Raw genomic sequence first — 57,671 nt, 5'->3', positions numbered from 1 at the left:
GGCCATGCTGGCCCGGACCGCGGGAACCTGCCTGGGCCTGTGGATCAGTGACGGCTTGTGGACAACTTCGCCACCGTCGCGTACTGCTCGCGGACCTCCCGGTAGCGCAGCAGCTCCGCCGCCACCGGCTCCAGCACCCGGGCCCGCCCGCAGCCGGCCGCGGCCTGCCGCAGCCGGCGCTCCGCGTCCTGCCCGTACCGCCTCGCCGGGCCACGGGCCCCGATCGAGCAGGCCCACTCGACGAGCGGCCCGCCGATGATGCCCGCCAGCATCAGCAGCACCGGCGGCATCAGGCTGGGCTCCAGGACTCCGGCGATCTGCCCGACCAGCCACAGTCCGCCGAAGATCTGGAGCAGGGTCATGGCGGCCTGTGCCAGCACCGCCGCCGGCCACCACGAGGGCCTCGGCGGTCTGGTGCTGGGTACCGCGATCGCCGCGCCGAGGGTCACCGCGATCTCGTCCAGTGCCTCCGGGAGCCGTTCGGCGCCGCGGACCGCGGTCTCCCGTACGGCCTGCGCCCAGGGGTCGGGCAGACCGCGGACCGCCTCGTCGGCGACGGTCCGTACGGCCTGTTCCACCCGCTGGCGGGCCGTCACCTCCTCCTCGACCGGCACTTCGGCGGCCGTCGCGGAGCGCCCGATGGCCGCGAGGGCGGCCAGTCCGGCCAGTGAGCGCGGGGCGCGCCGGCTCTCGTACCAGCGCCACAGGCGCAGCCAGGGGGTCCCGCAGGCTTTGCCTGCGTTGCGCCGCCAGGCGCGTTCGGCGGCGAGCCCGGCCGCGAACGCGCCGACCGCCTCGGCGAGCCGGTCCTCGAACTCGGCGCGCGCCGTCTCGCCGATCTCCGGCCCGGTGTGGCCGTCGGCGACGTAGAGCGGGCGCAGCCGGGCGGCGGCCCTGTCCACATCGGCCGAGATGCGGCGGGTGGCGGCGCCCTTCTCCTGGGTGAACTGTCCGAGCATCTCGCGAAGTTCCCCGACGCCTTCACCCGTAAGGGCGGAAATCCCGAGGACGGTGGCTCCGGGTTCGTCGTGCTCGCCGAGGGCGATCCCGTCGTCGTCGAGGAGCCGGCGCAGGTCGTCCAGGACGAGGTCGGCGGCTTCCCCGGGCAGCCGGTCCACCTGGTTCAGCACGACGAAGGTCACCTCGGCGTGCCCGGCCAGCGGGCGCAGGTAGCGCTCGTGCAGGACGGCGTCCGCGTACTTCTCCGGGTCGACCACCCATACGACCGCGTCGACGAGCGCCAGTACCCGGTCCACGTGTTCGCGGTGCGCTCCGACGGCCGAGTCCAGGTCGGGCAGGTCCACGAGGACCATTCCGCGCAGCACTTCGGCCTCGGAGGTCTCGCGGGGCCGGCGGCGCAGCCGTCCGGGGATCTCCAGCCGGTCGAGCAGTCCCGCGGCGCCGTCGGACCAGCTGCACGCGATGGGTGCGGCGGTGGTCGGCCTGCGCAGCCCGGTTTCGGAGATCTGCACTCCGGCGAGTGAGTTGAAGAGCGTGGACTTGCCGCTTCCGGTGGCTCCGGCGATGGCGACGACCGTGTGCTGGGCCGAGAGTCCGCGGCGGGCCGCCGCCTCGTCCAGGACCCGTCCGGCTTCGGCGAGGGTCTTGCCGTCGAGGATCCGGGTCCGGGACAGTCCGATGAGCTGGCGCAGCGCGTCGAGGCGGACGCGCAGGGCCTGTGCCTCGGGGCTGAGCGGGGGCGCGGGGGCCTTGCCGCCGTCGCTTCCGGCGCCGGAGACCGCCCGGACGAGTGCTTCGTCGCTCTCCTCCCCGTCGGTCGCGGGCCAGTCGTCGTCGGCGACCCGGGGGCGCGAGCGCGCGATGAGTCCGTCGTCCCAGCGATCGTCGGTCCGGTCTGTCAAGGCGGTCACCGCGTCACCTCTCCTTCTGCAGTACGGACAGGGCGGCGATCAGCTCGGCCTGGGGTTCCGGGCTCACTTCGAGCGCTTCGATCGGGGCGAGCCGGCGGTCGCGTTCGGCGCGCAGCACCTGGTCGAGGTGTTCGGCGACGAGCTCGCCGCCCCGGTCGCGCAGGCGTACGGCGACCTGTACTCCGATCCGCTCGGCGAGCTTCTCCCCCGCCGGGCGGGCCCGCTTGCCGCCGAGGAGGGCCGCGACCAGCAGGGCGGCGACCCCGTCGGGGTCGGGTGCGGGCTGCTTGTCGAGCCGTGCGACCTCTTCCTCGGCGAGTTCCTCCAGTACGCGCCGCCAGCGCCGTACGGCCATGCCGATACGTTCCGCCGCTTCGCGGTCGGGGGCGGGCAGGGCGACGGCTCCCGCGGCGGGCTCGCGCCGCCAGGCGTCGGCGATCCGCTCGTCGGCGGCGGCGACGGCGCACTGGAGCAGAGCGGCGAGGGATTCGGCGAGGGAGTCGAGCAGTTCGTCGGCGCTGGTGTCGAGGGGGTAGCCGCGCCAGCGGGTCAGCGCGTCCCCGGCGAGTACGGCGCCCCGGTCGAGGCGGGCGCGGACCCGCTTGCCCTCCCGTTTGTACGCGTCCTCGACGGCGAAGGTCAGCCGTACGGCGGCTGCGTGCTGGGCGGCGACGGCCGAGGCGAGCTCCGGCATCCGGCGCCCGAGGGAGTCGAGCGCGCCGAGGGCGGTGCGCCCGACGGCGTACTGCCGGGCGGCCGGGTCCTGGGCGTGGTGGGCCAGCCAGGCGAACAGCGGCGCCACCGCGCTGGCGGGCAGCAGCCCGCCGCCGCCGGCCGATTCGGGCAGTTCGGGGACGGTGAAGCGGGGTACCTCGCCCAGCCCGGCCCGGGTGAGCAGGGCTCCGTACTGCCGGGAGACCTCGGCGAGCACCTGGTGCGGGACCCGGTCGAGGACGGTGACGAGGGTGGCCTTGTACTGCTTCGCGGTGCGCAGGAGGTGCCAGGGGACGGCGTCCGCGTACCGCGAGGCGGTGGTGACCATGACCCAGACGTCGGCGGCGCAGATGAGTTCCGCGGCGAGCGTCCGGTTGTCGACCACGAGGGAGTCGATGTCGGGGGCGTCCAGGATGGCGAGGCCCCGGGGCAGGGTGGAGACGGTCTCGATCCGCAGTTCGCGGGTGGCGTGCCCCTGGTCGCCGCCGTGCCGGTGGGGGGTCCTGCGGGTGGACGGGGCGGGGTCCTCGTCGCCCTGGGGAGCCCAGACGCGCATCAGATCGGGCAGCACCCGCACCCCGGCGAACCAGTGATGATCATCCGGATGGCAGACGAGGACGGGGGTGCGCGTCGTGGGTCGCAGGACGCCTGCTTCACTCACTTGGCGCCCCACGAGGGAGTTGACGAGGGTGGACTTACCGGCTCCGGTGGACCCGCCGACGACAGCGAGCAGCGGCGCCTCCGGCGCCTTCAGCCGGGGTACGAGATAGTCGTCGAGCTGCGCGAGCAGCTCCGCTCTGGTCTGGCGGGCGCGGGGGGCGCCGGGCAGGGGCAGCGGCAGACGCACGGACGCGACCCGGTCGCGCAGGGCGGACAGGGCATCGAGCAGCTGAGGCCGAACATCCAAGGTCACCACATGCGAAGAATGCCCAATTTAGGAGCATTTTTGAAGCTTATACGTCCTCTGCGCGCCGACCGCGACTCCGGTGGCACATCCTGGACAGAGCGGACGAGTGGGGCGCAGGCATAACGAGTGCACAACACCCAGGGCGCCACGACGCAAAAGCGGTGCGAGAATCGCACCTGCCTGCGATTATCGGGACCGCTTCACCGAACCTCCACATCGTGGCACGCGGGTGAAGCAACCGGGACAAGGCAACCGGAGCCCTATCCTTGACCCGGCACGGACCGCAGTCCCACCCCCACCCCGGGGCTCCAGGCCACCACGGCCACCTTCCGGCCCCCGTAGCTCAGTGGATAGAGCAGGTGCCTTCTAAGCACTTGGCCGCAGGTTCGAGTCCTGCCGGGGGCACTCTTCACGCACCACCCCGAAGCCCTCCCCTGCGGAGGGCTTTCGTGCAGGTCAGGGGCACACTAGCGCGACCTGCGTAGCGCTGCCGTAAGCCCCGGAGGGGCCCGTGGACGCGGGGCGGGCCGGGCGCCGCTCCTTGCGGCGCCGCGCCCGGGGGTCACCCCCTCCGCCGCGCCGCTTCACGTCGTCCAGGAGACCTCCGGGCGGGACGTGCCCTCCGGGAGCGTCCAGACGGGAGCGGGGGCCGGCTCGCGGCCCGGCAGGGGTGCGGCGCCGGAGGCGCCGGTGAGGGCGAGGAGGGCCGTGACGACCGCCGCCAGCTCCGCCGGGGTCGGGGTTCCGCTCAGGACCCGCAGGAAGGGGTCCGTGTCCACCCCGCTCACTGGGGCTGGTTCCCGTGCTTGCGGCGCGGCAGCTGCGTGTCCTTGCGCCGCAGCACCGCGAGGGCGTCGACGAGCCGCGCACGGGTCTCGCCCGGGTCGATGACATCGTCGACGAGGCCGCGCTCGGCCGCGTAATAGGGGTGCATCAGTTCGGTCTTGTACTCCTTGACGAGCTGCTGGCGGGTGGCCTCGGGGTCCTCGGCCTGGGCGATCTCCCGCCGGAAGACCACGTTGGCCGCGGCCTCGGCGCCCATGACGGCGATCTCGTTGGCCGGCCAGGCCAGGGAGATGTCGGCGCCGATGGAACGGGAGTCCATGACGATGTACGCGCCGCCGTACGCCTTGCGCAGGATCAACTGGATGCGCGGGACGGTGGCGTTGCAGTACGCGTACAGGAGTTTGGCGCCGTGCCGGATGATGCCGCCGTGCTCCTGGTCGACGCCGGGCAGGAAGCCGGGCACGTCCACGAGGGTGACCAGCGGGATGTTGAAGGCGTCGCAGAGCTGCACGAACCGGGCCGCCTTCTCACTGCTCTTGATGTCCAGGACCCCGGCGAAGGCGGCCGGCTGGTTGGCGACGATGCCGACGACCTGGCCGTCGAGGCGGGCCAGCGCGCAGATGACGCTGTGCGCCCACTCCTGATGGACCTCGAAGGACTCGCCGTCGTCGACGATCTCCGCGATGACCGCCCGCATGTCGTACGCCCGGTTGGGGTCCGCCGGGACCAGGTCGAGCAGGGCGTCGGTGCGGCGGTCGGCCGGGTCGGACGAGGCGGTGGCGGGCGGCAGTTCACGGTTGTTGGAGGGCAGCAGCGAGAGCAGGAAGCGGACTTCCTCCAGGCAGGTCTCCTCGTCGTCGTACGCGAAGTGGGCCACGCCCGAGGTGGCGGCGTGGGCGTCGGCCCCGCCCAGGGCGTCCTGGGAGATCACCTCGCCGGTGACGGCCTGGATGACGTCCGGGCCGGTGATGAACATCTGCGAGGTGCCGCGGACCATGAACACGAAGTCGGTGAGCGCGGGCGAGTACGCCGCGCCACCGGCGCAGGGTCCCATGATCACGCTGATCTGCGGGATCACCCCGGAGTTGCGCACGTTGCGCTGGAAGATGCCGCCGTATCCGGCGAGGGCGGTGACGCCCTCCTGGATGCGGGCGCCCGCGCCGTCGCACAGACCGACGATCGGGGCCCCCGCGGAGGCCGCCAGGTCCATGATCTTGTGGATCTTCTGGGCGTGCGCCTCGCCGAGCGCGCCGCCGAACACCCGGAAGTCGTGGGCGTAGGCGAAGACCGTACGGCCGTGGACCTGCCCCCAGCCGACGATGACGCCGTCTGTGTAGTGGCGCTTGTCCTCCAGGCCGAAGCCGGTCGCCCGGTGCCGCCTGAACGGCTCGACCTCGGTGAACCCACCCTCGTCGAAGAGGAGTTCCAGACGCTCGCGAGCGGTGAGCTTGCCCTTGGCGTGCTGCGCCTCGGTGGCCTTCGCGCTGGGCCCCGCGTGGATCCGGGCACGCAGGTCCATCAGTTCGCCGAGCCGCCGCGTCATCTGCGGCGGCCCGTCCGGTATCTGTTCGTCCTGCGGCCAGGCGGCGGCCGTCAGCGGAGTGTCTTCGATGATGCTCATCCGCAAGGTCCCTTCTCGATGGCGGGTCGGTGACGTCACCAACGGATCAGTGGCCGCGCAGACTGTCCCCGGCCCCTTGAGGAAACCTCGAATTCCGGGCGTGCGGACCCGCTCCGGCCGGCTCAGGCCGGACCCGACCGGTACGCGAGCGGGGCACGGGGACCCCTCCACCGCGTACCGCGAACCTGGATCCACTGCCGTGTCCGTTGACCGAAAGGGCCTTTGGCCATGTCCGCACTCGCACGCTGGTGCTTCCGACACCGCTGGTCGGTCGTCCTGCTGTGGTTAGTCCTCCTCGTCTCCGCCACCAGCGCCTCCTCCGCGCTGGGAAACAGGTTCGCCAACGACTTCAACCTCCCCGACAGCGATTCCGCCCGCGCCCTGAAACTGCTCGACAAGGCGTTCCCGAACCAGAACGGTGAGACCGACACCATCGTCTGGCACGTCCGCGAGGGCTCCGTACGGGACGCCGCCCCCAAGGAGCGCGTCGAGCGGATGCTCGCCGACCTGGGCAAGCTGCCCGACGTGGCGGCCGTCGCCAGCCCCTTCGACGAGGCCGGTGCCACGCAGATCAGCGCCGACGGCCGGACCGCGTACGCGCCCGTCACCTTCTCCAAGAGCGGGGAGAAGCTCACCGCCGAACAGATGAAGGAGTTCGTCGCCACGGCCAGGTCCGCGGGACAGGGCACCGGTCTCCAGGTCGAGGCCGGCGGTGACGCCATCAACCTCGCGGAGGAGGAGGGCGGGCACACCGCCGAACTCGTCGGCGTGGTCGCCGCCGCCGTCGTGCTGTTCCTCGCCTTCGGCTCGCTGTTCGGGATGCTCCTGCCCCTCATCACTGCGATCTTCGGCGTCGGCACCGCCATCTCGGTCATCGGACTGCTGAGCCACGTCATCACCATGGCCGACCTCTCCTCGATCCTCGCCACCCTCGTCGGCCTGGGCGTGGGCATCGACTACGCGCTCTTCGTGGTCACCCGGCACCGCAAGGGCCTGCTCCAGGGGCTCGACCCGGAGGAGGCCGCGGTCCGCGCGGTCAACACCTCGGGCCGGGCCGTGGTGTTCGCGGGCGGCACCGTGTGCGTCGCGCTGCTCGGCATGTTCACGATGCGGCTCAAGTTCCTCAACGGCGTGGCCATCGGCTCCGCGCTCACCGTGGTGCTCACCGTGGCCGCCTCGATCACCCTGCTCCCCGCGCTCCTCGGGATCCTGCGCATGCGCGTCCTCAGCCGTCGCCAGCGCCGCCGGCTCGCCGCCGACGGGCCCGTGGCGGCCGGGACGGGCGGCGCCGCCGCCCGCTGGTCCGCCCTGGTGCAGAAGCGCCCGTGGCCGCTGGCGGTACTCGCCCTGCTGGTGATGGCGGCCATCTCGCTGCCCACCCTCTCACTGCGCCTCGGCTCCTCCGACCAGGGCAACAACCCGGACACGACCACCACGCGCAAGGCCTACGACCTGCTCGCCGACGGGTTCGGCCCCGGCTTCAACGGCCCGCTGACCATCGTCGCCGAGACCCCGGCCGCCGCCGACCACGCGGCCCTGAGCACCCTGGTGCTCAAGCTGAAGGAGGTCCCGGGCGTCGCCGAGGTCGTGGCCGTGCCCGCGGCCCCGGACGCCACGGTCGGCCTGGTGCGCGTGGTGCCGACCACCTCGCCGCAGGCCGAGGAGACGGACGCGCTCATCGACCGGCTGCGCTCCGACGTCATCCCTCCCGTCGAGCGCGGTACGACGCTGCGCGCGCACGTCGGCGGCCAGACCGCCCTGTTCAAGGACTTCGCGACGGTCCTCGAGCACCGGCTGCCGCTGTTCATCGGCGTGATCGTGGCGCTCGGCTTCGTCCTGCTGCTGCTCGCCTTCCGGTCGGTCGTGGTCCCGCTGACGGCGGCGCTGATGAACCTCATCGCCGCGGCCGCCTCGTTCGGCCTGCTGGTGGCGCTGTTCCAGTGGGGCTGGGGCGGTGAGGCGGTCGCCGCGGGCCGGGCCGGGCCCATCGAGTCCTTCCTGCCCATGATCATGCTGTCGCTGCTCTTCGGACTGTCGATGGACTACCAGGTGTTCCTGGTCAGCCGCATGCACGAGGAGTGGGTGCACTCCGGTGACAACGCCCGCGCGGTTCGGGTCGGCCTGGCCGAGACCAGCCGCGTCATCAACTCCGCGGCCGTCATCATGATCTGCGTCTTCAGCGCGTTCGTCCTCAACGGCGAGCGGCAGATGGCGATGTTCGGGATCGGGCTCGCGGGCGCCGTCGCGATGGACGCCTTCGTCCTGCGGACGGTCCTGGTGCCCGCGCTGATGCACGTACTGGGCCGGGCCAACTGGTGGCTGCCCGCCTGGCTCGACCGGGCGCTGCCGCACGTGGCGGTGGAGCCGGCCGAGGAGCCGGCGGCCGCCGCGGCGGACCGGCGCGAGCCGGTGGGGGCGGGAGACCGCGCCTGACCCCGCGCGACACGGCGAAGGTCCCGGCCCCCGGAAGGGGGGCCGGGACCTTCGCCGTATGCGGCGCGCCCGCGGTCCCGGGAGCTGCTCGACGCGGTGCGCACCTGCCCGCCGGGCCGAGCGGATCGCGCCGGACACGGCCGCGCCGGAGGACCGGCCGAGGGTGCGGAAGGAGGTGGCGGTCGTGGTGGCCGCGCCCGGGTCCTCGCGCGGGACCGCGTACTGCAGGGTGCGGGCGACGGGCCGCACCGGCATGACCGGGCCGCCGGCCGGGTCGAGGTCCTGGACGAGGTCCTGGACGAGGTCCTGGACGAGGTCCTGGACGAGGTCCTGGACGAGGTCCTGGACGATTCGCCGGGCCGCGGTGGTCACCACGATCAGGCCGAGGGTGCCCCCGAGCATCTCGAGCAGGACACCCCGGCGAACGCGAAGAAGGCCCGAACCCCGTGTCGAGCAAGGGGTTCGGGCCTTCAGGCCGGGCGCGCACGGTACGGCGTCAGTCGACGAGCAGGTCCCCGTCGATCCGGATGGACTTGTTGCCGTACGCGATCGTGTCGAGGATCTTGCGGTAGAGCGGGGTGTGGCGCACCACGCCCGCGAGCCTGGGGCGCACCCGGGTGGCGAAGGTTCCCGTCGAGAGCATCGCGCGGCTCTGCACGCTCTGCAGCCGCGCCATCCGGGCGATGTCGGGGGCCCGCCGGCGTTCGAACTCGCCCAGGACGCCCGCGCTCGCGTCCTGTCCGCGCACCGCGCCGACCAGGATCGGGTGGGCGAGGACCGCGTCCTGCACCGCCAGGTTGATGCCCTGCGCGCCGATCGGGCTGTGCGTGTGGGCCGCGTCCCCGATCAGCAGCAGGCCGTCGGTGGCCCAGCGTTCGGCGCGGCCGGAGAACACGTCGAGCAGGCTCACGTCCTTGAACGAGTTGATCTGCTCGTGGATCAGGTCGGCGTACGGGGGCACCGCGCGGGAGAGTTCGGAGCGCACGTGCTCGAACCCCTGGGTGACCACCTGCTGGTAGCCCTTGTGCGGCAGGGTCCAGCCGACCTGGATCCGGTCGGGGAAGGAGTCGTAGGCGAGGACGGGGCTGGATCCGGAGCGGAACACCCGTACGTCCCGCAGCCCGCCGGGGGGCGGCGCCTCGTCGGAGCGGAGCTTGAACCACAGGACGTCCAGGTCGAACGCCTCGGTGCGGCCGGCGTCGATGCCGGCGAGCTGGCGGGTCTTGGAAAAGCGGCCGTCGGCGCCGACCACGGCCCGGGCGCGGACCACGACCGGCCCGCCCGCGCCGTCCGCCCGCACTCCGCGCACCACGCCGTCCTCGCGCACCAGCCCGGAGACCCGGCGCCGGTCGAGGTGGGTGAAGTTCTCGTACTTCTCCAGGTGCAGCAGCAGTTCGTCCAGCACGTGGGCCTGCGGAATGCTCAGCAGGTGGTCGTACGGGGCCGGCAGCGCCCGGTAGTCGATGTCGAGCAGCACCCGGTCCTGCTCCACGAGCCGGAACCGGGCGTGCTCGTGGCAGCCCCGGGCACGGGCCCCGGCGAGGACTCCGAGCTCGTCGAGGAGCCGCATGGCGCCCGGCTGGAGGATCTCCCCGCGGAACTCCCGCTGCCCGGCGCCGTGCTTCTCGACCACGGCGACCCGCACGCCCGACCGTACGAGCAGCAGCGCGAGCACCAGGCCCGCCGGGCCCGCGCCCACGATGCAGATGTCGGTGGTGACTTCGTCCTCGGCTGTCATCGTCCTGTCTCTCCTTCTCTCTCCTTCTCTCCCCGGGACGTTCGGCCCGGGTGGAGTGCCGGGGGCCCGGAGCCCGGGGGGCTCAGAGCAGCCCGAGGCCGCCGTCCGCGGTGATGACCTGGCCGTGGATCCAGCGGGCCTCGTCGGTGCACAGCAGGGACACGACGTCCGCGACGTCCTGGGGGGTGGTGAGGCGGCCGGCCGGGGTGCGGGCCGCCAGGGCGGCGGCGGCCTGCGGGTTCGGCGTTGCCGCACCCTTGTCGATCTTGGCGGTGGCGACGGCGTTCACCGTGATGCCGCGGCCCGCGAGCTCCACGGCCAGGTAGCGCACCAGGCTCTCGAGTGCCGCCTTGGCCACGCCCTGGCCGACGTAGTGCGGGATCACCGAGCGCGCACCGCTGCTGGAGACGGCCACGATGCGGCCGCCGCGGCCCTCCATCGCCCGGGCGAGCAGGGGCGCCGCGGTGAGCAGCGGGTCGATGCCCGCGGCGATGTCCGCGCGGACATGGGCCGGGTCGGCGCCCACCGCGGGCGAGGGGTGCCAGGAGGCCGCGCTGTGCACGAACACGTCGATCCCGCCGTGCTCGGCGCGCACCCGGTCCAGGAGTCCGGTCAGCTCCTCGGCCCGGGTCACGTCGGCCCGTACCGCGAAGGCCTCGCCCTTGAGCCCGGACAGTTCCTGGACCGCGCTGTCGGCGTCGGCCTCGCTGTGCGCCCAGTTGACGATGACCCGGGCGCCCGCGGCGCAGAGCGTGCGGGCCACGGCGAGGCCGACGCCGCGGGTCGCCCCGGTGACGACGGCCACCTTGCCCGTGAAGGCACCTTCCAGCGTGGTCATGGTGCGACCGCCTCCTTGTGCGCAGGGGTGGCCGCGAGCCGGGCCACGAGGTCGTCCCGGAGCAGCCGGCGCTGGATCTTGCCGTTCCCGGAACGCTCGATGGCATCGACCAGCTCCACGTGGTGGACGTGCTGGTAGTAGGGGACGCGCGCGGACACGTACGAGACGAGGTCGCCGACCGTCGCGTCGGCGTCGGCCCGCCCCTCGGCGGTGAGGACCACCAGGGCCGCGGCGACCGCGCCGTGCCGCTCGTCGGGCAGGCCGACGACGACCACCTCGCGCACCCGCGGGTGGCGGGCGGCGACCTGCTCGATCTCCGAGGGCGCGACGAGGAAGTTGTCGCACTTGAAGACGTCGCGCAGCCGGTCCACCACGAACAGCCGGCCGCTCTCGTCGATCCGGCCCACGTCCCCGGTGGTGAACCAGCCGTTGGCATCGGTCTCGGAGCCGTCCGGACGGCCGATGTAGCCCTTCATCACCTGCGGGCCCCGCAACTGCACCTCGCCGGTGGCGCCTTGCGGCAGCACCGACCAGGACTCGGTGTCCACGATCCGGCACTCGGTGTCCCGGACCGGGCGGCCCACCGAGCCGTGGGCCGGACTGCGCGGGTCGTCGCTGTGGGTCAGCGGGGAGGTCTCCGCGAGCCCGTAGCCCTGGAAGACCGGGACGCCGAACCGCTCGGTGAGGGCCCGGGCCGCCGCCGGGGCGAGCGCCGAGCCGCCCGAGGCCACGTACCGCACGCTGGTCAGTTCCAGTCCGTCCGGGACGGGGGCGGTGGCCAGCCGGGCCAGGCGCACGGGAAGGCTGTAGAGGTGCGTCGCGCCCGAACGGTTGGCCTCGTGGACGGCGTCCACGGGGTCGGGCGCCAGGCACAGGACCTGGGTGGCGCCCGCGCGCACCGCGGAGTTGAGGTGCATCGGGTGGTACGTCGGCAGGTGGTTGACCGCGACCGACCCGCTGTCCAGCAGGTGTGCCTCGGCGACCTGCGCGGCATTGGTGGTGACGTTGCGGTGGGTCAGCCGGACGCCCTTGGGCAGTCCGGTGGTGCCGCTCGTGAACTGTACGCAGGCCACGTCGTCGGGGCCGGGGCGGGCGGCGGGGTCCGCCGGGGCAGCGCCGTCCGCCGCACCGACGAGCTCGGCCAGGGTCCGTACGGGCGGCGCCGGGTCCGGGTCCGTGTCTACGGATGCGGATGCGGATGCGGATGCGGAAGCGGAAGCCGATGCCGATGCCGATGCGGGCCCGGCAGCCGGGCCGATCAGCACGATGTGGCGCAGGTGGGGCAGCTTCTTGCGGAGCGGCAGCAGCCGCGCGTACAGCCCGGCGTCGACGAGGGCCACGCGCGCCTCGCACAGGGAGAGCACGTGCAGCAGGCCCTCTTCGCGCAGCAGCGGGTTGACGACGGCGGTGACCAGGCCCGCGCGGACGGCGGCGTAGTAGGCGACGGCGAAGTCGGGGTCCAGGACGGAGGAGACGGCGACCGCCGCGCCCGGCTCGGGCAGCAGCCCGCGCAGGGCGCCCGCGGTCGCCTCGACCTGTGCCTCCAGGGTGGCGAAGTCCAGGCTCCGCGCCCCCGCCGTGATGGCGGTGCGGCCCGGGTGGGCCCGGGCCGCCTCGGCCACCAGGTCGTCGAGGCGGGTGGTGGCGTCAGCCACGACGGGCCTCCGCGAAGTCCTTGGCGTGTCCCAGGGTGGCGCGGGAGTTGGTGCTGAGGGCGCCCGTGACGAACTCGCGGGCCCGGTCGACACCGGCGTCGGGACCCAGGATCTTGGTGATGTTCTCGGTGTTGAGGATGCAGGTGTGCTGCGAGGTGGCGAGCACGCCGTCGCCGTCCTCGACGAGGGTCCACCGGCCGGTGTGCAGGAGCAGCAGCGCGGGCAGGGTGATCTGCTTGTACGCGATGGCCTCGTGCGGGAAGCAGACCCGGATGGACTTGGTGGTGTGGGCGGAGCCGTCCTTGGCGAGGGTGTCCATCTCCAGGGTCTGCAGACCCGGCGTCTCCTCGGTCAGCTCCACGCGCTTGACGTGCGGGAGCCGTTCGGTCCACAGGCCGGCCTCGTTCAGGAAGTCGTAGACGTCCTTGGCCTCGCCGGCGATGCGCACGGTGTCCTCGAAGGAGAAGGTCAGCTCGGCCTCGTGGGTGGCCCGCTCGACGTTGACCTTGAGGGCGTTGAGCTCGGAGCGGCTGTTGCGGTCGACGGCCTCGTCGATCCACTTCAGCGACTCCGGGTCGTCGTCGACGGCCCGGTAGTCGTGCAGCAGGCGGACCCTGGCACTGTCCGCGCCGAGCGGCTCGATGATCCACGTACCGCCCATGGCGGCGACCGGCGCGGCGGAGACCTCCTGACGGAAGCTGATGCGCAGCGCCTCGGGGTCCAGGGTGCGGAGCGAAGTCCAGTTCTTGGCAGTGCCGTTGGCGGTCGCCCAGATGCGGATGCGCTCCTCGCGCTCGCCCCGCTCGACGTGGTCGACGTAGACGCTCGGCGGGAAGATCAGCGGCCAGTTGGTCACCTCGGCTATCAGCCGGTAGACCTCGGTGGCGGGGGCCTGCACCGTGATCTCGTGCTCGACCTCGCGAACGGTCATCGTGAACTCTCCTTGTTTCGGGGCGTGGTGGTGCGGAGTGACGCAATCGGGTGCGGACGGACGGCGCGGGACGCGGAGCGCCGGACGCGTCAGAAGTTGCCGAGGCCGCCGCAGACGTTGAGGGCCTGCGCGGTGATGGAGGCGGCGGTGTCGGTGGCGAGGTAGCCGACCAGACCCGCGACCTCCTCGGGGGTGGAGTAGCGCCCGAGCGGGATCTTGGACTGGAACTTCTGGAGGATCGCGTCCTCGGAGGTGTCGTAGGCCGCGGCGTAGCCCTGGCGGACCCGCTGGGCCATCGGCGTCTCGACGTAGCCGGGGCAGACCGCGTTCACGGTGATGCCGGTGGGCGCCAGCTCGTTGCCCAGTGCCTTGGTGAAGCCGACCACGCCGTGCTTGGACGCCGAGTACGGGGCGCCGAGGACGACGCCCTGCTTGCCCGCCGTGGAGGCGATGTTGATGATGCGGCCCCAGCCGCGCTCCCGTACGCCGCCCTGGCGCAGCACGGCGCGGGTCAGGAGGAAGACGGAGGTGAGGTTGGTGGCCAGGACGTCGTCCCACAGCTCGTCGTCGAGGTCCGCGGTGACACCGCCGCCGGACCGGCCCGCGTTGTTGACCAGGACGTCGACCCGGCCGAAACGCTCCACGGCCGCGTCCACCAGGGCCTTGACGCTCTCGGCGCTGCGCACGTCCGCGGTCGTGCCGTCGGCGTCGAAGCCCTCCTCGCGCAGCTGCTTCACCGTGAGCTCCACGCTCTCGGCGCTGCGCGCGCAGATGAAGACGCTCAGGCCGGCGCCGCCCAGGGCGCGGGCGGACGCGAGACCGATACCGCTGGTCGCCCCGGTGATCAGCGCGACCTTCTGCTCCTTGCCCGTCATGTCCGGCGCTCCTCTCGATGTGCTTGTCGGTTGGACTTCTGGTTGAAAACCCGTTCGGAGCATCGGCGTTCGGTCTCGAACGCCGATCGAGGGGCGCTGGACGGGGACGGGGACCGGCACGGGGCGGGACGGGCCGCGAAAGGGCGTACGGGGATCGACCGGCAGTCGAGAGGAGCGCGAGGCGCGGGGCCCACGATCCGTGGAAGACAAGCGAGCCCGGCAACGGTGCCGGCTCCGCACACCACCGGGCAGAAGGGACCACCATGACCGTGACGGACGAGGCGACCGCCGCCGGCCTCGGGGCGCTCCACCTCGAGGTCCAGCAGTTCTACGCGCGGCAGATGCAGCTGCTGGACGACGGCCGGGTGGAGGAGTGGGCACTGACCTTCACCGAGGACGGGGTCTTCGCCGCCAACGCGCACCCCGAGCCGGCCACCGGCCGGGCCTCCATCACCGCGGCGGCCGCCAAGGCCACCGAGGAGTTCGCGGCGAAGGGCGTGAAGCGCCGGCACTGGCTCGGCATGCTCACCGTCGACCCGACCGGGCCCACGACGGCCGTCGCCCGCTGCTACGCCCTGGTCATCGAGACCCCGAAGGGCGGCCAGTCCGCGATCCGCGTGAGCACGCTGTGCGAGGACCGGCTGGTGCGCGAGGGGAGCGACTGGCTCGTCGAGTACCGGTACGTGACCCGGGACGACCTGGTCTGACCTCCCCCCGGCCGACTGCCCCCGTCCCCCGCCCCCCGCGGGACGGGGGCAGTCGTACGTCCGGACCCGGACCGGCGTCCGCGGAACCCTCCCCCGCCGCCCCGCGCCCTCCCCCCGCACACAGCAGAACGCCGGCCGTGACACCCCCTCGGGTGTCACGGCCGGCGTCGTCCGTCCGTGGCGCGCCGCGCCGTCCGGGCTCAGGCCGCGGCCGGCACTCCGGCCAGGGCCTCGTTGACGAAGGCCAGCAGCAGCCGCGGCGTGCTCGCCTCGGCGGCCGTGTCGTCGGACAGGCTGATGCCGTACTCGCGCTCGATGCGGCCCGTGGTCTGCAGGACGGCGAGCGAGTCGTAGCCCAGGTCGTCGAAGGGGGTGTCGAGGACGTCTCCCGACAGGTCGACGGACTCGTCCTCGCCCGCGCACTCGCGCAGCAGCCCGGTCAGCACTTCCAGTGTCATTTCAGCCATGGTGTTCCTGTCTCCTGCTTCTTCCCTGCCCGGGCGGCCCTCTGCCGCCCGGGTTGCGCTGGTGTAGGGGGACGACGGCCCGGTACGACCGACCGCCCGAAACGTTTCCTCTACGAGGCCGTGACGACCGCCTACGAGGCCGTGACGACCGCCTACGGGGCCGTGACGACCGCCGCGGCGTTGAACCCGCCCGCGCCCCTGGCGAGCACCAGGACCGTGCGGACCTCGCGCCGCTCCCGCGACGCCCCGGTGACCAGGTCGAGCTCGATGCCCTCGGCGAGCCGGCCGGTGTGGACGGTGGGCGGGATCACGGAATCCCTGATCGAGAGGAGCGCCGCCGCCAGGTCGAGCGAGGCTCCGCCCGCGGCGAGCCGGCCCGTCATCGTCTTGGGCGCCGTGACGGGGACACCGCGCGGACCGAACACGGCCGTGATCGCCTCCGCCTCGGCACGGTCGAGGTCCGGCAGGCCCGCGGCGTCGGCGAAGACCACGTCGACGGCCTCGTGCGACACTCCGGCGTCGGCGAGGGCCAGGTCGATGGCGCGGCGCAGGCCGGGCTCCCCACCGGTGCCGGGCCGCGGGTCGAAGGTCGCGGCGTAGCCCGCGAGCCGCCCGTACACCCGGGCTTCGCGCGCCCGCGCGGACTCGGCGTCCTCCAGGACCAGGATGGCGCCGCCCTCTCCCGAGACGTGGCCGCGCGCGTCCGCGTCGAAGGGTACGTAGGCCCGCTCCGGGTCGCCCGAGGTGCTGAGGCGCTTCCCGGCGAGCTGGGCGGTCCAGCCCCAGGGGCAGACCGCGCCGTCGACGCCGCCGGTGACGATGACGCTGCTGCCGCGGCGCAGCTGGCGCCGCGCCTGGGCCACGGCGTCGAGCCCGCCGGCGCCCTCGCTGACCAGGACCCCGCTCGGCCCGCGCAGTTTGTGCTTGATGGAGATCTGGCCGGAGTTGACGGCGTAGAACCAGGCGAAGGACTGGTACGCGCTGACGTACTGCCCGCCCTGGGACCACAGGGCCTCCAGCTCGCGCTGGCCGAACTCGAAGCCGCCGGCCGAGCTCGCGGTGACCACGCCGGCCGCGTAGTCGGGCAGCGTCTCGGTGTCGATGCCGGAGTCGTCGAGCGCCTCCTGCGTGGCGACGAGCGCGAGCCGCGTCTGGTGGTCGGTCTGCGGCAGGAGCCGGCTGGGGATGTGCTCGCTCGCGTCGAAGCCGGGGACCTCGCCGGCGAGCGTGGCCGGGTAGCCGGAGGCGTCGAACCGTCCGACGGGCCGGATGCCGTGCTCACCGCGCAGGGTGGCGGCCCACCAGGCCTCGGTGCCGAGGCCGTTGGGGGCGGTGACGCCGATGCCGGTGAACACCGCGCTCGCCGTGCGCTGCCCGGCCGGCTCCGGCCCGGCCGCCCGGTCCAGGACCTCGCTGCTCATATGTTCCTCCTCTCGGGACGGGTCAGCACCATCGCGCTCTGGAACCCGCCGAACCCGCTGCCGACGCTGAGGACCGTGTCGATGTTGCGTTCGCGGGCCTCGCGCGGGGTGTAGTCCAGGTCGCACTCCGGGTCCTGCTCGTGCAGGTTCGCGGTGGGCGGTACGACGCCGTGCTCGATGGCGAGCGCGCTGGCGGCGATCTCCAGGGAGCCGATGGCGCCCAGGGAGTGGCCGATCATGGACTTGATGGAGCTGACCGGCGTCGCGTACGCGTGGTCCCCTAGGCTGCGCTTGAAGGCGGCGGTCTCGTGCCGGTCGTTCTGCTTGGTGCCGGAGCCGTGCGCGTTGATGTAGTCGACGGCGGTGCGGTCCAGGCGCGAGTCGTCCAGGGCCACCCGGATCGCCTCGGCCATCTCCGCGCCGTCCTTGCGCAGTCCGGTCATGTGGTACGCGTTGCAGCGGGAGGCGAATCCCGCGATCTCGGCGTAGATGTGGGCGCCCCGGGCACGCGCCGCCGTCAGCTCCTCCAGGACGAAGACGGCCGAGCCCTCGCCGAGGACGAACCCGTTGCGCGACGCGTCGAAGGGGCGCGAGGCGGTGGCGGGGTCGTCGTTGCGCGGTGAGGTCGCCTTGATCGCGTCGAAACAGGCGACCGTGATGGGCGAGATGGGGGCATCGGTGGCCCCGGCGACCATCACGTCGGCCGAGCCCTCCCGGATCAGTTCCACGGCGTGCCCGACGGAGTCGAGCCCCGAGGTGCAGCCGGTGGAGACCACGGAGGCCGGTCCCTGCGCGCCGACGCTCCAGGCGACCTCGGCCGCGAAGGAGCTGGGCACGAGGTAGTCGAACAGGTGCGGGACCGCGTACTGCGGGTCGACCAGCCACTTGGCCCCGCCGTCGCTGACGACCTCGTACTCGGTGTCGAGGCTCGTGGTCGCGCCGACCGCGCTGCCGATGGTGACACCGGTCCGGTACGGGTCGATCGCGGAGAGGTCGAGGCCGCTGTCGGCGAGCGCCTCCCGCGCGCTGACGACCGCGAACTGTGCGGCCCGGTCCATCCTGCGGATCTCCTGCGGGGTGAGTCCCGCGGCCGCTGCGTCGAAGTCGGCTTCCGCCGCGATCCGGGAGCGGAACGCGGAGGCGTCGAAGTGGCTGATGGCGCGGGTCGCCGTACGCCCGCTGGTCAGCAGTGACCAGAATTCCTTGGTGCCGACCCCGCCGGGGGCCACCACGCCGATCCCGGTGATGACCACACGCCGGCTCACGCCTGTCCCTTTCGTCGGGTTTCCATGTCCACCGCGGGGCGGCGGAGCTTCGGACCTCTCACGTCCTCACGACCTTCCAATCGCTCCTGCTGATGTCGCGACCCTCCCCTGACGTGCTCAAACCGCGCTTGACTCGGGCCGGAGACCCGCCAGGATCCCGCCCAGTTCCGCGCGCAGCAGCCCGGGCAGGGTCTTGTCCCGTACGAAGAGGTGGCCGCCGGGGACCGTGCGCAGCCGGAAGTCCCCGGCCGCGTACCGGGCCCACTGGGCGACCCCCTCGGGCGGCGCCACCGGGTCCTCGGCCCCCGCGACGGCCACCACCGGGGCGCGCAGCGGGACGTCCGCGCGCCGGATGAGGTCCTGTGCCAGGCGCAGGTCGTCGCGCAGCGGCGGCAGCACCCGGCGCCGGAACAGGTCCGAGCCGCGGTCCTCGTCGGCCGCCTCCGGCGGCAGCACGCCCTGGCGCACGAGGAGGTGCAGCAGCGGGGTGTCCGGGAGTTCGGCGCTCAGGGCGAGCGGGGAGCGCAGGTGGGGCGGCAGCACCGCCCCGATCACCACGGCCCGGGGCGGGTCCCCGGCGGCCTCCCGCGCGGCGGCGAAGCTGTAGGCGACCAGGCCGCCGAGGCTGTGCCCGTACAGGAGGTACGGGCGGCCCCGGGTGAGCGCGGCGGCGACCTCCAGCTCGGCGAGCAGGGCGGCCCGTCCGGTGACCCGGGGCTCGCGCACTCGGGCGTCGCGGCCCGGCAGCAGGACGGGTACGACCTCGGCCTCCGCCGCGAACTGCGCCTGCCAGCGGGAGAACGCCGAGATTCCGGCGCCCGCGTGGTGGAAGCAGAGCAGCAGCGGCGGCGCGGGGTGGCCGCTCACGGTCCTACGAGGGCCACGGCGCGGGTCCATCCCGCGCCGGCGCCCGCGATCTTCACGGGGAAGCAGGAGACCTGGAAGCCGAACGGCCGCGGCAGGGCGTCGAGGTTGGCCAGGCGTTCCACCTGGCAGTACTCGCGCCGGCGCCCGGCGAAGTGCGCGGGCCACAGCACCGAGCGGTCGCCGGTCTCCTGGAAGGTGCGCAGCATGTGCCCGAAGGGGGCGTCCAGGCTCCAGGCGTCGGTGCCGATGACGCGTACGCCGAGGTCGAGGAGGTGGTCGGTGGCGGGGCCGTCGAGTCCGGCGAAGTCGGTGAAGTAGCGCGGGGTGCCCACGTACTTGGACGCGCCGGTGTTGAGCAGCACGATGTCGAGGGGTTGCGGCCGGTAGCCGATCCGGGCCAGCTCCTTCTCGATCCGCTCGACTCCGATGACCCCGGTGCCCGAGTCCGTGAGGTCGAGGACCACCGCGGGCCGCAGGAACCAGTCCAGCGGCATCTGGTCGATGTGGCGCGGTACTCCGTAGTCGCCCACGGAGCCGTAGTGGGAGGGGGCGTCGACGTGGGTGCCCGTGTGGCTGGTGAGGGTCAGGGTGTCCAGCGAGAGGAGTTCCCCGCCGGGCAGGTCGGCCGGGTCGAAGTCGATGCCGAAGTGGGTCTTCATCTCCTCGGCCATGTGCCGGGCGCCCTCGGCCGGGGTGAGGATCTCGTGGATCACGGGGTCGGGCTCCCAGAAGGAGGCGTCCACGGGAGAGGAGAGGTCGATGATGCGCACGTCCGACGCGTCGAAAGCGCCGGAACCGCCTGAGACGTCTGAGACTTCGGAAACGTCGGACAAAGCAACCCCCAAGGCCGGATGTTCACGCCCGCGGCCCGGGCTGGACCGCGGACGCACCATGTCCACCGCCCCTCGACACGCCCTCGAAGGCCGCTGGACCGGCCCGGCCCGGCCGCGGGCGTGGACATCCGGCCCCGGGCATGCGCGAGCCCCGCGACCCGGCCATGGGGGGATGCCGGGTCGCGGGGCTCGGACGGGTCCGGCGGCAGGGGGACCCGCCGGACGGAGGGGAGGTGGTTCAGGCGGCGAACAGGTCCAGGACCCGGCGCCGGTGCGTCCCGTCGTACTCCAGGGCCGGGTCTCCGCACAGGACCGCCTGCTGGAGCCGCTTCACGCGCGGGGAGGGCTCCAGACCCAGCTCGTCGATGAGCCGCGAGCGCAGGTGCTGGAAGACCTCCAGGGCCTGCCAGGGCCGGCCCGAGCGGTAGAGCGCCACCATCCGCTGGGCGTGCAGGCCTTCGTGCAGCGGGTGGCGGGCGGTCAGTTCGCTGAGCTCCGCGAGGAGGATGGCGTCCTTGCCCATGCGCAGTTCCGCCTCGATGCGGCGCTCCAGGGTGGACAGCCGGCTCTCCTCCAGCCGGGCCAGCTCGATCTCCAGGATCGGCCCGGTCCGTACGTCGACCAGGGCGGGCCCCTGCCACAGGCCCAGGGCCTGGCTCAGGTACAGGGAGGCCGACTCGTCGTCGCCGTGGTCGAACGCCTCGCGGCCGGCGGCGGCGAGCCGGTCGTACTCGTGGACGTCCACGGCGCCCGGCTGGATCTGGAGCAGGTAGCCCCCGTGCCGGGTGACCAGGATGTCCCGGGAGATCTCCGCGGAGCTGACGCCGTAGGCGGCGACCAGCTTGCGGCGCAGCTGCAGGATGTAGGTCTGCAGGGTGGTGAGGGCGCTCCGCGGCAGGGCGTGGCCCCAGATCTCCTCCATCAGGGTCGGCACCGGCAGCACGTGGTTGGCGTGGACGGCGAGCAGGGACAGGATCTGCCGCGGCTTGGCCGCGGTGGGAACGATGGACTGGCCGCACGCTTCCGCGGTCAACGGCCCCAGCACCTTGATGTCCACGGTCGATTACCCCTCGTCTTCTCTGGAGATGCGCCTCAACGGGTCCTTGGGGACCGGGGTCCGTCGTGACCCCTCGATGCACACCCCGACCATCGCCCCGGCGGCACCTCCGGGGCCAGTGCCGCCGTACCTGACCGGCGATGGGTCCGTACCGGTCCGAACCGTGAAACTTTCATGCCGTCACTCGTGAACAGGGCACTGGGCAGTCAGGACCGGCCACGGAGAGACTTCAGCCATCGCTCAAGGGACCCTCGAGGCAGGCCGGCCCGGAGGTCCGCGGGGCGTGAGTCCAGCAACCCGGCGACGCACCGCCAGTTCGCTCTTCTCATTCTCTCTTCACCACTCTGGAGCCACCCGATGACCAGCATCACCGCGTCGCACGGCGACCGCCTCGACGACCTCGTCATAGAGGAACTGGTCCAGGAAACCCGTTCCGTGGGCGACAACCACCTGTGCATCTGCTGGGTCACCTCCCTCCACGACCTGCAGTCCGACGCCGCCGTATCGGCCCGCACCCTCTGATGGCGCCCGTGCAGCGCGCCGCCACCGCACCGCTGATCGGCTTCAAACCCCACCTCCAGGTGGAGTCGGTGCCGGGTGAGGCGGCCTATCTGATCGCCGACCGGCGGGTGACCGCACTGCACGGCACTGCCATCTCGGTCCTCGCGCCGCTGCTCGACGGCACCCGCGATCTGGCCGCCCTGCGGGCCGCGTGCGCGGGCCTGCTCCCCGGAGTCCAGGTGGAACGGCTGGTGAACCAGCTCGACCGGGCGGGTCTGCTGCGCCGCGCGGCCGAGCCCGGCCACTGTGCGGAGCGGACGTACTGGGAGCTCGCGGGCGTGGACGGCGCGGCCGCCGCCGGGGCGCTCGACACCACCGCCGTACGGGTCCTCGCGGTCGGCGCGGGCACCGACCCGGCCGAGCTGCGCACGGCCCTGCGCGCAGCCGAGCTGGCCCTCGCCACCGACGGGACGCCGACCGCCCTGACCGCCGTGGTCTGCGACGACTACCTCAATCCCGAACTGGCCCTGGTCGACGAGGAGTCGCGGGCGGCCGGAGTCCCGTGGTTCCCGGTCCTCGTGAACGGCACGGAGATCTGGGCGGGCCCCTTCCTCGGCGGACCGGAGCGGTCCGGGGCGCCCTGCTGGGCCTGCCTCGCCGACCGGCTGTGGCGCGGGCGGCAGGCGGAGGCCCACGTACAGCGGCTGCTGTCGCGCCCCGGGCCCGCGCCGCGCCCCACGACCTCGCTGCCCGCGGCCCGGCTGGCCGGTCTCCAGCTGGCGGCCCTGGAAGCGGCCAAGTGGCTGGCCGGACACCGCGACGGGCACCAGGCCTCCCTGTGGACCCTGGACACCCTGACCCTCACGGCCGCGCACCATCCCGTCAAACGGCGCCCGCAGTGCGCCAGTTGCGGTGACCCCGGGCTGGTGGCGCGGCAGGTGCGCCGGCCGGTCCGGCTCGCCCCGCGCCCCAAGCGGGACACCTCCGGAGGCGGGCACCGCTCCTCGTCACCGGCCGAGGTCATGGCCCGGTACGGCCACCACGTCGACCCGCTGACCGGGCTGGTCGCCGAGATACGGCGGGACCCGCGCGGGCCCGAGGCCCTCAACAGCTTCCACGCCGGGCACAATCCGGTGGCCGGCACCCCGGGGCTGGGCGCGCTGCGCGCGGGCCTGCGGCACACCAGCTCCGGCAAGGGCGTGAGCCCGCTGCACGCGAAGGTCAGCGCCCTGTGCGAGGCCCTGGAGCGGCACAGCGGCTTCCACCAGGGTGACGAGCCCGTGGAGCGCGGCAGCTTCCGCGGCCTGGCGGCGGACGCGGTGCACCCCGACGCCGTGCAGCTCTTCCACCCGCGGCAGTTCGAGGACCGCAGGCGCTGGAACGCCCGGCACAGCGCGTTCCAGCAGGTCTGCGACCCCTTCGACGAGGACGCCGAGATCGACTGGACGCCCGTCTGGTCGCTCACCGAGCGGCGGACGCGGCTGCTGCCGACGGCCTTCCTCTACTTCAACGCCCCGCAGGCCCCGGGCCGTGCGTACTGCTGGGCCAATTCCAACGGCTCCGCGGCCGGTGCCACCCTGGAGGACGCCGTCCTGCAGGGCACGCTGGAGCTCGTGGAGCGCGACGCCGTCGCTTTATGGTGGTACAACCGCACCCGTCAGCCCGGGGTGGACCTGGACGCCGCGCACGACCCGTGGATCGGTGAACTGCGCTCCCTGCACCGGGGGCTGGGCCGCGAGGTGTGGGCGCTCGACCTCACCACGGACCTCGGCATACCGGTCGTGGCGGCCCTGTCCCGCCGTACGGACCGGTCGGCCGAGGACATCGTGTTCGGCTTCGGCGCGCACCTGGACCCGGCCGTGGCCCTGCGCCGCGCGCTGACCGAGCTGAACCAGCTGATGCCCGCGGTGGTCGACTCGGCCGCCGACGGCACCGGCTACGGCTGCACGGACCCGGAGGCGCTGCGCTGGTTCCGCACGGCCACGGCCGACGCCCTGCCCTACCTGAGACCCGATCCGGCGGCCCCGGTGGTGACCGGGCGCCCGCTGGCGACCGCCGACGTCACCGAGGACGTCGCGCTCGTCCAGGGCCTGCTCGCCGAACGCGGCCTGGACCTGCTGGTCCTCGACCAGAGCAGACCCGACGTGGGACTTCCCGTGGCCAAGGTCATCGTCCCGGGACTGCGCCCGCACTGGGCGCGCCTGGCCCCCGGCCGCCTCTACGACGTACCCGTACGGCTCGGACGCCTCGCGGCCCCGCTCCCGTACGACCGGCTCAACCCCACCCCCCTGTTCGTGTGACGCCCCCGCGCACACCCCACTCTCAGCCCGGACGGTCCCCCCATGCGCATCGACCAGCTCGCAGGCACCGACATCACCGAACTGTGGGCGCTGCGCACCGACTCCACGCTCCGCTACGAGGGCACCTGGAACCCGATCGGGCCCGCCGGTCCGGCGGACCCCGCGGGTCCCGTCGGCGCTGACGGACGCCGCGCCGCCGTCGTCCTGGAGTCCAGCTGGGGCGCGACCCGCATCGAGCACCCCGGTCCGTACTTCGTGGAGCTGCTGCGCCGGATGACGCTCGGTCCCGTCTCCCCCGCCAATGTGCTGGCGCCCTTTCCCCCGGTGCTCTGCGAGACGGACGCGGCCGCGCTGCCCCTCGAGGTGGCGGCCCTGCGGGAGGAGCTGGCCACGGTGGAGAACTGCGTGGTGCGCACGCTCGCCCTGGGCGGCACCCCGCTGCTCTCGGTGGTGCCGATCACCCCGGACGCCCGGTTCGAACCGTGCTCCCCGCCCGCGGACCGGCCCTCGCACCCCTCCGGGCAGCGGCTGTCCCGCTTCGCGGTGCTGCACAGCGCCGGGCGCGGACTGCACCTGGAGTCGCCCCTGTCGCAGCACCGCGTCGAGGTGCACCACCCGGGGGTCAGCTGGGTGCTGGGCGAGCTGGGCGGCGGGCGGGACACCTCGGGCCTGCTCGCCGGACGGCAGCCGCTGGAGCAGCGCGCGGTGCGGCTGGTGCACGCCTATCTGGCGGCGGCCGGCATGGTCACGCCGTTCGACGGGACGGGCTACGCGGAGGACTCCGACCCGGCCCTGACCGGCTGGAGCCCGGCCGAGCTGTTCCTGCACGCGCGCAGCCGGCCCGGCCGGCAGGACGCGGAGCTCGGGGCGGCGTACCCCCTGGCGGCCCGGGCCCCCGTACGGCCTCCGGCGGCGCCCGCGGACGGCGCCGCCTCGGTGCGCCTGGAGCGGCCCTCGCTGAGCCGCCTGCGCTCCGACGACCCGCCGTTCGCCCAGGTGCTGGAGGACCGCCGCTCGACCCGCAGCTTCGCGGCCGAGGGCCCGGACCTGGGGCAGCTCGGCGAACTGCTGTACCGGGCCGCGCGCGTGCGGGCCGTACTCCCGCCGCGGCCGGACGACCCCGCTCCCGCGTGGCGCACGAGCCGCCCCTACCCGAGCGTCGGCGGCGGCCACGGCCTGGAGATCTACGTGGTGGCCGTGCGCTGCGCCGGGCTGCTGCCGGGCGCGTACCACTACGAGCCCATGGAACACCGTCTCGAGCCGGTGCACGGCGACCCCGACGCCCTGGCGGAGATCCTCGCCGACGCCGGATCGCTGGCCGGGCTCGGCGAACAGCCCCCGATGCTCGTCCTGCTGACGACCCGGATGCCGCGCGGGTCCGCCCGCCACGGCCCGGTCGCCTACACCAGCGTGCTCAAGGAGGTCGGAGCGCTGCAGCAGACCATCTACCTGGCCTGCGCGGCCATGGGGCTGGGCGCCTGCGCGCTGACGGCCGGTGACGTGGGCCTGGTGGCCCGCGCCCTGGGTCTGGACTGGCTGACGGAGCCGAGCGTCGGGGAAATAATCCTCGGCCTCCCGCGCGCCAATTGATAGGATTCTCACATTCCGCTGACATCCGATATTGATTCAGTTCTCAACAAATATCCGGTACGACAAATGCGCGACAACGGGTCCGGCCACGGAGGCCGGACATCATCTATGCTCGCTCGCGTCGGCGGAAGCCCCGCCGGCTAGGGGGCGAATATGCATGTGAACACCTTTGCCGAACAACCATCCACAGATACCGGACAGCAGCGGGCCCGTGACCTGGCGCCGCGTGTGGCCACCGGTATCACCGCCGTCGTCCTGTGCGGATTCTTCGCAATCGCGGCCACGTATCTCCTCGCGGCGCATTTGCATCCGGCCATACTCATCTCCGCGATCCTGCTGCTGGTGGCCACGCTCTCCACTCAGCTGCTGCATTCTTTCGCACGTCAAAAGGTGCTGTCCTTTAGGCCGCCGAAGGCGACCTTGATCGCGCAGGGCTTCCTCACCTACGGGCCGTTCCTCTTCCTCGGAAGGGCCTGGCTCGGAATGCCCGGGTTCCTCGCCGCGTCCACGCTGCTGCTGCTCCCCGCGGCACTGGCCTGGCCGTTGTTCGCCGCGGAGATCGTGGCGACCGATGTGATCGTCTCCGAGTTGGGGGTCAGCCCGGCGGACATCGCGTACACGACCGTCGCCACGATCCTGACCGCCCTCGTGGTGTACGGCCTCTCCCGGCTGAGCGAACTCGTCAAGGAGGTCGACGACTCGCGCGCCGAACTGGCCCGGCTCGCGATCGCCCAGGAGCGGCTGCGGTTCGCCCGCGACCTGCACGACCTGCTCGGCTACAGCCTCTCGGCGATCACCCTGAAGTGCGAACTGGCCTACCGCCTCGTACCCCGGCAGCCCGACCGGGCCCAGGAGGAGCTCACCGAGATCCTCCAGACGGCACGTCAGGCCCTGGCAGACGTCCGCACGGTGGCCCGCGGCTACCGGGACATGTCACTCGCCGTCGAGGCCTCGACGGCGGAGTCGATGCTCTCGATGCTCGGCGTGCGCACCGCCGTCTCCCTGAACTGCGGTGAACTGCCCACCGCAGCGGACACGGTGCTCGCGACGGTGCTGCGGGAAGGGCTGACCAACATGCTGCGGCACAGCAAGGCGGAGAACGTGGAGATCACCGGGGACCGGATCGGCGAGGTGGTGCGGCTGAGCATCACCAACGACGGCGTGGGCCGCACCGGCCGCATCCCGGCCACGGACGCCACGGGGAGCAGCGGCATCTCCAACCTCACCGCGCGGGTGGGGGAACACGGGGGCCGGCTGAGCGCGGAGATCCGCGAGGACGGCTGGTTCGCCCTGACGGCGGAGATCATGCTGCCGGCCTCCGAGGACACCCTGCAGGAACAGCAGGGTGCGCTGGCCTGACCGGCGGGCACGTCCGGCGGGGTGAACCCGCCGGACGTGCCCGCCGGGGGCCGTCCCCCGGAGCCTTCCTCAGTGCCTTTCCCGGGAACCTTTCCTCAGTGCCTTTCCCGGGGACCCTTCCTCAGAGCCAGCCGGCGTCGCGGGCGATCCGCACCGCGTCCACGCGGTTGCGCGCGCCGAGCTTCGTCACCGCGTTCGTCAGGTAGTTGCGCACCGTTCCCGCGGACAGGAAGAGCCGGACCGCGATCTGCGCCGCCTCCTCACCCTCGGCCGCCAGCCGCAGTACCTGCAGCTCGCGCGGGGTCAACGGCTGCGGACCGTCCTGCAGTGCGGCCAGGGCCAGTTCGGGGTCGACGACCTGGCGCCCCTCCGCGACGGCACGGATCGAGGCGACGAGCCGGTCCGGATCCGTGTCCTTGTGCAGGAATCCCGATGCCCCCGCCGCCAGCGCCCGGCGCAGGTTCCCCGTGCGGTGCAGGTTGGTGAGCATGAGGATGCCGCAGCCGGGCAGTTCCTTGCTGATCACCCCCGCGGCCGTGATGCCGTCCATGCCCGGCAGGTCGATGTCGAGGACCACGACGTCCGGCCGGTACTTCTGTGCCTGCGGAAGGATGTCCAGGCCGTTGGCCACCTCGGCCACGACCTCGATGTCCGGTTCCAGTTCCAGGAGCGACACGAGCGCCCTGCGTAGCATGAGCATGTCCTCGGCAATCAGAACACTGACCACTTTTCCCCGTTCCCCCGTTGCTTCTGCGTGGCGGTGAGGCGGCGTGGTCCGCGCGAGCGCTCCCGGCAGCCCCACGGCCCTGCGATGGATGCGATGGATGTTCCATACATCCACAAGTCCCCTGTATCGGGACGGCCGTTCCTCGTACGTGACGGAAAATCGACCACCCCGCGAGTCTACTCGATCACTTCCAGCAGGGCCCGGGTCACTTCGTCGAGGAAGCCGGAATCGAGCATGCTCCCGGCCGCCGTGTCGGAGGAGGTCTCCCATCCCGCGGTGTGGCCCGCCACGCTCAGCAGGTGGGTGCCCTGGATCGGGTACGCCGCGAAGGACCACTCCCCGGGCGAGAGGGGCGTGCCGTCCCGCGACACCAGGTCCCCGCTGCGCTGGTCGAATCCGAATCCGGTGAATCCCATCCGCATTCCCTGCCCCATCGCCTTGGTGTACGCCTCCTTGAGCGTCCAGAGCCGCAGGAGCGCGTCCGAGCGCTCCGGCTCGGGCATCGCTCCGATCGTGTCGCGCTCCGCAGAGGTGCACAGCAGACGGCGTAGCCCTTCGTACGACATCCGGCGGACCAGCGGCTCCATGTCGACGCCGATCCGGCCGCGCCGGCTGAGCGCGACGGCCGCCACGTCGCCGGTGTGGGTGAGGGCCACCTCGACCTGGTCGCAGCCGCGCAGGTACGGGCGGCCGCCCGGCCGGTAGGCGAGGTCCACCTCCTCGGGGGAGACGCGCAGCACCGCGGCGGCCGCGTACCGGGTGAGCAGGCGGGTCGCCACGAACCGGGCGCGCGCGGCCGGGTTGGTCATCGCCCCGTGCCGCCGCCAGTCGTGCGGACCCAGGCTCGCGCGCAGCCGGGGCGAGTCGAGGTCCCGCGGCAGCCAGCCGGTCCAGCGGGCGTGCGCCACCGCGGTGCCGGAGCGGGCCATGTCCTCCAGCACGCGCTCCCACGGGGCGTCCGGTCCCGGCACCTCGACGGGCACGGCGAGCGGTGCGCCGGTCACGGCCGCTCCACCTCCAGGGGCCGGGCCCGCAGATCGTACGAGCGTCCGGTGCGCCACCGCTCGAGCGCCTCGTCCAGTACGCCCTCCCCTGCCACCGCGGGCAGTTGCGGCAGTCCGGTCATCCCCAGCCGGTGCCCGAGCCGGCGCAGCGCCAGCACCAGCCACGAGGGGTGCGCGGCGAAGGAGCCGGTGCCGCTGCGCCACTCCCAGGTGGACAGGGCGGCGCCCGCGGCGCTCACCAGCACGTAGCGGTCGGTCAACGAGTAGATCGCCGGCCCGGGCGCCACCGGGCGGCCGTCGGGAGACAGGGAGCGCAGCCGCTCGCGGAGCAGCCCGAGCTCGCCGACGAACGCGGTGACCAGCCGGCGCAGCACCGGGCCGTACGGTCCGGGCGCGCTGCGGTCCAGTACCCGCCGGGCACCGTGCACCAGGGCCGCGGCCAGGGTGTCCTCGCCGCCCGCCACGGCGAGCGCGCCCAGGTCCAGGGGCGGCAGGTCGGGGCGGGCCGTGTAGAGCCCGTGCGGCGGCTCGGGCGCGGTGAACCAGGACCGGCCCGCGAGCCGGGCCAGCTGCGGCACCAGCACCGCCTGGCAGGTCGCCGTGCCCGCGTGGCCGAGTCCGGCGGCGGGCATGTCGCGGAGCAGCTTGCGCAGCTGGGCCGCGCCCGGCTCGCCGTCCGGGCCCGCGGTGCCCAGGATCTGCGCCAGGTCCTCCAGGCCGTCCCGGATGATCTCCGGCACCAGGTACTTGACGGTGGCCGAGGTCAAATGGGCGCTGTGCGGGACCAGATGGAGGGTCCGCAGCGCACCCTGCGTCACGCTGTCGCACAGCAGCAGGTCGGCGAGGACCCCGGCGAGGACCGCGCCGAACCGGGGCCCGATGCCGCCCGGGGCCTGCCGGGCGGCGGCGGCCACGGCCGCGCGCAGCACGGAGTCCGCGCCGGACACCAGGGCGGCCGCGATGAGTGCGCGGCTGAGCTGGGTGGTCTGCAGGGCCAGCCGCATGCCCTGTCCCTCGTGGCCCACGAGGGCGTCCTCGGGCACGGTGTGGCCGTGGAGTTCGAGCCCGCCCATGTAGCCGCCGCGCAGCCCGTCGGTGGGGTGCCGGTCCAGGATCCGCGCTCCCCGAGCGCGGCCCGCCGCCTCGTGGGCGGCGCGGTCGAAGGCGTCCCGGTCCAGCAGCAGCACCGAGTGGCTGCCCGGACCGTTCGTGGCGGTGCCGTTGCGGGCGTACACGGTGAACACCCCCGCCCGGTCGGCGTTCATGACGGCCTCCTTGCGGCCGTCGAGCACGAACCCCGGGCCCGGACCCCGCCCCCGGACCCGCCCGGGCACCGGCTCCGGCCGGGTCGCGGTCACCTCGCCCGTCAGCAGGGCGTTGCCGTGCGCCAGCGCGTGGTGCACGATCGCCGCCCGGCCGCCGCCGCGCAGCAGCCCGGCCACCGCCTCGCGCTGGCGCGCGCTCCCGGCGGCCCACACCGGTGAGGCCGCGAACAGCGAGGTCATCCCGTGCCCGAACCCCAGCGCCAGGTCGCGCCGGAACACCGCCCCGAGGACCGCCGCGAGCCCGTCGGCCCGCTCCAGCCGCCCGCCGGAGGCCACCGGTACGAACTCGGCCCCGAGCCCGAACCCGTCGAGCACGGCCTCGCCCGCCGCGCAGCGGGCGCCGATCCGGTCGGCCTCCAGCAGCGCCCCGAGGCCGACGGGCCCGGCCGGGTCGTACGGGTCCCCGAGCATGCGGTCGAGCCGGCCGGCGCGGTCGAAGGCGTCCGCCTCCGGGGCGGCCCCGGGGGCCTCGGGGTCCCGGGGCGCGGCCGTGGCCTCGGGCGTGGCGGTCCTCCCGGCCGTGGCCACGGCCGGCGCCGCGCCGCCTTGCTGGTCGCGCACCTGCGTCAGCCCCCTCATCCGCCCGCCTGCCCGGACACGTACAGCGGTCTCAGCTCACCGCGCAGGTACATCGTCCGCACCGCCGAACGGCGGATCTTGCCGCTGGTGGTGCGGCGGACCGTGCCGGGGCGGACCAGGAGGACCTCGTGCGGCGTGACGCCGAACTCCTCGGCGAGACTGCGGCGCACGGTGCTCGTGAGGTGGTCCGGCGTCGTGTGGACGCTGTGCCTGACCTCCTGGACGACCACCACCCGGTCGGGCACGGACGGCTCGCTCACGGCGAAGACGGCGGCGGACACGAACGAGCGGCCGTTGTCGAGGAGGGCCCGCTCCACGTCGTGCGGGTGCACGGCGGCGCCGTCGACGAGCATGACGTCCTTGAGCCGTCCCGTGACGACGAGTTCGCCGTCGGCCAGCATCCCCAGGTCTCCGGTGCGCACGAAGCCGCCCTCGCCCGCGGGGGTGCGCCGGCCGTACGTCTCGGCCGTCTCCACCGGCCGGTTCCAGTACCCGGCCGTCACGGCGGGCCCGCGCACCCAGATCTCCCCCACGCTTCCCTCGGGCAGCGGCGTGAAGCTCTCCGGATCGACCACCCGGACCTCGACCCCGCGCACCGGCCCGCAGCTCACCGGGGCCCGCCCGGCGCCGCGTACCGCCTCGCCGGGCGCGGACACCGCCACCAGCAGGGTCGCCTCCGCGAGCCCGTACCCCACGACCAGCGCGGCCGGGTCGAACCCGGCCGGGGCGAAGCGTTCGGCGAAGGCCCGCAGGGTGGCGCCGGACACCGGTTCGGCCGCGTTCACGGCGGTGCGCCAGCCCGACAGGTCCAGCCCGGCGAGCCGTTCGTCGGTGACGAGGGCCGCGCAGCGGGCGTACATCGAGTCGGGCGCGGCCGCCGCGGTGATCCGGTGCCGGCCGATCTCCTCCAGCCAGCGCACCGGATCGCGCACGAGCAGGGTGGGCGGCATGAGCACGGCGGTGGCGCCCAGCCACAGCGGGTGGAGCAGCTGGCCGATCAGGCCCAGGTCGTGGTGGAGCGGCAGGCAGCCACCGATCCGCGAGTCCGAGTCGGTGCCGATCGCCTCCTGGACGGCGGCCATCGTCGCGGCGAGGTTCCCGTGGGTCACGATCACCCCGCGCGGCTGGGACGTGGAGCCGGAGGTGTACTGGAGCAGCGCCTCGTCCCCGGCCCGGGCCGGGCCGGAGGCCGCGCCGGCGCCCCCGCCGGACCGCTCCGGATCCGGGTCCGGCAGCGGCAGTTCCGCGTCCACGGCCCGGCACTCCGTGGTGCCGAGCCCGGCGAGGGACAGGCTCTGGGTGAGCTCGGCCGCGAAGGCCCGCTCGGTGAGGGCCAGCAGCCCCTTGGCGTCCTTGACGATCGCCGCGGTGCGCTGGGCGGCGGCCCTCGAGGCGGACGGCGGCGGTACGGGGACGGCCACGGCCCCCGCGAGCAGGCAGCCGAGCATCGCCACGGCCGCCGTCGGCCCGTCCTCGACGGCCACGACGACCCGGCGCCCGGCCGCGCCGCGACCGGCCAGCCAGCAGGCCAGCCGCCGGGTGCGCAGGGCGAGCTCGCCGTAGCTGATGCGGCTCTCCCGTTCGCCCCGTACGTGGACCACGGCGTCCCGCTCCGGCCACCGCTCGGCGTACGACGCCACCCTGCCCGCCAGATCCTGCGGTTCCAGGCCTCCGTCCATGACGCAACCTCCCTGCTCAGACCACTCCGGATTCTCTCCACCGAGTGTTGGCCCCCGGGCTCGACGGGAGCTCGAACCCGGGTGGGCGGCGCGCGGCCGGCCGGCTCAGGCGGCGGTCCAGTCCTCCTCGTCGCCCCGGTGGTAGGCGGCCATCAGCTGCCGTCCCAGGTCCAGTTCGAGATCGCTGAGCGGGATGTCCGGGCGCAGCCGCTCGGGGTGTCCCGCCGGCGGCTCGTGCAGGTACCGCGGGGCCGGCCGCGCGGGCGCGGGCCTGGTCAGCATCCGCACCGCGGCCTCCTGGCCCTCTCCGTGGAGATAGGTCGCTCCGTAGGCCATCAGGGCCTCGGCGAGCCAGCGCCGGACCCTGCCCAGCACCGTCCGCCTCTTCCACCACTCCGCATATGGCATCCGCGCCTCCTGACCGTCAGTCGCCCCGCCGCTGCAAGGTGGGGATCCTCGCTCGCGTCTTCCTGGAGCCCGGCTGCAGCGGGGAGGAACCGCGCCCGGGCGTGGCTTCATTTCGCCCCCGCGCACCGCCTCCGCCGTCCCGGGTCCGCTCCTCGGGGTCTGGCTTTCCGGCCGGTTCCGGCCGGTGCCCCGTGAACAGGAAGATCAGTACGAGGGTCACGGTCAGCGACCCCAGGCCACCTCCCCAGAGCACGACCCGCACCCCCCAGCGCTCGGCCAGCCACCCGGAGGCCAGGGCGCCGAGCGGGGTGGAGCCCTGGAAGACGAGGGAGTACAGGGCCATCACCCGGCCCCGGTACTGCGGGTCGGTGCCCAGCTGGATCCGGTGGTTGGCGGCCTGCGCGAAGTAGACGGACCCGAAGCCGGTGCCGGCCAGCAGGACCAGGGCCACCGCGTAGCCGGAGGCGAGCCCGGCCGCCGTCTCCACCGCGGCGAAGCCGATGGCGGCGCCGAGCACGAGGCGCTGCGAGGGCCTGCCGCTGCGGGCGGTGGTCGCGAACGCCGCGGCCAGCGAACCGGCCGCCAGCGCGGTGGTGAGCATCCCGAACGAGGCCGAGCCGGTGTGGAACACCGTCTTGGCCAGCAGGGGCAGGGTCAGCTGGAAGTTGAAGCCCAGCAGGCCCACGCACGCGACGAGGGTCAGCGGCAGGACCAGGTCCGGGCGGCTGCGCAGATGGCGCAGCCCGTCGGCCACCTTGGCGCCGTGCGGCCGGATCCCGCCGCGCAGCAGCTCCTGCGGCCGCATCAGCAGCAGGGCGGACACCGTGGCCAGATAGCTCACCGAGTTGAGCAGGACCACGGACACCACGCCGAAGCGGCCGATCGCCACGCCCGCGAGGGCCGGCCCGACGATCCGGGCCACGTTGAAGTACGCGGCGCTCATGGCGGAGGCGTTGGGCAGCAGGTCCGGGCCGACCATCTCGCTGACGAACGACATCCGGGCCGGGGTCTCGACGGCGGACACCGTGCCGAGGGCGAACGCGAAGACGTAGATGTGCCACAGCCGTTCTGCCCCGGACAGCAGCAGCAGGCCGAGGAGGAGGGCGAGCACGCCCGCGGCGACGTTGGCCAGAACCAGGAGGCGCCGCTTGTCGTGGCGGTCGGCGAGCCGGCCCGCGTAGAGGGTGAGCAGCAGGACCGGGGCGAACTGCAGGGCGGTGATCACGCCCAGCGTCTGCGCCGAGTCGCCCGACATGGACAGGACCAGCCAGTCCTGGGCGACGAACATCATCCAGCCGCAGGTGACGGAGAGCACCTGCCCGATGGTGAAGCAGCGGAAGTTGCGGACGGACAGGGAACGCAGGGGACGCATCATCGGCATGGGCCCTTCTCCCCCGCGGCAGTCGAGAAGGACTCAAGTCCGCTGCGCCACGGACACCTCCGGGGTGGCGCCGAAGGCCCTGACGGCCTGGTAGTAGGTCCAGGCGGTGCCCTCGCACGAGGTCCTGCGCACGCCCGCGTACCGGGCGCAGACCCGGTTCAGGTCGGAGCGGAACATCTCGTCGAGCCGGGACTTGGCCGCCGGGAAGCCCATCGCCGCCTTGTAGTTGCGGTAGCCGAAGTCGTGCCGGGCACAGGCCATGCGGAAGGGGAAGCCGAAGGGGTTGTCCGGGGACGTGGTGCAGTAGTCCGTGGACCAGTCGAAGCCGTACGCCGCCCACGCGTCCCGGTTGCCGCGCGCCGCGGCCCAGGCGCTCTGGCTGGCGCCGCTCGGCTGCGTCCAGCCGGTCAGCACCTGCGGCTTGTCCGCGGGGACGAGCGGGGCCCGCGGGGCCGCGGACGCGGGCGGCGCGAGGAGGAGTACGGCCGCGGCGGCGCAGGTGGCGAGCGCGGAGGCGCGGGCGCGGATGGCGGGGGCGGCGGGGGCCGGGGCGGCGGCGCAGGCCGCGAGCGCGGAGGCGCGGGCGCGGGCGCGGGCGGCAGGAGCGGGGGCGGCAGGGGCCGGGGAGGCGGAGGCAGGGGCCGGGGAGGCGGAGGCAGGGGCCGGGGAGGCGGAGGCAGGGGCCGGGGCGGTGGAGGCCGGGGCGAGGGCTGGGCGAGGGCGCACGTCCTGTCCAACGACGCGCGCCATCCCGGGTGTCGGGGTGCCGCGCGGGTGCCGCCGGGTCAGTCTTCGTCGGTCAGCCCCGCCTGGTGGGCGAGGAGCGCGGCCTGGACCCGCCCCGTGCTGCCGGTCTTCTCCAGGATGGAGCCGACGTGCGTCTTGACCGTGCCGATGCCGATGCCGAGCCGGTGGCCGATCTCCAGATTGGCGAGGCCCGCGCCGAGCAGGGCGAGCACCTCCCGCTCCCGGTCGGTGAGCCCGGCGACCCGCGCGGCGGTCCGCGCACCGGGACCGGCCGGGGCGGCGGTGTCCCGCCCGGCGCCGCCGCCCTGGAGCATGCGGCGGATGACGGTGCCGGTGACCCCCGGCGACAGGACGGCGTCTCCGCTCGCCGCCGACTTCACGGCGCTGATCAGTTCGTCGGGGCCCTCGTCCTTCAGCAGGAACCCGGTGGCCCCGGCCGCGAGCGCGCGCATCACGTTCTCGTCGTCGCCGAAGGTGGTGAGCACGACCACCTGCGGCGCCGGGTCCAGCGCGGTGAGCGGCCCGATCGCGGCGAGGCCGTCGAGCACGGGCATCCTGATGTCGAGGAGGACCACGTCGGGGCGGTGCACGGCGGCGAGCTCCACGGCCTCGGCCCCGTTGGCCGCCTCGGCGACCACGTCGATGCCGTCGGCGTGCTTGAGGATCATCCGTACGCCGGCCCGGATCATCTGCTCGTCGTCGGCGAGCAGGACCCGTACGACGCTGCCGGACCGGTCGGACCCCTGCGGGTCATTCACGTGCGCTCCCGGATGGAGTGGGCGAGGGGGACGGGGACGGTGACGCGGTCACCGGCACCATCGGTACCTCGAATCGGATGATCTGGATCAAAATCTCGCCGCGGAAACAGTACCGGGTGAGCTCCAGCCGGTCCCGGCCGACGGTGTCCCGGCTGAACGGGTACACGCAGTCACCGGCGTCCGGCGGCCGGGGCGGCTCGTGCCCGGCGGCGGCGGCGCGGGCCATCCTCTCGTCGTAGACCCCGGCGCCCTCGACCTGCTGCCGGCTCATCCCGATTTCCGGGGGCCGCGGCGGGGAGTAGCTCAACGGCCGGGCGTGGCCGACGAACTGCAGGCCGAACATCAAGGTGGCCCCGATGCCGGCCAGTCCCAGCAGCCCAGAGGCCGCCTGGGCGAGCGGGATCAGCAGCGGGGCCCGCCGCAGCCGCCGGGCCGCGGCGCCCGCGGGTCCCGGCGTACGGTCCTTCGCGCGTTCGGCGTCGGTCTGCGCCGCCGTCGGGGGGACGGCGGGCAGCCGGGCCCGTACGGCGAAGCCCCCGGCGGGATCCGGTCCGGCCGTCAGGTCGCCGCCGAGCAGGGCGACGCGTTCGCGCAGCCCGCTCAGGCCGCGGCCGGTGCCGAGCCCCGCCTCGCCGGCCGCGGGGGCGCCGGCGGAACCGGCGGCCGGCGGGCGCACCGGGGCCCCGTTGGCCACGCGGACGGTGACGGAGTCGGCGGTGTGCTCGATCCGCACCTCCACGGGGGCCCCGGCGGCGTAGCGGTGCACGTTGGTCAGCGCCTCGCGTACGACCCGGTGCACCGCCCGCCGCACCCGCGCCTCCCTGTCCTGCGTGTCGGGCCCGGTCCAGTCGAAGCCGACGGGGACCCCGACCGCGCGGGACTCGGCGACCAGCGCCTCGATGTCGGCCCGGGTCCCGGTGGCGTCGGTGAGCGCGTCGGTGCCGGTGTCCCGGGACAGCGGCCCGAGGACGCCGAGCGCCTCGCGCAGCTCGTGCATGGCGTCGCGGGTGGCGGTGCGCACCTGGTTGGCGCTCTCGCGCAGCTCGTCGGCGCCTTCGCCGCCGCGGCCGCGCAGGGCCATTTCGAGGCCGCCCGCGTGGAGGGAGATCAGGCTGAGGCGGTGTCCGACCAGGTCGTGCATCTCGGCCGCGATGCGGGACCGCTCGTGGATGCGGGACTCGCTCTCGGCGAGCCTGCGGTTCTCCTCCGCCGCCGCGGCCCGCTCGCGCAGGGCGGCGAGGAGCCGCTGCTGCTGCCCGGCGGAGGCCCCGACCAGCCCGGGTACGAAGACGGCGACCGCGGCGAGCACCGCGCCCAGGGTGAGCCCGTACTGCCAGGAGCCGAAGCCCTCGCGGTACACCGAGGCGCCCGCCGTGAGCACGGTGAGCGCGCCGGCCCCGAACAGCACGGCGGCCCGGCGCCCGGCTCCGGCCAGCTGGTGGGAGACGGTGTAGGCGGTCACGGCCATCAGGACGCCGAGGCACGACATCACCCCGAGGAGCGCGCCCATCCCGAGCAGCGCCACCTCCGGGCAGCGGCGGCGTACGACGAACAGGGCCAGCGCGACGAGCGTCAGCGCCGCCCTGGTGTGGGCCGGCAGGGACCCGCCGACCTGGTCGATCAGCCGGAACGCGGCCAGGACGAGTACTCCGCCGCCGAAGGCCTCGGCGGCGGCCCGGAGCAGCGAGCGACCCATGACAGACATATCGATGATTATCCGAGGCCGGAGGGGCGGGGGCTTGAGCCTCGCGGGGGATCCGGTCCTCTGCCGAAGGGCAGAGACGAGACTCAGGTATGACTCGTTGTCACTCTTGGGGCAGACATCGGGTTCGTCCTCGGGAGGGACGCGGGTTACGGCCGGCGCCGCGAATACTCATGGACATGAACCGCCGTCCGCTCGTCATCGCCGCCGCCACCGTGGGAGTTCTCGCCACCGCCGCCATCGCCCTGCCCAATCTCCCGACCAACCCCGTGACCGACACGATCAACGACCGGGTGTTCAAGGAGAAGGGCATGCGCTTCGCGTCGGCCGCCGACGCCCCGACCCGCGGGCGGCTGACCTGGGCGCTCCCCGACTGGGTGCCCAAGGACGCGACCAACGTCCGAATAAAGGCCCGCACCAACGGTGACGCCCGGCTGCTGCGGTTCACCCTGGGCGCGACCCCGCTGGACGGCCCGCGGTGCTCGGCGGGCACCCCCCGGAAGCACACGGGGACTTCGCTGGCGGCCAAGTGGTGGCCGGCCGGCACCCGCGCCGAGGAGCGGCCCGAGTGCCGGGACCACTACCAGTACCAGGTCACGGTGCGCGGCAAGGAGGTCTTCGCCTGGACCGACGGCACCCCGTCCCCCGACGCGAGGACGCCCGACGGCACCCCGGTCCAGCAGGCGGCGTCCCGCTCCGCCCGCTGACCCGGGCGCTGGGGCGGCTCGGCGCCGGGGCGGCTCAGTGCGGGCGCGGCTCAGCGCGTGCGCAGCTCGCGTGCCGAAGCCAGTTCCGTGAGGCGGGCCCCGTGGGGCGCAGGTCCGTACGGGCGGCCCCCAGCGCGTTCATCTCGGCGTGGGCGAGCGGCGTACCGCGCAGCGGCCCGGTGCCCGGGCCGTCCTCGTACGTCTCGTAGGCCTCGTTGCGGCCCGCGGCGATCGTGCGGCCGGCGGTGTCCGTCAGGACCGCCCCCACCGCCAGGCCTCCGGCTGCCAGCGCCTCGCAGGCGAGGGCGAGCGCCCCGCGCACCGGCTCCGGCGCCGCGTGCCACGCCGTGTCGAAATCCTGCTCCCCGCTGCCCATCGGGCCATTATCGTCACGCCATGGACATCCGCCGCGCCCACACCCCCGCCGAACTCCAGGCCGCCGAAGGCCTCTTCGACGGGCCCGCCCGCACGGAGTGGTCGGAGCGGTTCCTCGCCTCCCCCGGGCACCTGATGCTCATCGCCTACGTGGACGGCGCACCCGTCGGCATGGTCTCCGGCGTCGAGATGAGCCACCCGGACAAGGGCACCGAGATGTGCCTCTACGAGCTCTCCGTGGACGAGGGCCACCGCCGGCGCGGCATCGGCCGCGCCCTGACCGAGGCGCTCGCCGCCGAGGCCCGGGAGCGCGGCTGCTACGGCATGTGGGTGGGTGTCGACACCGACAACGAGGCCGCGCTGGCCACCTACGGAGCGGCCGGCGCGCACGACGAGGGCGTCTTCACCATGCGCGGCTGGCCCATCGCCCCGTAGGCCGTCCCTCCCGGATCCTGCCGGACCCGTTTCCCCCCTGGGACGGCGTGTCGTGGGGCCACTCGGCGCACCCTCCGCGCGGCCGGCCCGTGCCTCGCCGAGCATCGGCCGCATGACCGCACTCACCGCGCTGTTCCCGGCCGCCGCCCTGCTGGCGGCGGCCACCGCACTGCCGCTGTACGCCGCCGACACCTCCGACGCCACCGACGCCCCCACCGCCTCCACCGCCTCCTACGTCGTCGTCCTCAAGGACAGAGTCACCCGTGACTCCACCCGCGCCTCCACCCAGGCCCTCGCCACCGAGGCCGCGGCGGCCGGCGACCGGGTCGGAGCCGTCTACGACACCGCCCTCAACGGCTTCGCCGTCCGCACCACGGCCGCCCGCGCCGCCGAACTCGCGGCCGACCCCCGGGTGGCCTCCGTGGAACCCGACGCGATCTTCCGGATCGACGGCGCCCGGACCGGGGAGGCCCGGACCGGCGCCGCCGACGGCGACACCCCCGCTCCCACCCCCGCCGCCGACATTCCCGCACCCGTCCCCGCACCCACCCCCGCTCCCGCCGACACCCCTGTTCCCGCTCCTGTTCCCGCTCCCGCCCCCGTCCCCGCCGACACCCCTGCTCCCGCCCCCGCTCCTGTCCCAGTCCCCCTCCCAGTCCCCGCTCCCGTCCCCGCTCCCGTCCCCGCACCCGCACCCGCACCCGCACCCGCACCCGCCGACACCCCCGTTCCCGCTCCCGTTCCCGCTCCTGTCCCCGTCCCAGCTCCTGTCCCCGCTCCCACTCCCGCCCCCGTTCCCACTCCCGCCCCCGCACCCGTTCCCGTTCCCGCCCCCGCGGCACCCCTGATCCAGACCTCCGCGCCCTGGTCCCTGGACCGGCTCGACCAGAGCGCGCTGCCGCTCGACGGTTCGTACGCGTACCCCACCAAGGCGGAGGGGGTCACCGCGTACATCCTGGACACCGGGATCAACACCGCGCACCTGGAGTTCGGCGGACGGGCCAGATGGGGCGCCAACGCCGTGTACTGGGAGGCCGCCACGGACTGCAACGGCCACGGCACGCACGTCGCGGGAACCGTCGGCGGGGCCACCTACGGTGTGGCGAAGGGAGTTTCGCTCGTCGCCGTGAAGGTGGCGGACTGCCACGGGGAGGCGAGTCTGTCGGCCATCGCGAGCGGTATCGACTGGATGGTGAAGGACGCCCTCAAGTCGCCCACGACCCCGGCGGTGGCGAACATGAGCCTGGGCGGCGGCCTCAGCTTCGCCTTGGACCGGGCCGTGACCCGGGCGATCGCGTCCGGAATCACCTTCGCCGTGGCGGCCGGCAACTCCGCCGAGGACGCCTGCACCGGCTCCCCGGCCCACGTCCCGGAGGCACTCACCGTGGGTGCGACGGACATGGGGGACCAGCTGGCCTCCTTCTCGAACCACGGTCCCTGCGTGGACCTCTCGGCTCCCGGCGTGGGCATCGTATCGGCCTGGAAGGGCTCCACCGGGGCCACCGCCCGGGCCTCCGGCACCTCGATGGCGGCCCCGCACGTGGCGGGCGCCGCCGCGCTGGTGCTGGCCCGGAGCGTGGCGGCCGGCGGCCGGCGCGCGACTCCCGCTCAGGTGGCCGAAACTCTCCTGCGGGAGGCCGTACCGAACCGGATCACGGCCCTGCCGGCCGGCACGCCGAACCTCCTGCTGCACGTCCCGGCCGACAAGTAGCCCGTACGGGAACCCCCGCCGGCGGTGGCCTCCCCGCCCCGGCGGGCGACCGCCCGGCACGGGGCCGCCCGCGCCCGGCCCCCACTCCGACCAGGGGCTCCGACCAGGGGCGGGAACACCCGTGAAATACCCCCCGCCCCACCCGTACCACCCACCGGCCGGTCGGTATCCCGGCCTTCGCCCCACCCGGCCTGATGGCACATCAATTTCTGTGTGCTTCGGGCGAAAGCAAGCCATTGACTTCTCATCACCGCGACGCGTCAATGTCGGCCACCGCACCGGCTCGACCTCCCCCACACAGCGGGTGGGGGGAGGGTTCGTATGACGAAGGAGTCGCGACCCAGTGAGTACAACGTTTCGACGAAGAGTTCTGGCCGGGACGGGCGCCTTGTCCCTCGTCCTGACGGGCGCCGTGGTGGGCCTGTCCGGTACCGCGCAGGCCGCGACCAAGACGACGTCCGTGAAGCTGGACTGCGTTGCCCCGCCGCCCCAGGCCGGGGCCACGGGCAACCAGAACTTCACGATCACGCTGCCCGACGGAGCCAAGGCCGGCGACGTGGTCCCGATCACCATCGACCCGGGTGCGAGCCCGGTCATCCCGGGGTTCTCCGTCACGACGGTGAACACCTCCAAGATCACCCTCAAGGTCGGGTCGACCACCCAGACGGTCGTCAGCCCGCCCGAGACGGTCAGCGTGGTCGCCGGACAGCCGCTCGACCCCTCCGGCTTCTCCGGCACCATCAAGATCCCGGACGGCAGCGAGGGCACCACGGTCAGCGTGGCCCTGGACCTGTCGGTCACCGACGCGAACCTCGGCGGATCGGTCTTCACGACGACCTGTACGCCGAACCCGCGCCCGAGCGCCTCGCTCGGATCGGTGGCGGTCGAGGCCCTGCCCAAGGACCCGATCACGACGAAGCTGACGCCCAACAGCGGAAAGGCCGGTCAGGCGGTCGTCGTCACGGGCGCCAACTTCCCGGCCGGTCCGGTCACCTGCACCGCGCTGAAGGCCGGGGCCGCCACGGGTGACACCGGTACCGGTACGGCTGCCGCGGACGGCACCGCGACCTGCAACATCACCGTCAACAACGCCGCCGACGAGATCAAGATCGACGGCTCGATCACCCCGTACAAGGTCTACGTCTTCGTCGTCGACCAGCCCGGCGTGAAGAACCCGGTCGACGTCGAGGTCCTGCCCGGCCCGCTGGCCATCGGCCCGCAGGCGGGCAACCCCGCCGTCAGCTTCGGCAAGGTCACCATCAACGGCAAGTCCCAGTCCGTCATCGGCCAGTTCACCGCGATGGCCGTCCAGGACTTCCGCGGCGGGACCCTCGGCTGGGACGTCTCGGCGACCCGCACGCCGTTCCTGAACTCGGTCACCGGCCACGCCATGGCCACCGCGCAGATCGGCATCCAGCCGACCTGCAAGGTGACCAACGCCGACAGCCCGAGCACCTGCACCGCCGGTGCCCCCGGCGCGATCTCCGACACCCCGATGAAGGTCGCCTCCCAGAGCGCGGGCGGCGACAACCTGACGGGTGGCGAGTTCGAGGTCGGCGGCGCCGGAATGATCCAGCTCCCGCCGTTCATGTTCGCGGACACCTACCAGTCGGTCGTCACCTTCTCGATCGCCTGACCCGTACGGCCCCGCTCCAACCCGGGTGGTGCGGCGCTCCGGCGCCGCACCACCCTTCCGCGCTTCCCCGGCACCGCCCCAACGCCACCCCGTCCGCGCCGACTGGAGACCCGCCCATGCGCACCCGCACCCGCCGCACCTCCCTCTACGGGCCGCTCGTCACGCTCCTCCTCCTGCTGGGCACGGGCCTGCTCCCCACGAGCACCGCGACCGCCGCGGACAACGGCACCTGGGGCGTCTTCCCCACGCCGCCCGCCGGTGCGGCGATGACCGACCGCGCGTACTTCTTCCACCAGGGCGCGGCCGGCACCACCGTCAGCGACAGCGCGACGATCGTGAACTCCTCCGACAAGGAGCTGACGTTCCAGATATTCGCCACCGACGCCGTGAACACCCCGGTGGGCGGCGGCTTCGCGCTGCTGCCGGTCGAGACGAAGCCCAAGGACGTCGGCACCTGGGTCTCGCTGCCGCCCGAGACGAAGAACACGGTCACCGTGCCGCCCAAGGGCCGCAAGGACTTCCCGTTCTCCGTGAAGGTCCCGGCGGACGCGACGCCCGGTGACCACGTGGGCGGGATCGTCGCCCTCAACACCGCCGTGGAGGGCGTCCAGCAGGACGGCAAGGTCCAGGTCGGGGTCAAGCGCCAGGTCGGCGCCCGGCTCTACTTCCGGGTGCCCGGGCCGGTGACTCCGGGGCTGAGCGTGGAGGACGTGAAGGTCAGCCGCTCGGCGCCGCTGCTGCCCTGGGTCAAGAACGCCCGCGCCAAGATCTCGTACTCCCTGGTCAACCGGGGCAACGTGGTCGTCGAGCCGAAGGTGACGGTCTCCGCCGAGGGCCTCTTCGGACGCCGGGTGCTGGACCGGCCCGCCCGCGAGCTCAAGCTCGTCCTGCTGCCGGGCCAGCGGATCGAGCTGACCGAGGACTGGGCGGACGCACCGCAGTCCGACTGGGTCACCCTCGACATCACCGCCGGCGCCTCCGCCTACCCCGACCTCGTCTCCGAATCGGCCACGGACTTCCTCGCCGTGCCGTGGCCCGCGCTCGGCGCCCTCCTGGTGCTGGCGGGCTCCTGGATCACCGTCCGGGTGCTGCGCCGCCGTCGTCGGACCGCCACCGAACAGCCCGAAGCGGCACCGGACTTGGCTGAAGCCCGCTGACCGGCGAAGGTGTCCCCAGGTGACGGCATCCGGCCATCACCCGGTAGGGGGAGGCACCACGCATGGCACCACAGCACGGCGACGAGGGGTCCGCCCGGCCGGCGGACCCCAGCGCCCACGGGATCGGGCTGCTGGCCCTCGTCGAGCGGACGCTGGGCACCGGGACCGCCGCCTACCTCCCGGGCGACGGCTGGATCCGGCTGACGCTGCCCCTCGACGACGGCGGCCCGGCCCCGGTCACGGTGGACGTGGTCGCGGACACCCGGCGGGCCCCGCGCGCGATCGCGTACCTCCTGCCGGGCGGCGGGCTGAACTTCTGCGCCGACTTCTTCACCCCGGACCCCCTGAACCTCGCCCACCGGCTGCGCCGCGAGGGCTTCCTCGTCGTCGGCGTCACCCCGCGCGAGGACGCCGCGACGGCCGCCGAGATCGGCCCCGGCTGGGGGCTCGCGGCGCACCGCCGGGACCTCGCCGGAGTCGTGGAGGCACTGGACGGGGCGCTCGGGCTGCCGTACCAGTACCTCGGCCACTCCGCCGGGGCCGCACTCGCGCTGGACGCGGCCGCGCACGACGACTCCCCGCGCCTGACCCGGGTGGTGGCCCTGGACACGACCGGCCCCTACGCGGGTGACCTGGCCGTACGGGCGGCCCTGACCCGGGACGCGTACGAGGCCCAGCTCGCCCGGGGCGCCCACGCGGCGGACCCGGGCCTGGCGGCGCTGATCGCCCGGGCCGTCACCGACCCGGCGGCCCCCTCCCCGGTCCCCTGGCCGCCGGACCCCGCGCTCCGCTTCACCAACGCCGGGCTCGCGCACTTCGCGCTGGTCCGCACGTCCCTGCTGCCCGGCCCCGCGAACTGGATCTACACCCAGGGCCACGGCGCGGGCTCGTACGCCTTCGGGGCCACCCCGGACGAGGACCGCTTCGACCTCAGCCGCACCCCGCTCACCACCTGGCACGCGGCCACCGCCGCCCTCGGCAGCGGGCTGATCCCGACGGCCCTGATGCGCGACCTGGCCGCGGTCTGGGCGGGAGACGGCAAGACGTACGCGATCGACTGGGCGCGGATCGGCGCCGAGGTGGTGTGGATCAACACCGAACTGGGCCGCGGCGACCACCCGGGCGGCGCGGACCTGATCCGGGCGGGCGGCAACCGGCGGGTCTCCTTCACGGTCGTCCCCGGCCACGGCCACGGCGACGCCGTCTGGTCGACGACGGCGGCGTCGGACGTCTGGTCGCTGCTCTAGGTGTGTTGTCCGGGGAGGTTGGTGACGCGGCTGGCGGGTGTTTGGCCTTGGATGCCGGTGTGGGGTCGGTGGTAGTTGTACCAGTCGATCCAGTCGGTGAACGCGGTCTGGCGTTCGGTGTCTGAGGTGTAGGGCTGCTGGTAGGCCCATTCCTCGAGCAGGGTGCGGTGGAAGCGTTCGACTTTGCCGTTGGTCTGCGGCCGCCAGGGCCTGGTCCAGCGGGGGCTGATGCCCAGATCGCGGCAGGTTTGGCGCCAGGTGTTCCTGCTGTAGGCCCAGGCGTTGTCGGTCAGGACCCGTTCGACGGTGATGCCTCGTTCCGCGAACCAGGCGGTCGCCCGTCGCAGGAAGGCGGCGCATGTGGGGGCCGTCTCGTCGGGGAGGTCTTCGGTGTAGGCGAGGCGGCTGTGGTCGTCGAGGGCGGTGTGGAGGTAGGCCCAGCCGGTGCCGGTCTTGTTGCGGCGGCCTTCGGCTCTGCCGAGGGTTCTGTGGCCGCCGCCGTCGGGGATCCGGCCGAGCTTCTTGACGTCGATGTGGATCAGCTCGCCGGGCCGGGCTCGTTCGTAGCGGCGGATGGGTTCGCCGGTGGCCCGGTCCAGAGCCGTGAGTGGTGGCAGGCCGTGGCGGGTGAGGATGCGGTGGGCGGTCGAGGGCGCGATCCCGCAGCGGGCGGCCAGCCGCAGGGGGCCGATCCGGTGTTCGCGCCGCAGTCGCAGGACCTGTTCCTCCACCTCGGCGGCGGTCCGGGCGGGCTGGTGGTGGGGCCGGCTGGAGCGGTCGCTCATTGCGGCGACGCCGAACTGCCGGTAGCGGGTGGCCCAGCGGGCCGCGGTGGTGTGGCTGACCTGGAAACGCTCCGCCGACCGCCGCACAGGCCAGCCGTCGTCCACGACACAGCGGGCCAGACGAAGTCGTCCGGTCTCGGTCAGCGGGGCATTACGGTGAACCACGAGGGCCTCCTCGGATCGGTGCAGATGTCGCAATCCACACCGAACCCGGAGGCCCTCACCCATTTCAAGAACCCAGCACGCGTGTCACCAACGTGTCGGGACAGCACATCTAGGCCGTCTCGGCCGTCCCCACCGTCGGCCTGGGCCCGCCAGCGCGAGGCCCCGGGGACGGAAACGGGCTCGCCCCCCGCGGTGAGGGTTGCGGGGGGCGAGCTGTCCTGCGGGCCGGGCGTCCGGTCAGTGGTTGCGGGGGAACCCGAGGTCCACGCCGGCCGGGGCGTCCGAGGGGTCGGGCCAGCGGGTCGTGACGACCTTGCCCCGGGTGTAGAAGTGGGTGCCGTCGTTGCCGTAGATGTGGTGGTCGCCGAAGAGCGAGTCCTTCCAGCCACCGAAGGAGTGGTAGCCCACCGGCACCGGGATCGGCACGTTGACGCCGACCATGCCCGCCTCGATCTCCAGCTGGAAGCGGCGGGCGGCGCCGCCGTCACGGGTGAAGATCGCGGTGCCGTTGCCGTACGGCGAGGCGTTGATGAGCGCCACGCCCTCCTCGTAGGTCTCGGCGCGCAGCACGCACAGCACCGGGCCGAAGATCTCGTCGCGGTAGGCGTCGGAGTCGGTCTTGACGTTGTCCAGCAGCGAGAGCCCGATCCAGTGACCGTCCTCGTGGCCCTCCACCGTGAAGCCGGTGCCGTCCAGGACCACGTCGGCGCCCTGCGCGGCCGCGCCCTTCACGTACGAGGCGACCTTGTCGCGGTGGGCGGCGGTGATCAGCGGGCCCATCTCGGAGAGCGGGTCGTTGCCGGGGCCGATCTTGATCTTCTCGGCGCGCTCGCGGATCTTCTCCACGAGGGTGTCACCGATGGAGCCGACGGCGACGACGGCGGAGATCGCCATGCAGCGCTCGCCGGCCGAGCCGTAGGCGGCCGAGACCGCCGCGTCGGCGGCCGCGTCCAGGTCGGCGTCCGGCAGCACCAGCATGTGGTTCTTGGCGCCGCCCAGGGCCTGTACGCGCTTGCCGTTGGCGGCGGCGGTGGTGTGGATGTGGCGGGCGATCGGGGTCGAGCCGACGAAGGAGACGGCCGCGATGTCGGGGTGCGCGAGCAGCGCGTCGACGGCGACCTTGTCACCGTGGACCACGTTCAGCACGCCCGCCGGCAGACCGGCCTGGCTCGCCAGCTGCGCCAGCAGCGTGGAGGCCGACGGGTCCTTCTCGCTCGGCTTGAGGATGAAGGTGTTGCCGCAGGCCACGGCCAGCGGGAACATCCACATCGGGACCATCGCCGGGAAGTTGAACGGGGTGATGCCCGCGACCACGCCGATCGGCTGGCGGATCGAGGAGACGTCCACGCGGCTCGAGACGGACGTGGACAGCTCGCCCTTGAGCTGCACGGTGATCCCGCAGGCCAGCTCGACGATCTCCAGGCCGCGGGCGACCTCGCCCAGCGCGTCGGAGTGCACCTTGCCGTGCTCGGCGACGATCAGGTCGGCGATCGCGTCGCGGTTGGCGTCCAGCAGGGCGCGGTAGGCGAACAGCACCTTGGTGCGGGCGGCCAGCGAGGACTGGCCCCAGGAGCGGAACGCCTCCTTGGCGACGCGGACGGCCGCGTCGACCTCGTCCACCGACGCCAGGGCGACCTGGGTGGTGACCTCGCCGGTGGCCGGGTCGGTGACCGGGCCGTAGTTGCCCGACGCGCCCTCGACGGTCTTGCCACCGATCCAGTGGTTGACGGTCTTCATGCCTTGCTCCTTCACAGATGGCGACGTCGCTGCGCGGCTTGCCGGTCGTACTCTTCGCGGGCCTGGGCCGCCGACGCACGGGTCGCGGTCTCGGCCACAGGCACATCCCACCATGCCTGTGCCGGGGGCGGCCCCGACACAGTGTCGGGTGTTCGGGTCTGTGCGTAGACACATGTGGGACGGTCCGCCATCCGTGCCTCCGCGAGGGCTTTCCGCAGGTCACCAATGGTGCGGGTGCGGATCACGGCCATCCCGAGGGAGGCCGCGTTGGCCGCCAGGTCCACCGGCAGCGGCGCGCCGGTGTACGAACCGTCCACCGCCCGGAAGCGGTACGCGGTCCCGAACCCCTCGCCGCCCACCGCCTGCGAAAGCCCGCCGATGGAGGCGTACCCGTGGTTGTCGAGGATCACCACCCTGACCGGGATCCCCTCCTGCACGGCCGTGACGATCTCGGTCGGGTTCATCAGGTAGGTCCCGTCGCCGACCAGCGCCCACACCGGCCGGCCGGGCGCGGCCAGCGCGGTGCCGATCGCGGCGGGGATCTCGTAGCCCATGCAGGAGTACCCGTATTCGACGTGGTACTGGTCGGCGGAGCGGGCCCGCCACAGCTTGTGCAGGTCACCGGGGAGCGAGCCGGCGGCGTTGATCAGGATGTCGCTGTCGTCCACCAGGCCGTCCAGCAGGCCCAGTACCTGCGCCTGCGTCGGGACGGCGTCCTCGTCGGAAGCCGCCCAGGCCCGGTCGACCAGCCGCTCCCACGCCCTCTTCCCTTCTTCGTACGCCGCCTCGTACGAGGGGTCCACCCGGTACCCGGCGACCTCGGCCCGGAGTTCTTCCAGGCCCACCCGGGCATCGCAGACCAAGGGCCGGGCGGCGAGCTTGTGGGCGTCGTACGGGTCCAGGTTGAGCCCGAGGAAGCGCACCTCCGGGTGGCGGAAGAGCGTCGCCGAGGCGGTGGTGAAGTCGGTCAGCCGGGTCCCGGCGGCGATCACCAGATCGGCCTCGCGGGCCAGCGCGTCGGCGGTGGCCGTGCCGGTGTGCCCGATCCCGCCCACCTCGGCGGGGTGGTCCCACGGCAGGACCCCCTTGCCCGCCTGGGTGACGGCCACCGGGATCCCGGTGGCCCGCGCGAGCTCCCCCAGCGCGGCCCCCGCCGCGCTGTGCCGGATCCCGCCGCCGGCGATGATCAGCGGCCGCGCGGAGCCCCGTACGGCCCGGGCGGCCGCGGCCAGCTCGGTCCGGTCCGGCCGGGGCCGGCGTACGCCCCACACCCGCTCGGCGAAGAACTCCTCCGGCCAGTCGTACGCCTCGGCCTGCACGTCCTGCGGCAGCGCGAGGGTCACGGCGCCGGTCTGCACCGGGTCGGTGAGGACCCGTACGGCCTGGAGCGCGGCGGGGATCAGGGCTTCGGGACGGGTGACGCGGTCGAAGTACCGGGAGACGGGCCGCAGTGTGTCGTTGACGGAGACATCACCCGCATGGGGGACCTCCAGCTGCTGGAGCACGGGGTCGGCGGGCCGGGTCGCGAAGGCGTCCCCGGGCAGCAGGAGCACCGGGATCCGGTTGATGGTGGCGAGGGCGGCTCCGGTGACGAGGTTGGTCGCCCCCGGCCCGATGGAGGTGGTGACGGCGTGCGCGGACAGCCGCCCGCTCTGCCGCGCGTACCCGACGGCGGCGTGCACCATGGCCTGTTCGTTGCGCCCCTGCAGGAACGGCATCTCCTCCCGCCCGGTCTCCAGGAGGGCCTGGCCGATCCCGGCGACGTTCCCGTGCCCGAAGATCCCCCAGGTGGCGGCGATCAGCCGCTGCCGGTGTCCGTCGCGCTCGGTGTACTGCCGGGCGAGGAAACGGACGAGGGCCTGCGCGACGGTGAGCCGGATCATCCGGTTCGTCATACGGGGTCCTCCGCACGGTAGAAGGGGAGCCGGGGGTCGGTGTCCTGGCCGGTCCACGTGGAGCGGATCCAGCCGTGATCGGGGTGATCGCGGATGAGCCACTCCCGGGTCCCGCCGGGTCCCGCCATGACGTTCAGGTAGTACATGTCGTGGCCGGGCGCGGCGATGGAGGGGCCGTGCCAGCCGTCCGGGATGAGCACGGTGTCCCCGGTCCTCACCTCGGTGAGGATGTCGGTCTTCCCCGCCGGGGAGGGGCTGACACGCTGATAGCCGACTCCGGGCGTGTCCCCGTGCGGGGCGATCTCGAACCAGTAGATCTCCTCCAGCCGGGACTCCTCGCCGGGGTGGTGCTCGTCGTGCTTGTGGGGTGGGTACGAGGACCAGTTCCCTCCGGGGGTGAGCACCTCTACGGCGATGAGCCGGTCGCACGCGAAGGCATCGGGGCCGGCTGCGGCGAAGTTGTTGACCTGCCGCGAGCACTGTCCGGCCCCGCGGAGCTCCACCGGGACCTCCCGGGCGGGCCCGTACCTGGCGGGGAGCCGCCGCTCGCACCGGGCCCCGACGAGCGCGAACCGCCCGCCGGCGGCGGCCCGGATCTCGGCGTGCCCGTCCCGGGGCAGGTAGGCGAAGTCGGTGACTCCGTCGAACACCCCGCGGCGGCCGCGCAGTTCGAAGACCTGCGGTCCGCTCCCGGGGCGCTGCCCCGGACCCCCCTCCTCAAACGCCGGAGGGGCTGGATTTCGGCCGGCCTCGGCCTGCACGTGCAACCCTGCGGGGCTCGATTGCCCTCCGGCCGATCTCAGCCCCGCCGGCGTTTGAGGCGCGGGTCCGGGCAGAGCCCGGTTTCGGGAAGGGGCGGGGTGGGGGACAGGCTCCGTGCAGCGGACCTCGCAGCCGCCGGACAGCGGGAGCACGATCCATTCCGACTCCCCGCACGTGTGCGCGTACACCTCCCCCGGCTCGAGGTCGAGCACGATCAGCCTCGTCCATTCCATCCCCCACTCAGACACCACCGGCACGGCCGAGCACCTCCTCCACTTCCCCGGCGAACGGCATCGCCGTCGAACACGCCAGCCGCGAGGCCACGATCGCCCCGGCCGCGTTGGCATAGCGGATCACCCGCTCCAGCTCCCACCCCGCGAGCAGCCCGTGGCACAGCGCCCCGCCGAACGCGTCCCCCGCCCCGAGCCCGTTGACCACGGTCACCGGCACCGGCGCCGCCTCCACCACCGTCCCGTCGCGGTGGGCGGCCAGTACCCCCGCCGGGCCCCGCTTCACCACCGCCAGTTCCACACCGGCGGCGAGCAGCGCCCGGGCCGCCGCGTACGGCTCGCTCTCGCCCGTGGCGAGCGCGCACTCCTCGGCGTTGCCGACGGCCACCGTGGCCATCGAGAGCGCCCGCCGGTACCACTCCCCCGGCCCGGCGGGCACGCCCCCGGCACCGCCCCCGTCACCCTCCCCGCCCCCGGAGGGCCACAGCATCGGGCGCCAGTCCAGGTCGAACACCGTGACCCCGCTCTTCCCGCGCGCCTGCAGCGCGGCCAGCGTGGCCGTCCGGCTCGGCTCCGCGCTGAGCCCCGTACCGGTCATCCAGAACACCCGCGCCGACCGCACCGCGTCGAGGTCCAGTTCCTCCGCGGTGATCTCCAGGTCCGGCGCCTTCGGGTAGCGGTAGAAGTACAGCGGGAAGTCGTCCGGCGGGAAGATCTCGCAGAAGGTCACCGGCGTCGGATAGGCCGCCACCTCCCCGGCCCACCGGTCGTCCACCCCGAACCCGCGCAGCTCCGCCCGGAGATACGCCCCGAAGGGGTCCGCCCCGGTCCGGGTGATCACCGCCGTCCGCCGCCCCAGCCGGGCCGCCGCGACCGCGACGTTGGTCGGGGAACCTCCCAGGAACTTCCCGAAGGTGTCCGCCTCCCCGAGCGGTACGCCCGTCTTCAGGGGGTAGAGATCCACCCCGATCCGCCCCATCGTGATCAGGTCGAACGCCAACGGATCCGCAGCCATCACCACACCAATCCTCCCGATCGAGTGCTCCCCGTACCCGAGAGCCTCGCACCCTAAGGTGGCCGTATGACCTCCTCACCACCCGAGTTGACCCGTATCCGCATCGGCTCGGCTCCGGACTCCTGGGGGGTCTGGTTCCCCGATGATCCCCGGCAGACGCCGTGGGAGCGGTTCCTCGACGAGGTCGCCGACGCGGGGTACGAGTGGATCGAGCTGGGGCCCTACGGCTACCTCCCCACCGATCCCGTCCGGCTCGCCGACGAGGTCGCCAAGCGCGGCCTGCGGGTTTCCGCCGGGACCGTCTTCACCGGACTCCATCACGGGCCCGCCGTGTGGGAGGACACCTGGGAGCACGTGTCGCGGATCGCGGAGCTCACCCGGGCCGTGGGCGCGGCGCACCTCGTCGTGATCCCGTCCTTCTGGCGGGACGACAAGACCGGCGAGGTCCTGGAGGACCGCACCCTCACCCCCGGCGCGTGGCGCGAACTGACCGCGCAGACGGAGCGGCTGGGACGGCGGGTCCAGGACGAGTACGGGCTGCGGATCGTCGTCCACCCGCACGCCGACACGCACATCGACACTCCTGCGAGCGTGGCCCGCTTCCTCGACGCCACCGATCCCGCACTGGTCTCGCTGTGCCTGGACACCGGGCACTACGCGTACTGCGGCGGCGACAGCGTGCAGGCCATCGAGACCTTCGCGGAGCGGATCGGCTACCTCCACCTCAAGCAGGTGGATCCCCTGGTCCTCGCCGAAGTCCTGGCCGGGCAGGTGCCCTTCGGGCCGGCCGTGGCGCGCGGGGTGATGTGCGAGCCGCCGGCCGGGGTGCCCGCGCTGGAACCGGTGCTGGCGGCCGCCCAGCGGCTCGGCGTGGACCTGTTCGCCATCGTGGAGCAGGACATGTACCCGTGCCCGCCCGACCGGCCGCTCCCGATCGCCCGCCGCACCCGCGCCTACCTGCGCTCCTGCGGCGCCCGCTGACCCCCGACACGGCCGTCCCCGCACGGCCGCCGCACCCCCCCCTGGAGGAACACGAAATGACCAGCACGCTCGGTATCGCCGTCATCGGCACCGGGAAGATGGGCTCCGATCACGTCCGCCGGTTCGGGCGCACGGTCGGCGGGGCCCGGGTGGTGGCCGTGGCCGACCCGGACGGGGACCGGGTCAAGGAGGTCGCGGCCGGGCTCGAGGGGGCCCGCGCGCACACCGATCCGGCGGCCGCGATAGCCGCGCCCGGGGTGGACGCCGTACTGATCGCCTCGCCCGGGCCCGCCCATGAGGAAGCGATCCTGCACGCGCTGGAGCGGGAGTTGCCGGTGCTCTGCGAGAAGCCGCTGACCCCCGACCCGGCGGGGGCCCTGCGGATCATGGAGGCGGAGCAGCGGCTGGGCCGCCGGCTCGTCCAGGTCGGCTTCATGCGGCGCTTCGACGCCGAGTACGCGCGGCTCAAGGAGCTGCTCGACGCGGGCGGCATCGGACGGCCGCTGTTCCTGCACTGCCGGCACCGCAACGCCTCCTCGCCGTCCTTCTTCACCAGCGACATGCTGATCAGCGATTCGGTGGTGCACGAGGTGGACGCGGCCCGCTGGCTGCTGGGCCAGGAGATCACCGCCGTGACGGTGCTCTCCCCGACGCCCACCTCAGCCGCCCGCGAGGGGCTGCGCGATCCGCGCCTGGTCCTCATGGAGACCTCGGGCGGCGCCGTCGTGGACGTCGAGATCTTCGTCAACTGCGGCTTCGGCTACCAGGTGCAGTGCGAGGCGGTCGGCGAGTCCGGCAGCGCCCGGATCGGCGACGGCCACGCGATGGTCGTCCAGTCGGCGGGCCGGTGGGGCGGGGAGATCGACCAGGACTTCACCGTGCGGTTCGCCGACGCCTACGACCGCCAGCTCCGCCGCTGGGTCACGGCGGCGGCTCAGGGCCGGGTGGACGGTCCCGACGCGTGGGACGGCTACGCGGCGGCGGCCGTCTCCGAGGCGGGCCTCACCGCGGCGCGCAGCGGCGTACGGACCCCCGTGGAGCTGGCACGGCGCCCGGCCCTCTACAGCTGACCTGCCCCTTTCGACCCCTGCGACACCCTGTGACCCCTATGCACGGTGCGCCCAATGCGCCCCGTGTGTGCCGTATGTGTCACAGGGGTCGCTCTCGTGTCACACATATCCGCATTACGCGGGTCTTCCGTCACAGCCGGTCGACAGGCCCTCCCCTGGCCTCACCCGGCGTCGTTCTCCGGACACAACCTGAGTGATCGTCAGTGTCCACGCGCCGGCTCCCCCGACGGCCTCCCGGCCGGCCCTGCGGCGTGGACAAGGAGGTGTCGAGGATGAGCGACCGACAGCTGTGGTCGTACAAGGAGATCGCCGCTCACATCCGGGTGCAGCCGGACACCGTGCGCTCCTACCGCAAGCACGGGCTACTGCCCGCGCCCGACCACGTGGAGGGCGGCAAGCCCTACTGGTACGCCGACACCATCCGGACCTGGGTGGCCCGCCGGCCCGGCAACCGTGGACGCCGCGAGGACTGACGCCGGCGTCCGGGCCACGGACGGGACCCTCCCGGGCCCCGTCCGCTATCGGCTCCCGACCGCCACCGGCTCGACCCCGGGCTCGACCCCGGGCTCGACCCCGGGCTCGGCCCCGGGCTCGGCCCCGGGCTCGGGCTCCACGGCCGTCGGCGCGGACTCCCCCTCGCTCAGCCCGAACCGTTCGTGCAGTCTGCGCAGCGGCGCCGGCGCCCACCAGGTGGCCTTCCCGGTCAGCTTCATCACCGCCGGGACCAGCAGGCTCCGCACGATCATCGCGTCCATCAGCACGGCCAGCGCGATCCCCAGACCCAGCATCTTGGTGTTGGTCACCCGCGAGCTGCCGATGGCGACCATCACCACCGCCAGGATCACGGCCGCCGCGGTGATCAGCCCGCCCGTCCGGGTCAGTCCGGTGCGCACCGCACCCTCGTGGTCCCCGGTCCGGTCGTACTCCTCCTTGATCCGGGATATGAGGAACACCCCGTAGTCCATGGAGAGCCCGAAGGCGATGCAGAACATCAGCACGGGCAGGGTGGCCTCGATGTCTCCCGTGGAGGTGAAGGAGAGCAGTCCCGAGAGGTGGCCCTCCTGGAACACCCACACCACCGCCCCGAACATCGCCGTCAGGCTGAGCGCGTTGAGCAGCACGGCCTGGAGCGGTATCAGCAGGCTCCCGGTGAGCAGGAAGACCAGGAGCAGCGTGGCCAGCACCACGACGGCCAGGGCCAGCGGCAGTTTCTCGGCGATGGCCTTGCGGGCGTCGACGAGCACCGCGGCCTGGCCGGTCACGGAGGTCTCGAAGGGCGCGTCCACCGCCCTGACCCGGTCCACCAGGTCCTGGGTCAGCTCTCCCACCGCCTCCCCTTCGGTGAGCACCGAGAAGTAGGCGTATCCCGTGCCGGCCGGCCCGCTCACCGGCCCTTCCACCCCGAGCACACCGGGCAGGGCTTCCACCCGCCGCTTGTAGCCGTCGAGATCGGCGGCCCCGCGGGCGCCCTCGGTCAGCACGGTCAGCGCGCCGCCGGGACTGCCCGGGAAGCCGTCCCGTATCTGCTGCTGCACCACGTGCGACTCCGCGGTTCCGGGCAGCTGCCGGTCGTCCACGGTGCCGAACTTCACCCCGAGGAAGGGCAGTCCGAGGAGCAAAAGCCCGGCCGTCGTGGCCACGGCGAACACCGGGGCGCGGCGCATCACCAGGGCGGTCAGCCGGGCCCAGCCCCGCCCGCCGGCCGCCGGGGCCGCGGTCGCGGCGCCCCCGTCGGGGCGCCCGGACCGGCCGCGCCGCCACAGCCGGCGCATGTCGAGGGAGTTGACGCGCTCCCCGAGCAGCACGAGCGCGGCGGGCAGCAGGATGAGCGCGGCCGCCGCGGCGAGCAGGACCACCGCGACTCCGGCGTAGGCGAAGGAACGCAGGAAGTACATCGGGAAGAAGAGCATGGCCGAGAGTGACACGGCGACGGTCAGCGCCGAGAACAGCACCGTGCGCCCGGCGGTCCGCAGCGTGACCCCGACCGCCGCCACCGGATCGCGCCCGGCGGCCAGCTCCTCGCGGAACCTGCGCACGATGAACAGGGCGTAGTCGACGGCGAGTCCGAGGCCGAGCGCGGTGGTCAGGTTCTGCGCGAAGACCGAGACGTCGGTGAACTCGGTGAGACCGCGCAGCACGGCATTGGTTCCGATGATGGCGACGATGCCGACACCGAGGGGCAGCAGGGCCGCGACGGCGCTCCCGAAGACCAGGACGAGCAGGACGAGCGTCACGGGCAGCGCTATCAGCTCGGCGCGCAGCAGGTCCTCCTGGATGGTGGTGGTCACCTCCCGCTGCACGGCGGCGGGTCCACCGAGGGAGACCTTCACCGGGCCGTGCTCCCCCCGGTAGCCGGCGGCGATCCGGTCGACCACGGCGTTGGCCGTCTTCTCGTCCCCGGGGACCCGGGCAGCGATCAGTGCCTGCCCGCCGTCCCCGGAGCACAGGGCGGGCAGCCCGCTCCGCCAGTACGAGCCGACGCCGGTCACCCCCGGCTCGGCGGCGAGCCGTGCCGTCAGCCGCTCCGCCTCGGCGGCGACGCCGGGGTCGTCCACCCCGGCGGCTCCGGCGTCGACGAGCAGCAGCAGATTCGGCCGGGAGCCGGGGAACTCGCGCTCCAGCGCCTGGGTGGCGTAGGTGGAGCGGGCGCCGGGGTCCTCCCAGCCCCCGCTGCCCAGCCGGTCGGCGACGCCGCCCCCGGCGAAGACGGCCAGCGCCGTGACCACGAGAGCGAGCAGCAGCGAGAGCCTGGGGCGCGTGGTGACGAACCCGGTCCACCGGCCGCCCTCGCCAGGCGGCGGCGGATTCTTGACTTCGGACATGTCTCGGTGTCCCCTTCACCGTGATTGCCAGGCCACATAGACTGGCAAACACGAGCAGTCGCTCGCGTTTCTCAAGAATGCGAGCGACCTCTCGCGTTTGTCAATCACCCACGGGAAGCAAGGGATTGGACATGCGGGAGAACTCTCGAACCAAGAGCGCCGACAAAACCGACGAAACGCCAGCCAAGAAGCCGGACAAGAAGCCGGACAAGAAGCCAGCCGTGAAGCCGGTCGCGACGCAGGCCGAGACGCCGCAAAAGACGCCGGAAGAGACGCCTGCCGAAACCGCCCCCCGCCGCCGCCAGGCCCGCGGTGAGCGCCGGATCGCCCAGCTCCTGAGCGCCGCCGCCGGGGTGTTCTGCCGTACGGGTTATGCCGCGGCCAGCACCAACGCCATCGCCCGCGAGGCCGGTGTGTCACCGGGCACGCTCTACCAGTTCTTCCCGAACAAGGAGGCCATCGCCATCGAGCTGGGCGGCCAGCTCCTCCAGCGCGCCCACGAGGCGCACGGCCAGGCCTTCCTGCCCGCGAACCTGGACCGGCCGCTGCCCGAGATGCTCGACGCCGTACTGGACCCGGTCATCGCCTTCAACTGCGAGAACCCGGCCTTCTGGGCGCTCATGCACGGATCCGGCGTCCCCGGCATCGCCCAGGAGCACGACGAACTGCACGTCGGAATGGTGACCCGCGTCGAGGAGCTACTGCACACCTGCATCACGCGCCCGGGGACCGGAGAACCGGCCCTCCCCGCAGCCCTGGCCCGCCCCGCGGACCCGGCCGACCCGGCCGACCCCACCGACCCGGCCGACCCCGCGGACCCGACCGGCCCCGCCGACCTCACCCACGTCGCACACATGGTCCTCTGCATCTTCAAGGCCTCGCTCGAACTGATCCTGGCCAGCGAGGGCGCCGAACGCGCCGCGTACGTCGCGGAGCTGAAGGCCGTACTGCTCCGCTACCTGGAGCCGCTGATCACCACGCCTCTTCCTCACTGACCCCGCCCCCGGACCCCGCCCCGCCCCCGGCCCCACCCGGTCCCGCCCCCGTCCCGGCCGACCGCGCCCGCAGGCGCAGCCCCAGCAGCGGGAACACCAGGACGGACACCATCCCGGCCCCGACCAGTGCCGCCGCCTCCCCCGATCCCAGCTTGCCGTCCTCCACCCCCAGGGTCGTGATCGCCACCACCAGCGGCAGCGCCGTGGAGCCGAACAGCACCAGCGCCGCCCGGTCGCGCCGCCCCAGGTCCCGGGGTGCCAGCAGCCACATCGGCAGGCCCCGCACCACGAGGAAGAGCAGCAGGAACACCGGCAGCAGCAGGAGCACCCACCCGCCGCCGAGCAGCGCGTCCAGGTCGAACTCGATCCCGGTGACCACGAAGAACAGCGGCACCAGGAAGCCGAAGCCCATGGCCTCCACCTTCGACAGCACGGTCTCGCTGCTCTCCGGGGCGGCCCCGTGCAGCACCAGCCGGGTGATCAGCCCGGCGGCGAAGGCGCCGAGCAGTACGTCGAGGCCGAGCACCTGGGACAGCGCCAGGAACGCCACGAGGATCAGCACCACCAGCCGCACGGCGAACTGGCCGCTGCTGTGCAGGGTCTTGGCGATGACCCGGGAGAACCAGGGCGGCTTGGGCCGCAGCGCCCAGAACACGGCCGCCGCCGTGAGCGCCGCGAAGGCGATCAGCAGCGCCGCCGAGCGGCCCGGGGCCCGCCCGCTGAGCAGCAGGGCCATCGCGATGATCGGCCCGAACTCGCCGACCGCGCCCATCGCCATCATCACGGAGCCGAACCTGCTCTGGAGGTCCCCCGAGTCCCGCAGGACCGGCAGGATCGTGCCCAGCGCGGTACTGGTGAGCGCGGTGCCGATGTAGACGCCCTTGTCGAACCCGCCCCCCT

48 protein-coding genes and 1 tRNA gene (1 of these 49 cut by a window edge) are annotated in these 57,671 nt (G+C 73.6%); 17 read left to right on the top strand and 32 right to left on the bottom strand.

What is annotated here, in order from left to right:
* Positions 1–44: 44 nt before the first annotated feature.
* Positions 45–1,871 carry a GTPase gene (locus OG904_RS19850; RefSeq protein WP_405492781.1) on the bottom strand — a complete coding sequence of 609 codons (1,827 nt, stop codon included), beginning with the start codon at positions 1,869–1,871 and terminating at the stop codon, positions 45–47.
* A 4-nt stretch (positions 1,872–1,875) separates the two neighbouring features.
* Positions 1,876–3,492 carry a dynamin family protein gene (locus OG904_RS19845; protein WP_405492779.1) on the bottom strand — a complete coding sequence of 539 codons (1,617 nt, stop codon included), beginning with the start codon at positions 3,490–3,492 and terminating at the stop codon, positions 1,876–1,878.
* 332 nt (positions 3,493–3,824) lie between these two features.
* Here OG904_RS19845 and OG904_RS19840 point away from each other — a divergent pair.
* Positions 3,825–3,897, top strand: a tRNA-Arg gene (locus OG904_RS19840).
* 179 nt (positions 3,898–4,076) lie between these two features.
* Here the strand turns inward: OG904_RS19840 and OG904_RS19835 are convergent.
* Together OG904_RS19835 and OG904_RS19830 are read right to left on the bottom strand one after the other, a co-directional pair.
* On the bottom strand, positions 4,077–4,271 hold the full coding sequence (locus OG904_RS19835; RefSeq protein ID WP_405492777.1) for an acyl-CoA carboxylase subunit epsilon: 195 nt from the start codon (positions 4,269–4,271) through the stop codon (positions 4,077–4,079).
* Positions 4,272–4,276: 5 nt separating this feature from the next.
* Positions 4,277–5,899 (bottom strand): acyl-CoA carboxylase subunit beta, encoded by a 1,623-nt coding sequence (locus OG904_RS19830; protein WP_405492775.1) that lies wholly within the window; start codon positions 5,897–5,899, stop codon positions 4,277–4,279.
* A gap of 228 nt (positions 5,900–6,127) precedes the next feature.
* Between OG904_RS19830 and OG904_RS19825 the strand changes: the two genes are divergently transcribed.
* Positions 6,128–8,332, top strand: coding sequence for an MMPL family transporter (locus OG904_RS19825; protein ID WP_405492773.1), 2,205 nt, complete (start codon positions 6,128–6,130; stop codon positions 8,330–8,332).
* 496 nt (positions 8,333–8,828) lie between these two features.
* Here the strand turns inward: OG904_RS19825 and OG904_RS19820 are convergent, their stop codons facing one another.
* The 5 genes from OG904_RS19820 to OG904_RS19800 form a co-directional block, all read right to left on the bottom strand.
* A complete protein-coding gene (locus OG904_RS19820; RefSeq protein ID WP_405492771.1) occupies positions 8,829–10,070 on the bottom strand; it encodes an FAD-dependent monooxygenase in 1,242 nt (413 codons plus the stop codon).
* 82 nt (positions 10,071–10,152) lie between these two features.
* Positions 10,153–10,908: an SDR family oxidoreductase gene (locus OG904_RS19815; RefSeq protein ID WP_405492769.1), complete on the bottom strand. Its 756-nt coding sequence runs from the start codon at positions 10,906–10,908 to the stop codon at positions 10,153–10,155.
* The gene (locus OG904_RS19810) at positions 10,905–12,563 is read right to left on the bottom strand and encodes a class I adenylate-forming enzyme family protein (RefSeq protein ID WP_405492767.1); all 1,659 of its coding nucleotides are present in this window, start codon (positions 12,561–12,563) and stop codon (positions 10,905–10,907) included. Before OG904_RS19810 ends, OG904_RS19815 begins: the two co-directional genes overlap by 4 nt.
* Positions 12,556–13,494: an aromatase/cyclase gene (locus OG904_RS19805; protein ID WP_405492765.1), complete on the bottom strand. Its 939-nt coding sequence runs from the start codon at positions 13,492–13,494 to the stop codon at positions 12,556–12,558. The genes OG904_RS19810 and OG904_RS19805 overlap by 8 nt, the downstream gene beginning before the upstream one ends.
* Positions 13,495–13,583: 89 nt before the next feature.
* Entirely contained in the window at positions 13,584–14,369 is a 786-nt protein-coding gene (locus OG904_RS19800; RefSeq protein ID WP_405492763.1) for an SDR family NAD(P)-dependent oxidoreductase, read from the bottom strand.
* Between the two features lie 263 nt (positions 14,370–14,632).
* Between OG904_RS19800 and OG904_RS19795 the strand changes: the two genes are divergently transcribed.
* Positions 14,633–15,076, top strand: coding sequence for a nuclear transport factor 2 family protein (locus tag OG904_RS19795; protein WP_405492761.1), 444 nt, complete (start codon positions 14,633–14,635; stop codon positions 15,074–15,076).
* A gap of 200 nt (positions 15,077–15,276) precedes the next feature.
* Here the strand turns inward: OG904_RS19795 and OG904_RS19790 are convergent, their stop codons facing one another.
* The 6 genes from OG904_RS19790 to OG904_RS19765 form a co-directional block, all read right to left on the bottom strand.
* On the bottom strand, positions 15,277–15,543 hold the full coding sequence (locus OG904_RS19790) for an acyl carrier protein (protein WP_405492759.1): 267 nt from the start codon (positions 15,541–15,543) through the stop codon (positions 15,277–15,279).
* A gap of 152 nt (positions 15,544–15,695) precedes the next feature.
* Positions 15,696–16,964 (bottom strand): ketosynthase chain-length factor, encoded by a 1,269-nt coding sequence (locus OG904_RS19785; RefSeq protein WP_405492757.1) that lies wholly within the window; start codon positions 16,962–16,964, stop codon positions 15,696–15,698.
* On the bottom strand, positions 16,961–18,229 hold the full coding sequence (locus OG904_RS19780) for a beta-ketoacyl-[acyl-carrier-protein] synthase family protein (protein ID WP_405492755.1): 1,269 nt from the start codon (positions 18,227–18,229) through the stop codon (positions 16,961–16,963). Before OG904_RS19780 ends, OG904_RS19785 begins: the two co-directional genes overlap by 4 nt.
* A gap of 117 nt (positions 18,230–18,346) precedes the next feature.
* Positions 18,347–19,096, bottom strand: a complete 750-nt coding sequence (locus OG904_RS19775) for a thioesterase II family protein (RefSeq protein ID WP_405492753.1) — start codon at positions 19,094–19,096, stop codon at positions 18,347–18,349.
* A complete protein-coding gene (locus OG904_RS19770; protein ID WP_328303753.1) occupies positions 19,093–19,866 on the bottom strand; it encodes a cyclase family protein in 774 nt (257 codons plus the stop codon). The genes OG904_RS19775 and OG904_RS19770 overlap by 4 nt, the downstream gene beginning before the upstream one ends.
* A gap of 301 nt (positions 19,867–20,167) precedes the next feature.
* Positions 20,168–20,986 (bottom strand): BTAD domain-containing putative transcriptional regulator, encoded by an 819-nt coding sequence (locus OG904_RS19765; RefSeq protein ID WP_405492750.1) that lies wholly within the window; start codon positions 20,984–20,986, stop codon positions 20,168–20,170.
* Positions 20,987–21,343: 357 nt separating this feature from the next.
* Between OG904_RS19765 and OG904_RS19760 the strand changes: the two genes are divergently transcribed.
* From OG904_RS19760 to OG904_RS19745, 4 genes are all read left to right on the top strand, one after another.
* Positions 21,344–21,508: a hypothetical protein gene (locus OG904_RS19760; RefSeq protein WP_405492748.1), complete on the top strand. Its 165-nt coding sequence runs from the start codon at positions 21,344–21,346 to the stop codon at positions 21,506–21,508.
* Positions 21,508–23,787: a TOMM precursor leader peptide-binding protein gene (locus OG904_RS19755; protein WP_405492746.1), complete on the top strand. Its 2,280-nt coding sequence runs from the start codon at positions 21,508–21,510 to the stop codon at positions 23,785–23,787. Before OG904_RS19760 ends, OG904_RS19755 begins: the two co-directional genes overlap by 1 nt.
* Before the next feature lie 42 nt (positions 23,788–23,829).
* On the top strand, positions 23,830–25,377 hold the full coding sequence (locus OG904_RS19750; RefSeq protein WP_405492744.1) for a SagB family peptide dehydrogenase: 1,548 nt from the start codon (positions 23,830–23,832) through the stop codon (positions 25,375–25,377).
* Positions 25,378–25,605: 228 nt separating this feature from the next.
* The gene (locus OG904_RS19745) at positions 25,606–26,736 is read left to right on the top strand and encodes a sensor histidine kinase (RefSeq protein ID WP_405492742.1); all 1,131 of its coding nucleotides are present in this window, start codon (positions 25,606–25,608) and stop codon (positions 26,734–26,736) included.
* Positions 26,737–26,857: 121 nt separating this feature from the next.
* On the opposite strand, the gene OG904_RS19740 is transcribed toward OG904_RS19745, so the two are convergent.
* The 9 genes from OG904_RS19740 to OG904_RS19700 all read right to left on the bottom strand — a co-directional run bounded on the left by OG904_RS19740 (position 26,858) and on the right by OG904_RS19700 (position 37,049).
* A complete protein-coding gene (locus OG904_RS19740; RefSeq protein WP_328298725.1) occupies positions 26,858–27,463 on the bottom strand; it encodes a response regulator transcription factor in 606 nt (201 codons plus the stop codon).
* A 176-nt stretch (positions 27,464–27,639) separates the two neighbouring features.
* Entirely contained in the window at positions 27,640–28,467 is an 828-nt protein-coding gene (locus OG904_RS19735; RefSeq protein ID WP_405492740.1) for a 4'-phosphopantetheinyl transferase family protein, read from the bottom strand.
* Positions 28,464–30,371 carry an acyl-CoA dehydrogenase gene (locus tag OG904_RS19730; protein WP_405492738.1) on the bottom strand — a complete coding sequence of 636 codons (1,908 nt, stop codon included), beginning with the start codon at positions 30,369–30,371 and terminating at the stop codon, positions 28,464–28,466. The genes OG904_RS19735 and OG904_RS19730 overlap by 4 nt, the downstream gene beginning before the upstream one ends.
* Entirely contained in the window at positions 30,368–32,050 is a 1,683-nt protein-coding gene (locus OG904_RS19725) for a fatty acyl-AMP ligase (RefSeq protein WP_405492736.1), read from the bottom strand. Before OG904_RS19725 ends, OG904_RS19730 begins: the two co-directional genes overlap by 4 nt.
* 105 nt (positions 32,051–32,155) lie before the next feature.
* Complete coding sequence (locus tag OG904_RS19720; RefSeq protein ID WP_405492734.1) at positions 32,156–32,458, bottom strand: DUF6059 family protein; 303 nt, start codon at positions 32,456–32,458, stop codon at positions 32,156–32,158.
* Between the two features lie 16 nt (positions 32,459–32,474).
* Complete coding sequence (locus OG904_RS19715) at positions 32,475–33,839, bottom strand: MFS transporter (protein WP_405492732.1); 1,365 nt, start codon at positions 33,837–33,839, stop codon at positions 32,475–32,477.
* Between the two features lie 33 nt (positions 33,840–33,872).
* Positions 33,873–34,367 (bottom strand): phospholipase, encoded by a 495-nt coding sequence (locus tag OG904_RS19710; protein ID WP_405498126.1) that lies wholly within the window; start codon positions 34,365–34,367, stop codon positions 33,873–33,875.
* Positions 34,368–34,624: 257 nt separating this feature from the next.
* A complete protein-coding gene (locus OG904_RS19705; RefSeq protein WP_405498124.1) occupies positions 34,625–35,275 on the bottom strand; it encodes a response regulator in 651 nt (216 codons plus the stop codon).
* A 61-nt stretch (positions 35,276–35,336) separates the two neighbouring features.
* The gene (locus OG904_RS19700) at positions 35,337–37,049 is read right to left on the bottom strand and encodes a sensor histidine kinase (protein ID WP_405492730.1); all 1,713 of its coding nucleotides are present in this window, start codon (positions 37,047–37,049) and stop codon (positions 35,337–35,339) included.
* A gap of 176 nt (positions 37,050–37,225) precedes the next feature.
* Between OG904_RS19700 and OG904_RS19695 the strand changes: the two genes are divergently transcribed.
* Positions 37,226–37,753, top strand: coding sequence for a hypothetical protein (locus OG904_RS19695; protein ID WP_405492728.1), 528 nt, complete (start codon positions 37,226–37,228; stop codon positions 37,751–37,753).
* Between the two features lie 34 nt (positions 37,754–37,787).
* On the opposite strand, the gene OG904_RS19690 is transcribed toward OG904_RS19695, so the two are convergent.
* Positions 37,788–38,129, bottom strand: a complete 342-nt coding sequence (locus tag OG904_RS19690; protein ID WP_405492726.1) for a hypothetical protein — start codon at positions 38,127–38,129, stop codon at positions 37,788–37,790.
* A 20-nt stretch (positions 38,130–38,149) separates the two neighbouring features.
* On the opposite strand from OG904_RS19690, the gene OG904_RS19685 reads away from it, so the two are divergent.
* The 5 genes from OG904_RS19685 to OG904_RS19665 all read left to right on the top strand — a co-directional run bounded on the left by OG904_RS19685 (position 38,150) and on the right by OG904_RS19665 (position 44,314).
* Positions 38,150–38,563, top strand: a complete 414-nt coding sequence (locus tag OG904_RS19685; protein WP_405492724.1) for a GNAT family N-acetyltransferase — start codon at positions 38,150–38,152, stop codon at positions 38,561–38,563.
* Between the two features lie 112 nt (positions 38,564–38,675).
* A complete protein-coding gene (locus OG904_RS19680) occupies positions 38,676–40,274 on the top strand; it encodes a S8 family peptidase (RefSeq protein WP_405492722.1) in 1,599 nt (532 codons plus the stop codon).
* Positions 40,275–40,662: 388 nt separating this feature from the next.
* Positions 40,663–41,910: a hypothetical protein gene (locus tag OG904_RS19675; protein ID WP_405492720.1), complete on the top strand. Its 1,248-nt coding sequence runs from the start codon at positions 40,663–40,665 to the stop codon at positions 41,908–41,910.
* 116 nt (positions 41,911–42,026) lie between these two features.
* On the top strand, positions 42,027–43,067 hold the full coding sequence (locus OG904_RS19670; protein WP_405492718.1) for a WxL protein peptidoglycan domain-containing protein: 1,041 nt from the start codon (positions 42,027–42,029) through the stop codon (positions 43,065–43,067).
* Positions 43,068–43,129: 62 nt separating this feature from the next.
* Positions 43,130–44,314, top strand: a complete 1,185-nt coding sequence (locus OG904_RS19665; RefSeq protein WP_405492716.1) for a hypothetical protein — start codon at positions 43,130–43,132, stop codon at positions 44,312–44,314.
* Here OG904_RS19665 and OG904_RS19660 read toward each other — a convergent pair.
* The 5 genes from OG904_RS19660 to iolC form a co-directional block, all read right to left on the bottom strand.
* A complete protein-coding gene (locus OG904_RS19660) occupies positions 44,311–45,264 on the bottom strand; it encodes an IS481 family transposase (protein ID WP_405486211.1) in 954 nt (317 codons plus the stop codon). The two genes, OG904_RS19665 and OG904_RS19660, sit on opposite strands and share 4 nt — an antisense overlap.
* Before the next feature lie 237 nt (positions 45,265–45,501).
* The gene (locus OG904_RS19655) at positions 45,502–47,001 is read right to left on the bottom strand and encodes a CoA-acylating methylmalonate-semialdehyde dehydrogenase (RefSeq protein ID WP_405492714.1); all 1,500 of its coding nucleotides are present in this window, start codon (positions 46,999–47,001) and stop codon (positions 45,502–45,504) included.
* Positions 47,002–47,012: 11 nt separating this feature from the next.
* Positions 47,013–48,896: a 3D-(3,5/4)-trihydroxycyclohexane-1,2-dione acylhydrolase (decyclizing) gene (iolD, locus tag OG904_RS19650; RefSeq protein ID WP_405492712.1), complete on the bottom strand. Its 1,884-nt coding sequence runs from the start codon at positions 48,894–48,896 to the stop codon at positions 47,013–47,015.
* Positions 48,893–49,891, bottom strand: a complete 999-nt coding sequence (gene iolB / locus OG904_RS19645) for a 5-deoxy-glucuronate isomerase (RefSeq protein WP_405498122.1) — start codon at positions 49,889–49,891, stop codon at positions 48,893–48,895. The genes iolD and iolB overlap by 4 nt, the downstream gene beginning before the upstream one ends.
* 7 nt (positions 49,892–49,898) lie before the next feature.
* Positions 49,899–50,903, bottom strand: a complete 1,005-nt coding sequence (gene iolC, locus OG904_RS19640; protein WP_405492710.1) for a 5-dehydro-2-deoxygluconokinase — start codon at positions 50,901–50,903, stop codon at positions 49,899–49,901.
* A gap of 66 nt (positions 50,904–50,969) precedes the next feature.
* Here iolC and OG904_RS19635 point away from each other — a divergent pair, with 66 nt between their 5' ends.
* The 3 genes from OG904_RS19635 (at position 50,970) to OG904_RS19625 (ending at position 53,427) form a co-directional block, all read left to right on the top strand.
* Entirely contained in the window at positions 50,970–51,884 is a 915-nt protein-coding gene (locus OG904_RS19635; RefSeq protein WP_405492708.1) for a sugar phosphate isomerase/epimerase family protein, read from the top strand.
* Between the two features lie 56 nt (positions 51,885–51,940).
* On the top strand, positions 51,941–52,954 hold the full coding sequence (locus OG904_RS19630) for a Gfo/Idh/MocA family protein (RefSeq protein ID WP_405492706.1): 1,014 nt from the start codon (positions 51,941–51,943) through the stop codon (positions 52,952–52,954).
* A gap of 272 nt (positions 52,955–53,226) precedes the next feature.
* Positions 53,227–53,427 carry an AlpA family transcriptional regulator gene (locus tag OG904_RS19625; protein ID WP_030297784.1) on the top strand — a complete coding sequence of 67 codons (201 nt, stop codon included), beginning with the start codon at positions 53,227–53,229 and terminating at the stop codon, positions 53,425–53,427.
* Positions 53,428–53,472: 45 nt separating this feature from the next.
* Here OG904_RS19625 and OG904_RS19620 read toward each other — a convergent pair whose 3' ends face one another.
* A complete protein-coding gene (locus OG904_RS19620; RefSeq protein ID WP_405492703.1) occupies positions 53,473–55,776 on the bottom strand; it encodes an MMPL family transporter in 2,304 nt (767 codons plus the stop codon).
* A 131-nt stretch (positions 55,777–55,907) separates the two neighbouring features.
* Here OG904_RS19620 and OG904_RS19615 point away from each other — a divergent pair, with 131 nt between their 5' ends.
* Positions 55,908–56,771, top strand: coding sequence for a TetR/AcrR family transcriptional regulator (locus OG904_RS19615; protein WP_405492701.1), 864 nt, complete (start codon positions 55,908–55,910; stop codon positions 56,769–56,771).
* Here OG904_RS19615 and OG904_RS19610 read toward each other — a convergent pair.
* On the bottom strand, positions 56,749–57,671 hold the 3' portion of the coding sequence (locus tag OG904_RS19610; protein ID WP_405498120.1) for a cation:proton antiporter. The gene runs 328 nt beyond the window's last position; 923 of the gene's 1,251 nt are visible here — the last part of the coding sequence; the start codon falls outside the window, past its right edge; the stop codon is at positions 56,749–56,751. The two genes, OG904_RS19615 and OG904_RS19610, sit on opposite strands and share 23 nt — an antisense overlap.

Source organism: Streptomyces sp. NBC_00096, assembly GCF_045041305.1.
Taxonomy (GTDB): domain Bacteria; phylum Actinomycetota; class Actinomycetes; order Streptomycetales; family Streptomycetaceae; genus Streptomyces.
Note: the sequence above shows the minus strand (reverse complement) of the source record. Positions and strands in the feature narration are given on the sequence as shown.

Coding starts and splice junctions, on each gene's coding strand:
- OG904_RS19730 (WP_405492738.1), bottom strand. CDS start 30,371: ATGAGGGGGCTGACGCAGGTGCGCGACCAGCAAGGCGGCGCGGCGCCG.
- OG904_RS19655 (WP_405492714.1), bottom strand. CDS start 47,001: ATGAAGACCGTCAACCACTGGATCGGTGGCAAGACCGTCGAGGGCGCG.
- OG904_RS19670 (WP_405492718.1), top strand. CDS start 42,027: ATGCGCACCCGCACCCGCCGCACCTCCCTCTACGGGCCGCTCGTCACG.
- iolC (WP_405492710.1), bottom strand. CDS start 50,903: ATGGCTGCGGATCCGTTGGCGTTCGACCTGATCACGATGGGGCGGATC.
- OG904_RS19700 (WP_405492730.1), bottom strand. CDS start 37,049: ATGTCTGTCATGGGTCGCTCGCTGCTCCGGGCCGCCGCCGAGGCCTTC.
- OG904_RS19665 (WP_405492716.1), top strand. CDS start 43,130: ATGGCACCACAGCACGGCGACGAGGGGTCCGCCCGGCCGGCGGACCCC.
- OG904_RS19825 (WP_405492773.1), top strand. CDS start 6,128: ATGTCCGCACTCGCACGCTGGTGCTTCCGACACCGCTGGTCGGTCGTC.
- OG904_RS19830 (WP_405492775.1), bottom strand. CDS start 5,899: ATGAGCATCATCGAAGACACTCCGCTGACGGCCGCCGCCTGGCCGCAG.
- OG904_RS19750 (WP_405492744.1), top strand. CDS start 23,830: ATGCGCATCGACCAGCTCGCAGGCACCGACATCACCGAACTGTGGGCG.
- OG904_RS19805 (WP_405492765.1), bottom strand. CDS start 13,494: ATGACCGTTCGCGAGGTCGAGCACGAGATCACGGTGCAGGCCCCCGCC.
- OG904_RS19630 (WP_405492706.1), top strand. CDS start 51,941: ATGACCAGCACGCTCGGTATCGCCGTCATCGGCACCGGGAAGATGGGC.
- OG904_RS19685 (WP_405492724.1), top strand. CDS start 38,150: ATGGACATCCGCCGCGCCCACACCCCCGCCGAACTCCAGGCCGCCGAA.
- OG904_RS19615 (WP_405492701.1), top strand. CDS start 55,908: ATGCGGGAGAACTCTCGAACCAAGAGCGCCGACAAAACCGACGAAACG.
- OG904_RS19725 (WP_405492736.1), bottom strand. CDS start 32,050: ATGGACGGAGGCCTGGAACCGCAGGATCTGGCGGGCAGGGTGGCGTCG.
- OG904_RS19680 (WP_405492722.1), top strand. CDS start 38,676: ATGACCGCACTCACCGCGCTGTTCCCGGCCGCCGCCCTGCTGGCGGCG.
- OG904_RS19755 (WP_405492746.1), top strand. CDS start 21,508: ATGGCGCCCGTGCAGCGCGCCGCCACCGCACCGCTGATCGGCTTCAAA.
- OG904_RS19620 (WP_405492703.1), bottom strand. CDS start 55,776: ATGTCCGAAGTCAAGAATCCGCCGCCGCCTGGCGAGGGCGGCCGGTGG.
- OG904_RS19690 (WP_405492726.1), bottom strand. CDS start 38,129: ATGGGCAGCGGGGAGCAGGATTTCGACACGGCGTGGCACGCGGCGCCG.
- OG904_RS19705 (WP_405498124.1), bottom strand. CDS start 35,275: ATGATCCGGGCCGGCGTACGGATGATCCTCAAGCACGCCGACGGCATC.
- OG904_RS19715 (WP_405492732.1), bottom strand. CDS start 33,839: ATGCCGATGATGCGTCCCCTGCGTTCCCTGTCCGTCCGCAACTTCCGC.
- iolD (WP_405492712.1), bottom strand. CDS start 48,896: ATGACGAACCGGATGATCCGGCTCACCGTCGCGCAGGCCCTCGTCCGT.
- OG904_RS19635 (WP_405492708.1), top strand. CDS start 50,970: ATGACCTCCTCACCACCCGAGTTGACCCGTATCCGCATCGGCTCGGCT.
- OG904_RS19720 (WP_405492734.1), bottom strand. CDS start 32,458: ATGCCATATGCGGAGTGGTGGAAGAGGCGGACGGTGCTGGGCAGGGTC.
- OG904_RS19760 (WP_405492748.1), top strand. CDS start 21,344: ATGACCAGCATCACCGCGTCGCACGGCGACCGCCTCGACGACCTCGTC.
- OG904_RS19695 (WP_405492728.1), top strand. CDS start 37,226: ATGAACCGCCGTCCGCTCGTCATCGCCGCCGCCACCGTGGGAGTTCTC.
- OG904_RS19785 (WP_405492757.1), bottom strand. CDS start 16,964: ATGAGCAGCGAGGTCCTGGACCGGGCGGCCGGGCCGGAGCCGGCCGGG.
- OG904_RS19815 (WP_405492769.1), bottom strand. CDS start 10,908: ATGACCACGCTGGAAGGTGCCTTCACGGGCAAGGTGGCCGTCGTCACC.
- iolB (WP_405498122.1), bottom strand. CDS start 49,891: ATGGAATGGACGAGGCTGATCGTGCTCGACCTCGAGCCGGGGGAGGTG.
- OG904_RS19820 (WP_405492771.1), bottom strand. CDS start 10,070: ATGACAGCCGAGGACGAAGTCACCACCGACATCTGCATCGTGGGCGCG.
- OG904_RS19790 (WP_405492759.1), bottom strand. CDS start 15,543: ATGGCTGAAATGACACTGGAAGTGCTGACCGGGCTGCTGCGCGAGTGC.
- OG904_RS19625 (WP_030297784.1), top strand. CDS start 53,227: ATGAGCGACCGACAGCTGTGGTCGTACAAGGAGATCGCCGCTCACATC.
- OG904_RS19795 (WP_405492761.1), top strand. CDS start 14,633: ATGACCGTGACGGACGAGGCGACCGCCGCCGGCCTCGGGGCGCTCCAC.
- OG904_RS19800 (WP_405492763.1), bottom strand. CDS start 14,369: ATGACGGGCAAGGAGCAGAAGGTCGCGCTGATCACCGGGGCGACCAGC.